The sequence below is a fragment of the Micromonospora sp. NPDC048898 genome (assembly GCF_043198035.1).
Classification (GTDB): Bacteria; Actinomycetota; Actinomycetes; order Mycobacteriales; family Micromonosporaceae; genus Micromonospora.
In genome coordinates this window covers 231,075-288,745 of the sequence record NZ_JBICUF010000002.1, presented here as the reverse complement: position 1 = coordinate 288,745, position 57,671 = coordinate 231,075, and the positions used below count along the sequence as shown (strand labels likewise).

At 70.5% G+C, this 57,671-nt stretch carries 46 protein-coding genes and 1 pseudogene (2 of these 47 cut by a window edge); 23 read left to right on the top strand and 24 right to left on the bottom strand.

The window, feature by feature from the left end; translation table 11 throughout:
• On the top strand, positions 1-445 hold the 3' portion of the coding sequence (locus ACGFIQ_RS08150) for an alpha/beta fold hydrolase (RefSeq protein ID WP_393241072.1). It extends 296 nt beyond the left edge of the window; the window shows 445 of its 741 coding nt (coding positions 297-741); its start codon lies beyond the left edge, outside the window; its stop codon occupies positions 443-445.
• An 81-nt stretch (positions 446-526) separates the two neighbouring features.
• On the opposite strand, the gene ACGFIQ_RS08145 is transcribed toward ACGFIQ_RS08150, so the two are convergent.
• The 4 genes from ACGFIQ_RS08145 to ACGFIQ_RS08130 form a co-directional block, all read right to left on the bottom strand.
• Entirely contained in the window at positions 527-1,135 is a 609-nt protein-coding gene (locus ACGFIQ_RS08145; RefSeq protein WP_393241069.1) for a DUF305 domain-containing protein, read from the bottom strand.
• Positions 1,136-1,197: 62 nt separating this feature from the next.
• Complete coding sequence (locus tag ACGFIQ_RS08140; protein ID WP_393241066.1) at positions 1,198-2,091, bottom strand: DUF1996 domain-containing protein; 894 nt, start codon at positions 2,089-2,091, stop codon at positions 1,198-1,200.
• Between the two features lie 242 nt (positions 2,092-2,333).
• The gene (locus tag ACGFIQ_RS08135) at positions 2,334-2,993 is read right to left on the bottom strand and encodes a C39 family peptidase (RefSeq protein WP_393241064.1); all 660 of its coding nucleotides are present in this window, start codon (positions 2,991-2,993) and stop codon (positions 2,334-2,336) included.
• Positions 2,994-3,656: 663 nt separating this feature from the next.
• Entirely contained in the window at positions 3,657-5,540 is a 1,884-nt protein-coding gene (locus tag ACGFIQ_RS08130) for a Xaa-Pro dipeptidyl-peptidase (protein WP_393241061.1), read from the bottom strand.
• A 330-nt stretch (positions 5,541-5,870) separates the two neighbouring features.
• Between ACGFIQ_RS08130 and ACGFIQ_RS08125 the strand changes: the two genes are divergently transcribed.
• Together ACGFIQ_RS08125 and ACGFIQ_RS08120 are read left to right on the top strand one after the other, a co-directional pair.
• Positions 5,871-9,221, top strand: a complete 3,351-nt coding sequence (locus ACGFIQ_RS08125; RefSeq protein WP_393241058.1) for a S8 family peptidase — start codon at positions 5,871-5,873, stop codon at positions 9,219-9,221.
• Positions 9,222-9,347: 126 nt separating this feature from the next.
• Positions 9,348-10,004, top strand: a complete 657-nt coding sequence (locus tag ACGFIQ_RS08120) for a DUF998 domain-containing protein (protein WP_393241056.1) — start codon at positions 9,348-9,350, stop codon at positions 10,002-10,004.
• A 4-nt stretch (positions 10,005-10,008) separates the two neighbouring features.
• Here the strand turns inward: ACGFIQ_RS08120 and ACGFIQ_RS08115 are convergent, their stop codons facing one another.
• The 4 genes from ACGFIQ_RS08115 to ACGFIQ_RS08100 all read right to left on the bottom strand — a co-directional run bounded on the left by ACGFIQ_RS08115 (position 10,009) and on the right by ACGFIQ_RS08100 (position 13,895).
• Positions 10,009-10,509, bottom strand: coding sequence for a DUF2231 domain-containing protein (locus ACGFIQ_RS08115; RefSeq protein ID WP_393241053.1), 501 nt, complete (start codon positions 10,507-10,509; stop codon positions 10,009-10,011).
• A gap of 85 nt (positions 10,510-10,594) precedes the next feature.
• The gene (locus ACGFIQ_RS08110) at positions 10,595-11,857 is read right to left on the bottom strand and encodes an SGNH/GDSL hydrolase family protein (RefSeq protein ID WP_393241050.1); all 1,263 of its coding nucleotides are present in this window, start codon (positions 11,855-11,857) and stop codon (positions 10,595-10,597) included.
• A 95-nt stretch (positions 11,858-11,952) separates the two neighbouring features.
• The gene (locus ACGFIQ_RS08105) at positions 11,953-12,993 is read right to left on the bottom strand and encodes an SEC-C domain-containing protein (protein ID WP_393241047.1); all 1,041 of its coding nucleotides are present in this window, start codon (positions 12,991-12,993) and stop codon (positions 11,953-11,955) included.
• A gap of 71 nt (positions 12,994-13,064) precedes the next feature.
• Entirely contained in the window at positions 13,065-13,895 is an 831-nt protein-coding gene (locus ACGFIQ_RS08100; protein ID WP_393241044.1) for an NAD(P)H-binding protein, read from the bottom strand.
• Between the two features lie 103 nt (positions 13,896-13,998).
• On the opposite strand from ACGFIQ_RS08100, the gene ACGFIQ_RS08095 reads away from it, so the two are divergent.
• Together ACGFIQ_RS08095 and ACGFIQ_RS08090 are read left to right on the top strand one after the other, a co-directional pair.
• On the top strand, positions 13,999-14,925 hold the full coding sequence (locus ACGFIQ_RS08095; protein ID WP_393241041.1) for an AraC family transcriptional regulator: 927 nt from the start codon (positions 13,999-14,001) through the stop codon (positions 14,923-14,925).
• Between the two features lie 80 nt (positions 14,926-15,005).
• Positions 15,006-17,075, top strand: coding sequence for a phosphocholine-specific phospholipase C (locus tag ACGFIQ_RS08090; protein WP_393241038.1), 2,070 nt, complete (start codon positions 15,006-15,008; stop codon positions 17,073-17,075).
• Positions 17,076-17,189: 114 nt separating this feature from the next.
• Here ACGFIQ_RS08090 and ACGFIQ_RS08085 read toward each other — a convergent pair whose 3' ends face one another.
• Positions 17,190-18,170: a helix-turn-helix transcriptional regulator gene (locus ACGFIQ_RS08085; protein WP_393241035.1), complete on the bottom strand. Its 981-nt coding sequence runs from the start codon at positions 18,168-18,170 to the stop codon at positions 17,190-17,192.
• Positions 18,171-18,274: 104 nt separating this feature from the next.
• Between ACGFIQ_RS08085 and ACGFIQ_RS08080 the strand changes: the two genes are divergently transcribed.
• A complete protein-coding gene (locus ACGFIQ_RS08080; protein WP_393241032.1) occupies positions 18,275-18,748 on the top strand; it encodes a VOC family protein in 474 nt (157 codons plus the stop codon).
• A gap of 45 nt (positions 18,749-18,793) precedes the next feature.
• On the opposite strand, the gene ACGFIQ_RS08075 is transcribed toward ACGFIQ_RS08080, so the two are convergent.
• Both ACGFIQ_RS08075 and ACGFIQ_RS08070 read right to left on the bottom strand, forming a co-directional pair.
• Positions 18,794-19,057: a hypothetical protein gene (locus ACGFIQ_RS08075; protein ID WP_393241029.1), complete on the bottom strand. Its 264-nt coding sequence runs from the start codon at positions 19,055-19,057 to the stop codon at positions 18,794-18,796.
• Between the two features lie 259 nt (positions 19,058-19,316).
• A complete protein-coding gene (locus ACGFIQ_RS08070; RefSeq protein WP_393241026.1) occupies positions 19,317-20,153 on the bottom strand; it encodes an aldo/keto reductase in 837 nt (278 codons plus the stop codon).
• Between the two features lie 81 nt (positions 20,154-20,234).
• Between ACGFIQ_RS08070 and ACGFIQ_RS08065 the strand changes: the two genes are divergently transcribed.
• A complete protein-coding gene (locus ACGFIQ_RS08065) occupies positions 20,235-21,086 on the top strand; it encodes an inositol monophosphatase family protein (RefSeq protein WP_393241023.1) in 852 nt (283 codons plus the stop codon).
• Here the strand turns inward: ACGFIQ_RS08065 and ACGFIQ_RS08060 are convergent.
• Together ACGFIQ_RS08060 and ACGFIQ_RS08055 are read right to left on the bottom strand one after the other, a co-directional pair.
• Entirely contained in the window at positions 21,070-21,555 is a 486-nt protein-coding gene (locus ACGFIQ_RS08060; protein ID WP_393241020.1) for a GNAT family N-acetyltransferase, read from the bottom strand. The two genes, ACGFIQ_RS08065 and ACGFIQ_RS08060, sit on opposite strands and share 17 nt — an antisense overlap.
• Entirely contained in the window at positions 21,552-24,875 is a 3,324-nt protein-coding gene (locus tag ACGFIQ_RS08055) for an orotidine 5'-phosphate decarboxylase / HUMPS family protein (protein ID WP_393241017.1), read from the bottom strand. The genes ACGFIQ_RS08060 and ACGFIQ_RS08055 overlap by 4 nt, the downstream gene beginning before the upstream one ends.
• A gap of 211 nt (positions 24,876-25,086) precedes the next feature.
• Between ACGFIQ_RS08055 and ACGFIQ_RS08050 the strand changes: the two genes are divergently transcribed.
• From ACGFIQ_RS08050 to ACGFIQ_RS08040, 3 genes are read left to right on the top strand one after another with little or no spacing between them, the layout of a single operon-like run.
• Entirely contained in the window at positions 25,087-27,606 is a 2,520-nt protein-coding gene (locus tag ACGFIQ_RS08050) for a DUF262 domain-containing protein (protein WP_393241014.1), read from the top strand.
• Entirely contained in the window at positions 27,603-28,298 is a 696-nt protein-coding gene (locus tag ACGFIQ_RS08045; RefSeq protein ID WP_393241011.1) for a DUF6308 family protein, read from the top strand. The genes ACGFIQ_RS08050 and ACGFIQ_RS08045 overlap by 4 nt, the downstream gene beginning before the upstream one ends.
• 16 nt (positions 28,299-28,314) lie before the next feature.
• The gene (locus tag ACGFIQ_RS08040) at positions 28,315-28,575 is read left to right on the top strand and encodes a hypothetical protein (protein WP_393241008.1); all 261 of its coding nucleotides are present in this window, start codon (positions 28,315-28,317) and stop codon (positions 28,573-28,575) included.
• A 199-nt stretch (positions 28,576-28,774) separates the two neighbouring features.
• On the opposite strand, the gene ACGFIQ_RS08035 is transcribed toward ACGFIQ_RS08040, so the two are convergent.
• Together ACGFIQ_RS08035 and ACGFIQ_RS08030 are read right to left on the bottom strand one after the other, a co-directional pair.
• The gene (locus ACGFIQ_RS08035) at positions 28,775-28,978 is read right to left on the bottom strand and encodes a DUF397 domain-containing protein (protein WP_393241005.1); all 204 of its coding nucleotides are present in this window, start codon (positions 28,976-28,978) and stop codon (positions 28,775-28,777) included.
• Positions 28,971-29,552, bottom strand: coding sequence for a DUF5753 domain-containing protein (locus ACGFIQ_RS08030; RefSeq protein WP_393241002.1), 582 nt, complete (start codon positions 29,550-29,552; stop codon positions 28,971-28,973). The genes ACGFIQ_RS08035 and ACGFIQ_RS08030 overlap by 8 nt, the downstream gene beginning before the upstream one ends.
• Between ACGFIQ_RS08030 and ACGFIQ_RS08025 the strand changes: the two genes are divergently transcribed.
• Positions 29,529-29,780, top strand: a complete 252-nt coding sequence (locus ACGFIQ_RS08025; protein WP_393240999.1) for a hypothetical protein — start codon at positions 29,529-29,531, stop codon at positions 29,778-29,780. The genes ACGFIQ_RS08030 and ACGFIQ_RS08025 overlap by 24 nt on opposite strands.
• A gap of 68 nt (positions 29,781-29,848) precedes the next feature.
• Here the strand turns inward: ACGFIQ_RS08025 and ACGFIQ_RS08020 are convergent, their stop codons facing one another.
• The 4 genes from ACGFIQ_RS08020 to ACGFIQ_RS08005 are packed head-to-tail and all read right to left on the bottom strand — an operon-like array spanning position 29,849 to position 32,088.
• The gene (locus tag ACGFIQ_RS08020) at positions 29,849-30,193 is read right to left on the bottom strand and encodes a hypothetical protein (RefSeq protein ID WP_393240996.1); all 345 of its coding nucleotides are present in this window, start codon (positions 30,191-30,193) and stop codon (positions 29,849-29,851) included.
• On the bottom strand, positions 30,193-31,326 hold the full coding sequence (locus ACGFIQ_RS08015) for a WXG100 family type VII secretion target (RefSeq protein WP_393240993.1): 1,134 nt from the start codon (positions 31,324-31,326) through the stop codon (positions 30,193-30,195). The genes ACGFIQ_RS08020 and ACGFIQ_RS08015 overlap by 1 nt, the downstream gene beginning before the upstream one ends.
• Positions 31,327-31,382: 56 nt before the next feature.
• A complete protein-coding gene (locus tag ACGFIQ_RS08010) occupies positions 31,383-31,703 on the bottom strand; it encodes a type VII secretion target (protein ID WP_393240990.1) in 321 nt (106 codons plus the stop codon).
• Positions 31,690-32,088, bottom strand: a complete 399-nt coding sequence (locus tag ACGFIQ_RS08005) for a YbaB/EbfC family DNA-binding protein (protein ID WP_393240987.1) — start codon at positions 32,086-32,088, stop codon at positions 31,690-31,692. Before ACGFIQ_RS08005 ends, ACGFIQ_RS08010 begins: the two co-directional genes overlap by 14 nt.
• A 168-nt stretch (positions 32,089-32,256) precedes the next feature.
• On the opposite strand from ACGFIQ_RS08005, the gene ACGFIQ_RS08000 reads away from it, so the two are divergent.
• Positions 32,257-34,188, top strand: coding sequence for a Na+/H+ antiporter NhaA (locus ACGFIQ_RS08000; protein WP_393240984.1), 1,932 nt, complete (start codon positions 32,257-32,259; stop codon positions 34,186-34,188).
• A 20-nt stretch (positions 34,189-34,208) separates the two neighbouring features.
• On the opposite strand, the gene ACGFIQ_RS07995 is transcribed toward ACGFIQ_RS08000, so the two are convergent.
• Entirely contained in the window at positions 34,209-35,609 is a 1,401-nt protein-coding gene (locus tag ACGFIQ_RS07995; protein WP_393240981.1) for an MFS transporter, read from the bottom strand.
• A 112-nt stretch (positions 35,610-35,721) separates the two neighbouring features.
• Here ACGFIQ_RS07995 and ACGFIQ_RS07990 point away from each other — a divergent pair, with 112 nt between their 5' ends.
• From ACGFIQ_RS07990 to ACGFIQ_RS07975, 4 genes are all read left to right on the top strand, one after another.
• On the top strand, positions 35,722-36,288 hold the full coding sequence (locus tag ACGFIQ_RS07990; protein ID WP_393240978.1) for a TetR/AcrR family transcriptional regulator: 567 nt from the start codon (positions 35,722-35,724) through the stop codon (positions 36,286-36,288).
• Positions 36,289-36,453: 165 nt separating this feature from the next.
• Positions 36,454-40,488, top strand: a complete 4,035-nt coding sequence (locus tag ACGFIQ_RS07985; protein ID WP_393240975.1) for a discoidin domain-containing protein — start codon at positions 36,454-36,456, stop codon at positions 40,486-40,488.
• 188 nt (positions 40,489-40,676) lie between these two features.
• Positions 40,677-41,888 carry an MFS transporter gene (locus ACGFIQ_RS07980; RefSeq protein WP_393240971.1) on the top strand — a complete coding sequence of 404 codons (1,212 nt, stop codon included), beginning with the start codon at positions 40,677-40,679 and terminating at the stop codon, positions 41,886-41,888.
• Between the two features lie 73 nt (positions 41,889-41,961).
• A complete protein-coding gene (locus ACGFIQ_RS07975) occupies positions 41,962-43,752 on the top strand; it encodes a gamma-glutamyltransferase family protein (RefSeq protein ID WP_393240968.1) in 1,791 nt (596 codons plus the stop codon).
• A 9-nt stretch (positions 43,753-43,761) separates the two neighbouring features.
• Here ACGFIQ_RS07975 and ACGFIQ_RS07970 read toward each other — a convergent pair whose 3' ends face one another.
• The 4 genes from ACGFIQ_RS07970 to ACGFIQ_RS07955 are packed head-to-tail and all read right to left on the bottom strand — an operon-like array spanning position 43,762 to position 47,001.
• Positions 43,762-44,388: a response regulator gene (locus ACGFIQ_RS07970; RefSeq protein ID WP_393240965.1), complete on the bottom strand. Its 627-nt coding sequence runs from the start codon at positions 44,386-44,388 to the stop codon at positions 43,762-43,764.
• On the bottom strand, positions 44,385-45,620 hold the full coding sequence (locus ACGFIQ_RS07965; RefSeq protein WP_393240962.1) for a sensor histidine kinase: 1,236 nt from the start codon (positions 45,618-45,620) through the stop codon (positions 44,385-44,387). Before ACGFIQ_RS07965 ends, ACGFIQ_RS07970 begins: the two co-directional genes overlap by 4 nt.
• Positions 45,621-45,625: 5 nt before the next feature.
• Positions 45,626-46,078, bottom strand: a complete 453-nt coding sequence (locus tag ACGFIQ_RS07960; RefSeq protein WP_393240959.1) for an ABA4-like family protein — start codon at positions 46,076-46,078, stop codon at positions 45,626-45,628.
• Positions 46,075-47,001, bottom strand: a complete 927-nt coding sequence (locus ACGFIQ_RS07955) for a hypothetical protein (protein ID WP_393240956.1) — start codon at positions 46,999-47,001, stop codon at positions 46,075-46,077. The genes ACGFIQ_RS07960 and ACGFIQ_RS07955 overlap by 4 nt, the downstream gene beginning before the upstream one ends.
• Positions 47,002-47,168: 167 nt before the next feature.
• On the opposite strand from ACGFIQ_RS07955, the gene ACGFIQ_RS07950 reads away from it, so the two are divergent.
• The 7 genes and pseudogenes from ACGFIQ_RS07950 to fdh form a co-directional block, all read left to right on the top strand.
• Positions 47,169-47,918 (top strand): glyoxalase, encoded by a 750-nt coding sequence (locus tag ACGFIQ_RS07950; protein WP_393240953.1) that lies wholly within the window; start codon positions 47,169-47,171, stop codon positions 47,916-47,918.
• Positions 47,919-48,060: 142 nt separating this feature from the next.
• On the top strand, positions 48,061-49,233 hold the full coding sequence (locus tag ACGFIQ_RS07945) for a lactonase family protein (RefSeq protein ID WP_393240950.1): 1,173 nt from the start codon (positions 48,061-48,063) through the stop codon (positions 49,231-49,233).
• A 195-nt stretch (positions 49,234-49,428) separates the two neighbouring features.
• Positions 49,429-51,981: pseudogene (locus ACGFIQ_RS07940) on the top strand (CDP-alcohol phosphatidyltransferase family protein).
• A gap of 37 nt (positions 51,982-52,018) precedes the next feature.
• On the top strand, positions 52,019-52,834 hold the full coding sequence (locus ACGFIQ_RS07935) for an FkbM family methyltransferase (protein WP_393240948.1): 816 nt from the start codon (positions 52,019-52,021) through the stop codon (positions 52,832-52,834).
• Between the two features lie 416 nt (positions 52,835-53,250).
• Positions 53,251-53,775, top strand: a complete 525-nt coding sequence (locus tag ACGFIQ_RS07930) for a hypothetical protein (protein WP_393240945.1) — start codon at positions 53,251-53,253, stop codon at positions 53,773-53,775.
• A gap of 89 nt (positions 53,776-53,864) precedes the next feature.
• Positions 53,865-54,662, top strand: coding sequence for a PrsW family intramembrane metalloprotease (locus ACGFIQ_RS07925; protein WP_393240942.1), 798 nt, complete (start codon positions 53,865-53,867; stop codon positions 54,660-54,662).
• 142 nt (positions 54,663-54,804) lie between these two features.
• Positions 54,805-57,671, top strand: the 5' portion of a protein-coding gene (fdh, locus tag ACGFIQ_RS07920; RefSeq protein ID WP_393240939.1) for a formate dehydrogenase. The gene runs 409 nt beyond the window's last position; the window shows 2,867 of its 3,276 coding nt (coding positions 1-2,867); it begins with the start codon at positions 54,805-54,807; the stop codon falls past the right edge of the window.

Sequence of the window (57,671 nt, the reverse complement as noted above, 5' to 3'; positions counted from 1 at the left end):
CGGCGTGGTGAATCTGGACCAGATCCTGCTGCCCGGTCCGTTCGGTGTGGCCGTACGCCAGGCCGAGCCCACCCTGCGCGGCCCGGACTGGCGGCGGGTGTGGGACGCCATGCTGGCCGGAATGGGCATCGAGGGGTTGCCGGCCGAGGCGCGCGAGATCGTGCAAACCGCGACCGATCCCCGGCCGGACCTGCTGCTGGGCTACTGGGGTGAGATCCTGCGCGGGTCCGACGAGGGGATCGCCGCGGAACGGCAGCGCGACCTGCGGTCCATCGGCGAACGGAGGGTCCCCTACCGCTGGGTGACCTCGTCCGAGCCACCGCCGCGGTATCTGACCTGGTTGACCGGTGTCCTGCCGGGGATCATGGTGACCGTGTTGCCCGGCAGTCACTTCCCGCACCTGGCGGAGCCGGCGACCATCGCCCGGCTGCTGGCGGAGGGCTGAGCGGGGCGGTCGGGCAGGTCGGCGGGAACGACGGCGACCGGTTGAAGCGGTTGACTGCCGTGGTCCGCGCACGGACGGTGGTCACGCCGCCGGCGGCCGGTCCCACCGATCCAGTCGGGTGAGCCCGGTGCTGCCAGTCCGGATCACCTCCGTGGCCAACGCGGTGGTCGCGGGATTGGCCCCTCCGCGTTGCTCGGCGGTGGCGACCCGGACCGCCTGCTCCAGGTGCGCCCGGACGTGCTGGCCGGCCAACCGCTGCAGGGCGACACCGGTGGCCGACCGTAACGCGGCCAACTCCTCGTCGGTGACCATGCCCGGCATGTCGTGGCCCTCGTGCGGGTTGGTCGCCGGTGCGCCGGAGTCGGCGAGCAGCCGTCGCGCCGTGCTCAGGTCGGCCAGGTGCGCCCGGCCGAGCCGAGCGGCGAACGTTCGCCACGCCGGGTCGGTGGCCCGGCTCGACACCGTGTCCAGCACCGGCAGTACGCGTTCGTTCATCGCCACCGTCAGTTGGAGCCAGGCGATGTCGGTGGGGCTGAACGTGTCCGTCGTACCCCTGGGTGTTGGCACCGCGGTCGCGGCCGGCGCGGTCGTCGGGGGCCCGGTGGTGCCGGCGGCATCCCGTGGCCCGGTGGTGCAACCGGCGGCGAGCAGCATCGCGGCGAGCAGCGCGGTCGGTCTGGCGATCCGCATCCGGGCCCCTTTGCGCCTGGGGTGGCGGGCCCGGCGTGACCGGGCCCGCCCTCGGGTACGAATCAGATCGGTCGGCCGTCGTGACCGCACTTGATGACCGGCCGGATGCAGTCCTGGACCCGCCGGGCCATCTCCGCCACCGGCCAGGCGTTGAAGAAGTCGCCGTGCATGGTGTAGCCCGGCCCGGAGGCCAGCCGGAACCGCGACGGGTCGCCGTTGACGGGGTACCGCAGCACCTGCCGCAACTTCGGCACGTGCACCGGGTGGGTGCTCGGGCATGCCTGGTTCACCGGGTACGCCAGGTGGCTCTTGTGGTCCGGCGAGTCCAGGTCCCGGCCGTTCCAGCACTGGGGGAAGTCCAGGTACGACTCGAGCATCGTGCCCGCCGGGCAGGTGACGAAGTCCTTCGACGGCGGCACCTGTCCCGCGTGCAGGCACGACCAGCGCGCGATGCTGTCGTTCGGCCCGGCGGCCTTCGCGTTGCCGGCGACGAGTCGCAGCCCGAGCGGGAACGGCTGGGTGTTGGCGACCACGTCGGCGCGTACGCCCTCACCCAGGTAGTAGAACGTGGCGATCGCCGGCTCCACCGGGACGTTGTCGCGGTAGAGGGTCGGCACCCAGTAGGACGAGACGTCCACCCGCGGATTGCAGGTGCTCTGGGAGTTGACCAGGTCGGGCAGTGTGGTGTGGGCGTTCGTCACCGTGCTGCCGAAGAAGCTGTGCATGTGCGAGGCCCCGGGCAGCCCGGGGAAGATGATCGGGTCGTCCGGCAGTCGGTGGCTGTAGGTGCAGTCGGCGGGGAACTCGGACACCCGGATGGCGTTGGCGACCGGGGCGGCGTCGGCCCGTGCGGTGGTGGCGACGACGTACGTGCCGAGTAGCACCAGCAGGGCGCCGATCGCCGTGGCGAGGCGCAGTCGGCGGTGGGTGCCGGAGAGGGGTGCGGCCCTGTCCATCTCGTGACTCCTGTCGGGGGACGGGTCAGGGGTAGCTCCGGTGCCCCCGCCGAAGACAGCGGAGATTGCCCTGACCAGACTGGTGGTGACCGGCGGAGCCGTGATTGAGAGAGCGCTCTCACCGGTTGTCCAAGCCTCACCCGTGTGTCGAAACTTGTCAATACGTGCCGCAGTTGGTGGAAATGACGACGCCGAAGGGCCGGGCCCCGTGGTGGGGTCCGGCCCTTCGGTGTGTGTGGGTGTCAGCTGGTGGCGTAGCCGCGGGTGGCGATCCAGTCGGCGAGGTGCTCGACGCTGATCTGGTAGGAGGCGGTGTTCGGGTCGGCGGAGTCGGCGATGGTGACGGTGGTGCCGTTGTCGCGGTAGCCGACGACGCTGATGTAGTGCCCGCCCTCGTAGGAGTGCGTCGTTCCGGTGGTGTCGGTGCTGGTGCCGGCGATGTTGGCGACCACGGCCCGACCGTTGTCGATCGTCTTGACGATGTCGGCGCGCAGCGTGTCGGTCTGCTTGGCGTCGGCATCCGGGCTGCTGATCTCCACGCTGTGGTAGGCGTCGGTCTTGCCGGTTTCCTTGTTCAGGACCGGGGTGATGTCGTTGATGCTGTTGGTGCCGGCTTCGGTGGTGCCCATCTCCTTGGCCATGTCGTCGACGTTGATGTTCTTGCCCTGCACGCTCAGGGCGTTGCGGGTGGCGGCGGGGCCGCAGTAGTAGAAGTTCGGCTGTGCCTCGTAGCGCACGCCCAGTTCCCGCTCGCCGTTGGGCTTGCGGTCGGTCTGGGTCTGCGTGGCGGGCTTGGCGTCGGACGCGGCGTAGGCGGTGGTGACGGGTCCGGCGATGGCGCCTCCGGTGAAGGCGAGGCCGGCGGCGGTCAGAGCGGTCTTGCGGATCAGATCGGTACGCATGATGGCGTGCTCCTCTGCATCGGGGGTGCCCGCACAACGCACCGGGGGGCGCGTGGTCGTGCGGGGGAAGTTCGAGGGGTTCCTGCCCGGTGACCCGCCCGAGGGGGTCGGCGTCGGGACAGGGTGTAACGGTTCGCGGTGGCGGGTCATTCCACCTTCCCGGGGTCGGCCGGTGGTGCTGCTCGACCGTGCGGGGGATGTAACCGGGGCGGCCTGCCAGGTGTTCCCGGCGACTGCCGTGCCCGGCCATTGTGCTGCTCGGTCGCTCGGGGGTGTGCAACCGGGGCGGCCTGGCGGGTGTTCCGGGCGGCTGCCTCCGGCCGGAGGATCTGGGCGGCGTTCCCGGTGGGGCCCGCACACCACGACCCGGACTGTTGCGGTGGTCTGCCAGGTATAACGACCCGGCCCGGCCCACGATTCCGCCGCCGGGGTGGCTCCGACCACCCGACAGTCGCCACGAAACCTGACAAAACATCCACCCGGCTGGGTCCAGTGATCCGGACACGGCGGCCGAACCGCGCTGATCGACTCGGGTTCCTGAAAGCCGCGGTGTCCGGGTGCCGGGGATACCCCAGATTCATGAAAGCCGAGTGGATCAGGAATGTGCCGGTGGGACAGCCCGAACTCGGCGGGCTGCCCCGCCCGGACTGCCCCACCAGATGCTCAGAAGCCGAGGACGCCCCGCCCGCCGACCACCGGAAGCCGCAGCTCACTGTCGTTCGGTGCGACCCGCAGTTCGGTGCCACCCAACGGCAGCAGGGTGTACTCCTGGTCGCTGGAGAAGACGACCACGCCGATCCGGTGCCCGGCGGGGAAGACGTAGTCCTTCGGCTCCATGGTCCACCGGTAGTCGTACAGCTTGCCCTGCTTGACCGGCTCGGAGCGTGCGGCGCTCCTGCGGTTCTGGGGGTCCATCCAGCCCCGGGTCACCACGGTCGGCGCGGCGGTCGATCCGGCGGGGCCGTAGTCGACCAGGTACGCGGTGAGGTTCGCGTCCGGCTTGTTGTCGATCGCCATTCGCAACCGCATCTCCGGACGTCCAGAGATGCGCACGTTCTGCGTCAGCTCGGGCGAGCGGTAGGCGAGTCGGTTGGCGCTCGCCGCGTCCGGGTTGGCGACCAGGGTGTCCGGGTGGATCGTCCGGCCCTCGTCGACGAAGCTCTGCTCGACCTTTGCCTTCGGTGGCTTGCCCGTGGTGAGCGCGCCCGGCGCGGTGGCATCGGTGGCCGCGAGGCGCAGGCCGACCTCCCGAGCGGCCGGGTCGGGCCAGTTGGCGTACGTGGTGTAGGCCCGGTCCTCACGCTGGAGCACCGCGGTCGGCTCGTCCATGATGCCGTTGCGCACGTTCCACAGCCAGAAGTCGAACCAGCGGTTCTCGGTCTGCTTGTAGGTCCACGTCTGACCGCCCGGCAGGGTCACCGACGCGCTGCTGCCCGGGCCGCCGTGGCCGCCCTGGTGCAGCCAGATCTTGCGGGGGACGTCGCGCTTGGCGAGCTGGTCCCACCAGCCGGCGAAGTGCTCGGTCTTCACGTTCCAGTCGTTGAGGCCGTGCACGACGAAGACGCTCGCCCTGACGTTTCGGGCGTCGAGGTAGTCGCGGTCGCGCCAGAAGTCCGAGTAGTCGCCGGTGACCCGGTCCTGCTCGGCGGTGATGGTGGCGAGTTCGTCGGCGCACGGCCCCTCGGCCCGTGCCTGCCCGGCGGTGTACTGGGCGAGGATGTCGAGGTCCTCGCCCTGGAACGTGCCGGGGGCGACGACCAGACCGTTGGCCCGGTAGTAGTCGTACCAGCTGCTGATCGCGGAGACCGGCACGATGGTCCGGAGTCCCTTGACCCCGGTGGTGGCCACCTGGTTGGGCAGCGTTCCGTTGTAGGAGACACCTGTCATGCCGACCGCACCGGTGGTCCAGCCGGCGGTGATCGGGGCGCCGTTCGCGTCGTACCCCTTGGCCCGGCCGTTGAGCCAGTCGATGACCGCCTTGGTGCCGAGCGTCTCGGCCTGGTCGCCGCTGGTCGGGCAGCCGTCGGAGTCGCCGGTGCCGACGCTCTGGCCGAGCACCACCGCGTACCCGCGGGGCACGTAGTAGTCGTCAAGTGAGCCGGGCAGGTTGGCCTTCGCCTGGGCCCGCTGGGCGCCGGCGTCGAGCCCCAGGCGCCCGGCCCGGTCGGTCCGCCCGTTCTGCGGCAGGTCGTCGACCAGCACGCTCGGGTACGGCACGTCACCCCAGGTGCCCTTGCGGTACGGGCTGTGCTCGAAGATGACAGGCACCTTGAAACCCTGCGTGGCGGTCTCCCGGGGGCGGGAGATGTCGATCGCCACCCGGTCGGGTCGACCGTCGTGGTCGGTGTCGACCGGGGTCTGCACGAACACCCGCTCCTCGATCGCGTCGGCGAGCGAGAACACCGGTTGGGTCGTGCCGTCACTGACCACGATGCCGGTGGGCGTCGCGGTCGTGGGCGGGGCCGCGGTCGCGGCCGGGGCGGCGGTCAGGACCAGGGCGCCGGAAACACCGACGCTCAGGAGTGCCAGATGGCGGGGTCGACGCACGCGCGTCTCCCTTCGGTTGGGCTGGTCGCCGGGTCTCGGCAGGGGCCTATCTCGAAGATCCATTCGTCGCCATGCTAGGGCGGGGCCCGGGTCCCGTCGATGCCTTCGGGCAGGGATGTGCCCTCTATTCGCCAGGTGCCGTTCCGGACGAGGCGAGCGGCAATCGAAACGTCATCGAATCGGGTCGGGCGGTGACACGCTGCGGAAACCCGGGCCACACCAGCGGAAAAACCTGTCGTCGAAGACCTCGGAAGATCACGTACTCATGCATATGATCTTGCGGGAAGTCGCCCGAAGAGGCGCTTTCGTCCACATTAGACGAGGAGCAGCATGCTCAGGAAAACACGGTGGCTGTTGGCCGTCGCCGTCACGGCCACGACACTGACCGCCCTACCGGGCACCGCCACCGCTGGACCCGGCGGCATCGGCCGGACCGGCGCACCCGCCACCTCGGCCGACGGCAAGACCCACACCGTCACCCTGCTGACCGGCGACGTGGTGACCGTCCGCAGCACCGGCTCGGGATGCCCGCAGGCCACGGTCCGGCCGGCCGACGAGAACGCGGTGATCCGCCAGACCTGTGGTCCCGACGGCCACCTGCACATCATCCCCGCCCGCGTCGCGTCCCAGATCGGCCCGGTCCTCGATCCCGACCTCTTCGACGTCACCACGCTGATCGCCGACGGGTACGACGACGACAACTCCGCCGAGCTGCCGCTCATCGTGCAACCCGCCACCGCCTCCGCCCGGGTCGCCGCGCTCGGTGCCGTCCTGCCGTTGCCCAGCATCGGCGCGGTGGCCGGCCGCGTACCCAAGAAGAGCCCGGCCACCGCGAAGCTGGCGACCAACTCGCTGACCGCCGGCGCGAAGAAGGTCTGGCTCGACCGCAAGGTCCGCGCCACCGCGCTGACCGGCGGCGGACCACGCGGTGACCTCGACCGCAACCTCAGCCAGATCGCCGCACCGCAGGCCTGGAAGTCCGGCTACACCGGCGCCGGCGTCCGGGTCGCGGTGCTCGACACCGGTGCCGACTTCACCCACCCGGACCTGGTCGGCCGGGTCGCCGACCGGTCCGACTTCACCGCCGAGGGCGGTGACGCCGTCGACCACAACGGCCACGGTACGCACGTCGCCTCGACCATCGCCGGCACCGGCGCGGCCGCACAGGGCCAGCGTCGCGGTGTCGCACCCGACGCCAAGCTGGTGATCGGCAAGGTCCTCGACGACCACGGCTCCGGCGCGGACTCCGGGATCATCGCCGGCATGGAGTGGGCCGCCGCCCGAGCCGACGTCATCAACATGAGCCTCGGTGGCAGCGACCCGGACGACGGCAACGACCCGCTGTCGCTCGCCGTCGACGCTCTGAGCAAGCAGACCGGTGCGCTGTTCGTCATCGCCGCCGGCAACAGCGGCGGGGCCATCTCCTCGCCCGGCTCCGCCGCCAGCGCCCTGACCGTCGGCGCCGTGGACCGCGACGACAAGCTCGCCGACTTCTCCAGCCGCGGGCCGCTCGTCACCAGCCACGTGGCCAAGCCCGAGCTTGTCGCGCCCGGTGTCGACATCGTCGCCGCGCGGGCCGCCGGCACCAACCTGCAGGATCCGATCGACAGGTACTACGAGGGCCTCTCCGGCACCTCGATGGCCACCCCGCACGTGGCGGGCGCCGCCGCGCTGCTCGCCCAGCGGCACCCGGACTGGACCGGTACGCAGCTCAAGGCCGCACTCGTCGGTGCCGCCGACCCGCTGACCGACGTCGACGCGTACGCCGTCGGAGCCGGCCGGCTCAACGCGGCCCGGGCCCTGGGCGGCCCGACCAGCAACCAGCCGGTGGTCAACCTCGGCACGTTCGCGTACCCGCAGTCCGGGACCAGCGAGGCGAAGCTGAGCTGGACCGGCGCGGCCACCCCGGCGACGACGGTCCTCGACCTCGACGTGGCGATCGTCAACCACGACGGTCAGCGGGTGCCGCGCGGCGCGGCGTCGTTGTCCACGAACCGGGTGACGGTCAGGCGCGGCAGCACCGCCGCGACGACCCTGCGGATCAACCGCGCGGCGCTGGCCGCCCGACCGGGCTTCTACCTGGCCACCGTCACCGCCCGCACCGCCGGCCGCGCGGTGGTCGCGACCACGCCGGTGAGCTTCTACGTGGAACAGCCCAGCTACGACCTGACGATCCACACGAAGCCGCTGCCCGGTCTGAAGGACGGCGCGGAGAGCTGGATCAACCTCGCGGTCACCAACCTCGCCGACCCGCTGATCTACTCCGGCGGGGCGGGCGGTACGCCCGGAGAGGACTTCACGCTGCGGGTACCGGCTGGCCGGTACTCGGTGCTCGGCGCCTCGGTCGCCTACTACGTCGACAGCGACGTGCTGGAGACGACGCTCAACGGCGAGGCCGACCTGAACGTCACCGGCACCCGGAGCGTGACGCTCGACCCGGCGCGCGCCAAGCCGGTCACGGCCACCGTGGACGGAGTCGCCACCACGCCCACCCGGACCGACCTCACCAACGTGCAGACCGCGGCGAACGGCCTGTCCTGGTGGCACCAGATCAGCGGGTACGGGACCGCGACCGCCGTCCGCACCACCGCGCTGCCGAAGCCCACCGTCGGATCCCGGCGCACCTGGGCGGCCGTCAACCTGAACTCGCCGGCCGGCACCGCCAAGCCGTACCGCTACAACCTGGTGCACGAGTACCCGGGCGGCGTGCCGGCCGACCCGGCGTACCGGGTGACCAGGGCCGAGCAGGCCAAGCTGGCGCGGATCGACGAACGGTTCCACCAGACGGACTCGCCGGAGATGTTCACCCAACTGGTCCGTACCGGCATGACCCGCGACGGGGTGGCGGTGACCCAGACCCACGAGGGAGACCTGCCCCCGTACCGGACCGACTACCTCTCGCCCGACATCCTCTGGGCCGACCAGGGCGCCTACGGCGGGCTGGTGGCGGACGAGGCACCCCGCAGCTACCAGCCAGGCAGTCAACAGACCAAGATCTGGGCCCGCCAGCCCCTGCACTCCGGGTGGTACGACGACCCGGCCGGCGCCGGCTGGAGCTGCGCCACCCCGCCGTCGCGGACCCGGGGCAACCTGCACATCGACCTGGTGTCGCTGACCGACAAGCACCAGCGGGCCGACTGCCTGTACGGCGAGGCGATCGGCGTGAAGCGCAGGCTGTCGCTGTACCGCGACGGCAAGCTCGCCGACGAGCGGTCCGGCCCGTTCGGCGACTTCAGCGTCCCGCAGTCGATGGCCGACTACCGGGTGACCCTCGACATCGACACGAGCCTGATCCTGCCGATCTCGACCAGGGTCAACACCTCGTGGACGTTCCGGTCCGCCGGACCGGACGGGACCGGGAGCGTGGCGTTGCCGCTGCTCGCGGTCGACTACGCCCTGCCGATGGACCACAACAACCACCCGGTCGACGCAACTGCCGAGTTGACCGTTCGGCAGGCGCACGGTGTCAAGCCGCAGAGGGTGACGTCGTTCCAGGTCTGGACCTCGACGAACGACGGTGCCACCTGGGCGTCGGCCCGGGTCACCGCCAGCGGCGACGGCTACCGGGTCGCCCTGCCGAAGACCACCGCCGGGCAGGCTGTCTCACTGCGGGTGAAGGCCGCCGCGAACGGCGGTAGCGGCATCGACCAGACCATCATCCGGGCGTACCACGCCGGCTGACGGTCGACGCGGTGGTGCGGCCCGGCCCCGGCCGGACCGCACCACAGTTCCGCGTCGCGGTGTCGATCCGGGCCCGCCTCGTTCGTCGTGACAGTGACACGTGACGCCGACCCGAGAGGCACGCCCATGACGTCCCGGACCACAGTTGCCGAGACCCACCTGCGTCGAACCCGCCTCCTGCTGGCCTGCGGCACCGTCGCCGGCGTCCTCTTCCCCGCCCTGTCGTTCGGGCAGGCGTTCACCCGATCCGGGTTCGATCTGCGCCGACACGCGGTGAGCGCACTCACCCTCGGTGACCTCGGCTGGCTGCAGTTCATCGCGTTCGCGGGCACCGGCATGCTGGCCGTCGCCTTCGCGGTGGGCCTGTGGCGGGCGCTGCGTCCGGGTCGGGCCGCGACGGTGGTGCCGGTGCTGGTTGGCGTCTACGGGGTGGCGATGGTCGGCGGGGGAGTCTTCGTCCCCGATCCCGCGCTCGGCTGGCCGCCCGGCGCCCCGAGCGGGCTGCCCGAGCAGGCCAGCACGGGAAGCATCCTGCACACGGTGTGCGGCGCGGCGGCGTTCCTGTCGCTCATCGCGGCCGGGCTGCTGCTCGCCCGACGCTTCGCCGGCCAGGGGCACCGGGAATGGGCGCTCTACAGCGCGGCCAGTGGCGCCGTCGCGTTCGTGCTCACCGCCCTGCCCTGGAGCGAGGGGAGTGCGAGCATCCGCTTCGCCGTCGGAGCGGTGCTCATCTCCGGCTGGCTCGTCGCGGTGTCCTGGCGAGTACGCGACGAGGGCGCCTGAGGGGTCACTGACCCTCCCAGACCGCCTTCGCGCCGGAGTCACCGGTGCGGACCACGTAGTACACGACGATGCCGGCGGCCACCACCGACAGCACCTGCAACGCCACGGTCAGCGCCCGACCGGGCCGCCCATCGTCGGTGGCGCTCGCCTCGGCGGCCCGCGGCGGGACGAAACGGACCAGCGCCAGCGCCACGATCGCCAACAGAAGGGTCGCCCAGAACGTGATGTCGCCGAACTCCTGGTGCGCCTCGATCTTCGGGAGGAACTCGGGGGTGATCCGGTTGGCGGCACGCATGCGCTCGAAGAAGGCGTCCCCGGAGAGCTTCGCCAGCAGGGCGGCGACCGGCGCACCCACGGCGAGCAGCCCCAGCACCCAACGGGTGTGCGGCCGGATGGGCGCGACGAGCGCGTAGCCGACCGTCAGGAGGGCCAGCAGCGGTACGAACACGACAGCGGCGTGCAGCACCAGAGGGTGGGCGGGGAGGCCCATGAACTCCTCGAACATCGGCGTCTCCTCCGGAGGCATCGGGTGGACGTCAGTCGTCCAGAGATGGACGGTAGCGGTTCGGCGCTCGCGCCGCAGTATCGGTTCAGCGGTCGCAGCGCAGTGCGGCCAGGTCGACGGCGTCCGCCATCGCCCGCATGCCCCGGTCGTTCGGGTGCAGGTGATCGCCGCTGTCGAAGAGCGGCAGGAGCGCCCGCGGGTCGTCCGGACTGCGGGTGACCCGGTCGAAGTCGACAACGGCGTCGAACACGCCGCTGTGCCTGATCCAGTCGTTGACGCCCTGGCGCACGGCCTCACCGGCGGCGTCGTACTCGGGCCAGCCCTGGTAGGGCATGACCGTGGCGCCGACGACGCACCGGCCCGCCGCGTGCGCCCGGTCGACCAACTGCCGGTAGCCGGCGGTCAGGGCGTCCACCGTGACGCCGGTGTGCGCCTTGATGTCGTTGATGCCCTCGTGCACGAAGACCGTGTCGACCCCGGGGTGGGAGAGCACGTCGCGGTCGAACCGGCGCAGCGCGGCCGGTCCGGCCCCGCCGGCGAGCACCTTGTTGCCGGAGATGCCCTCGTTGGCCACCCCCTTCACCGGGCTGTCGGGCGCGGCCTGCAGTCGCCGGGACAGATGGTCGGGCCACCGCCCGTTCGTGTTCGTGCCGAGGGCGAACCCGTCGGTGATGGAGTCGCCGAGGGTGACCACCGAGCTGATCGCCGTGGACGTCCGCACGCTGACGGCATCCAACCAGTACCAGGAGTTCAGCGTGTCGGTCCAGTTGGTCGCCGCCTCCTCCGCGGCGTGATCACCCGCTGCCGCGTACGAGGTCTGCAGGGCCAGGGGATGCCCACTCCTCATGCCCACCGCACCGGTGACGTGGAGGCTGACGACGAGATCGCTCTCAGCGGCCAACTCGCCGGGCAGCGGGTCGCTGAGGACCATCTCGCCGGCCGGCACGGTGACCGAGGCCTGCCCGCCGAACGTCAGCGGCCGGTTGCTGCCCTGGACCAGCTCGGCGCCCTGCCGCTGCAACCCCGCGTACGCGCTGGCGAAGGTGACCGGGTGCTCCCCGAAGGCGTTGGTCAGCCGGATCCGCAGCGCGTCCCCACCGACGCTGGTGCGCACGACGAGCCGGTAACTGCGCTCGGCCGGCCCGGCGCCCTGCCGATCGGCGCTCGCGGCCCAGGTGACCGCGAAGTGCCGCGGGTCCACGCTCACCGCCGGAGTCGGCACCCGCGCCAGGGCCGCGGCCGGATCGTGCCGCGTACGTGCCGTCTGCACCACCAGGGGGACGCAGAGCGCCGTGAGCAGCGCCGCGACGGCGGACGCCGCCACCCGGCGTGCGGACCAGGCCCCCATCAGACATCTCGCACAGCTGACCCGACCACGGACAAGATTATGTCGTAGTCGGGATGGCACCGATGCCCCCACCGTGCCGAACACGTTGTCGTCGGCTACCGGGAGCGCGGCAGACAGTCCTTCTTGTACTTCAGGCCCGAGCCGCACCAGCAGGTGTCGTTGCGCTCCGGGGGCCAGGGGATCCGCGCGCTGGGTCGCGCCGACACCTCGGCCGCGTAGCCGGCCCGGACCGTCGCGTCGGCGGGGTCGCCGTCGGACCGACCGGCGAACGCGGTCAACCCGTCCACGGTGGCGCGGAACACGCCCAGTCCGGCCCGACCGGCACCCCTGAGCCGGACCAACTCCGTCTCCAGCCGGCCCCGGTGCGCGTCCCAGTCCGGCCCGTACACCTCGGCCAGGGCGGCGTGCTCGGCGAGCAGCCGATCGAACTCGGCCCGCGGCCAGAAGAGCAGATCCGAATCGCCGCCCCTGCGCTCGCCGGCCCGGCGCACGAGCTGGGTCTCCAGCCGGTCCGCCAGGTCGTCCTGCCGGTCGTGCGGCAGGTTGAGATCCCGGCGTACCCGATGCCGCTGTTGCAACAGGAAGAAGGCGACACCCGGCGCGTCCGGCGGACCGAGATCGACCACCGGGTCGATCGTGGTGCTGGCCGGTCCGGACGCGGCGCTCGCGCGTTCGTCGAGCAGGGCGTCGACCGCCTCGCTCAGCCACGTCTCGGCGGTCGCCGAACGACCACCCGCGTCCAACGCGGCACTCACGTAGACGGGGGCGTCGGGCCGCACGAGCAGCAACGGGCGCAGCGCGGTCAACTCCGCCATCGCCTCGTCGTCGCGACCGCCGGCCCGGAACAGGGCCCGAGCCCGCAGCGCCCGCGCGAACCCGGCCCGAGGATCATCCCCGGACGGGTACGCCGCCAGCGCCTGCTCCGCGTACCGCAGGGCGGCCTCGGGTCTGGCCCGGCTCTCGGCGATCTCGGCGGCCAGGGTCAGGGCGTCTCCGGCGTCGTCCGGATCCTCCAGCCGGCCCTGCTCCGCCGCCCGGGCGACATCGGCGGCGACACCGAGCGGGTCGGCCGTCCCGAGCGCCGAGCGGCGCAGTTCGGCCAGGTCAGCCTTGGTGAGTACGTCTCTGGTCGGCACGATCTCACGGTACGTCGGGGTGCTCGGAGTATGCGGGCAGATCACCCGTTACGCCGCCGGCGCTCCCGCGGCTACGACCAGGCTCCGGCCGCCGCGGCCCGGGCGGCGTAGGTGTCGAAGTCGAGCGGGTCCCGTCCGAGAACCCGACGCACCCCGTCGGTCGGCTCGGCGAGATGTCCCGCCCGCATCCCGGCGAACAGGGCGTTCAGCGCGGTGGCGGTCTCCGCCGGATAACCCTCGGTGAGTAGCTCGGCATGGTACTGCTCCGGGGTGAGTTCCACGTAGCGCATCGAACGTCCGGACGCCGTGGCGATCGTCGCCACCGCCTCGGCGAAGGTGAGCGCGCGCGGACCGGACAGGTCGTACACCTGTTCGTGGTGACCGGGTGACGTCAGCAGCGTCGCGGCCACGTCGGCGATGTCCTGGGCGTCGACGAACGGTTCCGGGGTTTCACCGATCGGTAGGGCCAGCCGACCGTCGAGCAGCGGTTGGCGAAACAGGTCCTCGCTGAAGTTCTGACTGAAGTTGTTCGGCCGGATGATCGTCCACGCCACGCCGGACCTCCGCACCGCGTCCTCCGCGGCGACCATGCCCGGGGAGACGTCACCGACCCGGTCGATCCCGCGACCGGACAGCGCCACGAAACGGCCGACACCCGAGTCGACCGCCTGCGCCACGAAGCCGGCTGCCAGCGCGGGGTCCTCCGGAGCCAGCAGGTAGACCGCCGAGACTCCTTCCAGGGCCGGGCCCCAGGTCGCCTGCCGCGACCAGTCGAACCGCACCTCACCCGAGCGGGAGGCGGGCCGGACCCGCTGACCCGCCGCCCGCAGCGTCCGCACCAGCCGACGACCGGTCTTACCGGTCCCGGCCATCACGAGGATCGAACCCGCGTCTGTCGTCATGACCACAAGCCAACTCGAACGGTCGCGTTCGGTACATGTGCTGTCGTACGCGGCGCATGTCCGATCGTCCAGGCCCGGTCGTCGGCGATCTATCGTCGATGTCATGGACCCGTTCGACAGTCTGCTGCGGGGCGTACACGCCGATGGTGCGGCCTTCGGCCGGTCGGTGCTGACCCCGCCGGGGGCGCTGCGGTTCACCGACGGCGCCCCACTGACGCTCTGTGTCCCCATGCGCGGCGAGGGGTGGATCTCCCACCCCGAGAGCGACAAGCCCAGCCTGGTCCGGGTCGGAGAGGCCGCGACCGTGCGCGGGCCGGCGCCGTTCGTCTTCTCCGCCGAGCCGCGGTCGAGCTTCGAGCCCGGGGAGCTGCGCGACGTTCGGCGCGGCCACACCGGTACGTCCGACCCGGCGGGCACGGATCCCACCGACCGCCTGGTGCTGCTGGTCGGGGTGTACCACGTTCGGGGTCTGGTGCCCCAGCGACTGCTGAGCGCATTGCCGCCGGTGCTTGTCGTCCCGGACGAGCAGGACTGCGCCCCGCTGCGCGACTACCTGGACGCCCAACTCGACGCGGGGCGGCCCGGCCGGCAGGTCGTCCTGGACCGTCTCCTCGACTGGTTGTTGGTGTGCACGGTGCGCGACTGGTTCGACAGGCCGGAGGCCGAGGCTCCCGGCTGGTACCGGGCGTTGGGCGACGACACGGTTGGCCCGGTACTGCGCGCCATGCACGAGGCGCCGGGACGGCCGTGGACCCTGGCCAGCCTGGCCGCGCAGGCAGGAGTCTCCCGGTCCACACTGGCGGAACGGTTCACCGCGTTGGTCGGCGAACCGCCGCTGACCTACCTGACCGACTGGCGCATGACCCTGGCCGCCGACCTGCTGGCCGAGTCCACGGTGACGGTCGCCGCCGTGGCGCGACACCTCGGGTACGCGGACGCCTTCGGATTCAGCACGGCCTTCAAACGGGTGCACGGGATGAGCCCGAGCGCGGCCCGCCGCCGGTCGTCGAGTGGTCGCAAAACCAACTAACCACGGTCATCTGCCGTCAACCCGTCGCCGATAGCGTCCGGTCGCCAGTTACCTGAACAAAGGCCGACGATGGGGGAGTTATGGGCACGGTGGATCGACGTACGTTCCTCAAGGCGATGGGAGTTCCCGCGATCGGCGCGGCGCTCCCGCTGGACCTCAGCAAGGCGCTCGCCATCCCGGCGAACAACCGGACCGGCTCGATCAAGGACGTCGAGCACGTCATCATCCTGATGCAGGAGAACCGCTCCTTCGACCACTACTTCGGCACCATGCGCGGCGTACGCGGCTTCGGTGACCCCCATCCGGCGACCCTGCCGTCCGGCAAGGACGTGTGGCACCAACCCAACGGGGCCGACGAGCTGCTGCCGTTCCGCCCCGAGGTGCAGGATCTCGGCCAGACCTTCCTGCCGGACCCGCCGCACGGCTGGAACGACGGGCACGCCGCCTGGAACGACGGCCGGTTCGACAGGTGGGTGCCGAACAAGGGCGTCACCGCGATGACCTACCACACCCGCCAGGACCTGCCCTACCACTACGCGCTCGCCGACGCGTTCACCGTCTGCGACAGCTATCACTGCTCGCTGATGGGGCCGACCGACCCGAACCGCTATCACATGTGGAGCGGCTGGGTCGGCAACGACGGCAAGGGTGGCGGCCCGGTCATCACCAACGCGGAGGCCGGCTACGACTGGTCGACCTACCCGGAGCGGCTGGAGCGCAACGGCATCTCCTGGAAGATCTACCAGGACGTCGGCACCGGCCTCACCGCCGCCGGCTCCTGGGGCTGGACGAACGACCCGTACATCGGCAACTACGGCGACAACTCGCTGCTCTACTTCCATCAGTACCAGAACGCGCAGCCCGGAACGCCCCTCGCGGATCGCGCCAAGACCGGCACCGAGGTCAGGACCCAGGGCCGCGACCCGGAGGCGCTGCTTGCCGACTTCCGCGCCGACGTCGAGGCGGGACGCCTGCCGGAGGTCTCCTGGATCACCGCGCCCGAGGCGTACACCGAGCACCCGAACTGGGGGCCGGCGTTCGGCGCCTGGTACATCTCGCAGGTCATCGACATCCTCGCGTCCAACCCCGAGGTGTGGAGCAAGATGGCGCTGTTCGTCACGTACGACGAGGAGGGCGGCTTCTTCGACCACGTGGTCCCGCCGACGCCCCCGCAGACCCGCGAACACGGGCAGTCGACGGTCCCCACCACCAACGAGATCTTCCCCGGCGACGCCGACCACCCCGCCGGGCCGTACGGCCTCGGCATCCGGGTGCCGATGGTCATCGTCTCGCCGTGGACGCGCGGCGGCTACGTCAACTCGCAGGTCTTCGACCACACCTCACTGATCAAGTTCCTGGAGGCCCGGTTCGGGCACGGCCGGCCGGACCTGATCGAGCAGAACATCACCCCGTGGCGACGCGCCGTCGTCGGCGACCTGACCACGGCCTTCGACTTCCGGCACCCGAACCGCTCGCGCGAGGTCAGGTTGCCCGACACCGACGACTTCAAGCCCGAGGACCTCATCCGGCACCCCGACGAGGTGCCGGTCCCGCCGGCCGACCAGCGGCTGCCGAAGCAGGAGCACGGGGTACGCCCGGCGCGGCCGATCCCGTACACCCTGCACGCCGACGGGCGCCTCGGCGACGGTGCGTACCGGATCGACTTCCGCAACTCCGGCGGGGTCGCCGCGGTCTTCCAGGTCCGCCAGGCCGGCAGCGCGGACGCCCCGCGCAGCTACACCGTCGAGCCGGGCAAGCACCTGAGCGACACCTGGCCGGTCACCTCCGGGTACGACCTGTCGGTGCACGGACCCAACGGGTTCTTCCGCCGGTTCACCGACGGTCGCTCGCACCTCGACGTCACCCCCTCCTACGACGAGCGTGACTACAAGCTCGCCCTCACGCTCAAGAACCGCGGGTCGAAGCGGGTCGAGGTGACCGTCCGGGACGGGTACAACTCCCGCCCGGTGAAGCTGTCGCTGCGCCCCGGCGAGACCGAGCGCGCGACGTGGACGCTCACCCGTACCCACGGCTGGTACGACCTGACGGTGCACGTCGCGGGCGACGCCGACTTCGCGTACCGCTGTGCGGGTCATGTCGAGAACGGCAGGGACAGCATCAGCGACCCGGCCCTCGGCGGGCTCGTCTGAGCGCTCTCGGCACGGCGCGGGCGCTGTGCTCGCGCCACGCGGTGGTCGGCGGGGGACGTGGTGGTGAGCGTTGTGACTCACCGGTATATCTATACCCCAGAGTCACAACGCTCATCACGGCATCCGCTCGCGCGGATGTCCGTTCCCGGCGCGGGTGATGCGGGCGCCGAGCCGTCGCAGGTGGTCGATCAGCTCCGCTGGCTCGTGAACGGTGAAGTCGCACCCGAGCAGCGTGAGCCGGAAGGCGAGCCAGTCGACGGTGTCTTCCGGGCTGTGCCAGCGGCACGACCCGTCGTCGAGCGCCTCCAACTCCCCGGCGTGGTCGCCCAGCCGGGCAGCCGCCCGCTCAGCCGGCACCGCGAGCGTCGCCACCGCCCGGAACACCGGTGCCAGGCTGTGCAGCTGGTTGGTCACGAACGCGGATGCGTCGTCGGTCGATAGCTCGCGGGGTGCCACGCGTACCCCGGTTGTGGTGGCGTGTTCGATGCGGTCGACGCGGAACGTGCGCCAGTCCTCGCGCTCGTTGTCGTAGCAGACGACGTACCAACGACGGCCCACCACGACGAGCCGGTGCGGTTCGACGAGCCGCTGGCTGACGCCGCCGTCGCCGTCGCGGTAGTCGAAGCGGACCCGCTCGTGTGCCGACGCCGCCGCCGCGAGGACGATGAGCTGCGTCGGGTCGACAAGCGACACCGCCGCAGCAGTCGACGACACGGTGGCCGCGGTGAGGGCGCTGACGTGGCGGCGCAGCCGCGGCGGCAGCACCTGCTCCAGTTTGGCGAGGGCCCGCACCGACGCCTCGGCGATGCCGGCGACCGGTTGTCGGGCCGCGGTGTGCAGGCCGACCGCGATGGCCACCGCCTCCTCGTCATCAAGCAGCAGCGGTGGCATCGCCCTACCCGCGACCAGCCGGTAGCCGCCCAATGTGCCCAGGCTGGCCTGGACTGGATAGCCGAGTTCCCGCAGTCGGTCGATGTCGCGGCGCACGGTCCGCGGGGTCACCGCGAGGCGCTCGGCGAGTTCGCTGCCGGGCCATTCGCGGGGCGTCTGCAGCAGGGAGAGCAGTCGTAACAGGCGGGCCGGCGTGTCGCGCATGCCCCCATGATGACTCTCGATCTAGGACAGGTACCAGCCTAGATCAGGTCTAACGTCGCCCATCTGAGTGCGCGGACGCCGCACCAGAACGAGGAGACGGACCAATGAAGGTTGTGCCCGACGGCTACCACACCGTGACCCCCTGGATCATTTCGCCGGGGAGGACGGGTGCGCTTATCGATTTCATCGTCAGCGTCTTCGACGCCACCGAACTGGGCCGAATGGAGGTGGACGGGGTGATCGGCCACGCCGAGGTACGTATCGGGGACTCGGTCGTGATGATGTTCGACAAGCCCCAGTGGCCGGCCACGCCCGCCTTCCTGCGTCTCTACGTCGCTGACGACGCCGAGGTGCTCCGCCGGGCCGTCGAACGCGGCGCGAGTGTCGTCACCGAGCCGACCGAGCTCTTCTGGGGCGACCGGGTCAGCCGTTTCCGCGACCCGCTCGGCAACCTGTGGTGGATCCACAAGCGCGTGACAGAGCCCACCGAAGAGGAGATGGGACGACGGCTCACCGACCCCGACTTCATCAGGGCAATGGAGTACGTCCAGAGTGCGGAATTTTCTCCCCACCGCTGACCGCGCTCGTCCGCCGTCGCCGGCACGGGTAGCGGTGTCGCCCGGCTACGGAACGTCTCGCAGGTACGTCAGCATCGCCTCGCGGCTTCTCGGCAGGCCGTACTCACCGACGAGCATGGCCACGTTGCCGAACTCCTGACCGTCGCCCTCGACCGGCCCGGAGCCGGCTTCGTCGTGCGGCGCTGACGCCCAGCTCAACAGCTCCTCGACGGTCGCCGGGTCGGCCGCCGCGCCGAGAACCCGGACCCGACCGACCGCGGCGGCCCACCGAAAACCAGGCGAGGGCGTACGCCGCGACCGTCCGCACACTCGGCGAGCAGTTCCAACAGGAACGGCACGCGTACGCGCTCGCCTCGAAGCGATTGCCCTGGTGGAAGACGTTGGTGTAGAGGTCGCCCAGAGCCTCGTCCCGGGTGGCCGGGTCGGGGGAGAGTAGGGCGCGCAGTTGGCCGGGCACGTCGTCGGCCGCCCCGTAGGCGTGGCCCAGCCGCGCCAATCGATGTCGTCAAGTCCGTCGAGCACGCGCCCATACTCTCCCGACCCGGTGACAGTCTGCCGGCCGGGACGATCAGAACTCCTCGTACACCGCCGGGTCCTGGTCCGCGAGACGCCCGTCCGGGCGACCCAACGCGGTGATGGCCTCGACCTGGACGTCGGTGAGCGTGATGCCGAAGACGTCCAGGTTCTCGACCTGCCGCCGCGGCGAGGCGGCCTTGGGCAGCGGAATCACCTGACGGGCCACGTGCCAGGCGAGGATCGTCTGCGCCGGGCTGACGCCGTGCGCGGTCGCGATCTCCACGACCACGGGGTGCCTTTGCAGGTCGTTGCTATGCCCCAGCGGGCTCCAACCCTGCACCAGGATCCCGTGCTCCCGGTGGTAGTCGAGCGCCTCCTGCTGCGGAAAGTACGGGTGCACCTCGATCTGGTTGACCACCGGGGCCACCCCGGTCTCGGCCACCAGCCGCTCGATGTGCTCGGGCAGGAAGTTGGAGAGCCCGATGTGCCGCACCAGGCCACGCTCGCGGGCCTCGATCAGCGCCCGCCACGCCTGCACGTAAAGATCGACCTTGGGGTTCGGCCAGTGGATCAGGTACAGGTCGACGCGGTCGAGGCCGGTGCGGAACACACTCTCCTCGATGGTGGTCAACGCCTCGTCGTAACGGTGGTGCCGCCCCGGCAACTTCGAGGTGACGACCAGCTCGTCCCGTACGCCGCCGGCCGCACGAGCGGCCCGACCGACCGCGCCCTCGTTCTCGTAGTTGACCGCCGAGTCGATCAACCGGTAGCCCGCCCGGATCGCCTGACCGATCGCGTCGACACCCGCCGAGCCGTTCAGTCGGTACGTGCCGAGCCCGATCGCCGGCAGGGTGGTCCCGTCATCTGCCGTCAGGTGGGGAATCGTCATGATTGGGACCCTACCCGCACGACGTTGGCGCTGCGCTGAGCATCAGTCGGGGCCAGCTATGCACTCGGGACAGTGTTTCCAGTGACCCAGGGGATCTGGCCCGAGTTGGCCGAGGGTGCGACGATCCTGACCGACGCCCAGGGCAGGGAGATCGGAATGGACGACAGCGTACGTGTGCTGCGGGACCTCGCCCGCGAGGTGGCCCACCTCGGTGGAGTCGAGCTGCTGCGCCACTTTGGCGACCACGGTCGGGTCGACTACAAGTCGTCGCGTACCGACCCGGTCAGTGCGGCCGACCGGGCGTCGGAGCAGGTGATCGTGGCGCTCCTCCGACGGCGGCGGCCCAGCGACGGCATCCTCGCCGAAGAGGGCAGCGACCAGGACAGCGGTTCGGGGCTGCGCTGGGTGATCGACCCCTTGGACGGCACCGTCAACTACATCAGCGGCATCCCGTTCTGGTGCGTCAGCGTCGCCTGCGAACGGGCGACTCCGGACGGCTGGGCTCCGCTGCTCGGGGTGGTGCACGATCCGGTGCATGACGAGACGTTCCATGCCGTGTCGGGTGCCGGCGCCTGGCTGGGGGAACGTCAACTACGCCTGGAAGGTCGCACCGGGCTGGACGAGGTCATCCTCGCCACCGGCTACGCCTACGACGTCGCGCATCGCAAGAGCCAGGCCGACATGATCGCCGATCTCGCCATCGATGTGCGAGGCGTACGGATGCTCGGCTCCACCGCACTGGCGCTGGCTTGGGTCGCGGCCGGCCGAATCGACGCGTACGTGGAGGACCGCGCGTCTCCCTGGGACTGGGCGGCTGGCCGGGTGATCGCCGCCGAGGCGGGCGCATCGGTGGAGCCGCTCGACACCGGCGTGTTCGCCGCGCCCCCGGAGTTGGTCGGCCAGCTGCGCTCACGCGTCAGGACTGCCGGTTGATCAGCAGCTCGTAGACGGCTCGGTCCTTGCCCGGGCCCTTGAAATTCGATGTCACCTGCACACCGTCGACCTCCCGCTCACCGGGGACGTTGCGGAACCCGAGCGTGAGCCACGCCCGGTGTGCCGCCCGGTTCTCCGGCTCGGAGGTCAGGTACAGCCGGCGGCAGCCCCACTCGGCCGCCCGGGCCCGCACCGAGCCGAGCAGCAGTCGGGCCACTCCGCGTCGGCGGAAGTCGGGATGGATCATCACATCCTGTACGTAGACGTCGGCCGGGTCGTCCTGGCTGCGGAACGCGATCACCGCGCCCGCCAGCGCGCCCTCTTCCACCGCCACCGGACATGTCGACGAGAACAGCCGCGCGTACAGCCAATAGTCCGACGACGTGCGCGGTCGCACGTAGGGCTCACCCAGCGCCATCAACCGTTCCACGTCGCCGATCAACTCCGACCGCAAGGGGCCTGCGATCACCATGCCTCCTCGCTTGGGCGGCGCACCGCCGCGACCAGTTGCTGAGCGACCAACTCCGGATCCAGCCCTTCGGTCACGCTGCGACCCACGATCAGGATGTCCCAGTCCGCGCTGGTCAGCACGTCACGGTCGCTCGGACCGAAGCCGCCCGACACGGCCACTGGCAACCGGGTCCACGACCGGATGGCCTGCACCCGCGCCAATGGCCGGCGAGTGCCGACGCCAATGTCGATGTTCGTGGTGATCGCGAAGGCATCAACCCCAGCGCGCTCCATGTCCCGGACCCAGGACTCCGACAGCGCGGTGCCCGGCACGTCCAACATCACCGGTACGCCGAGCCGACGTCCCGCCTCAGCGGCGGCTGCCACGCTGGCCACGCTCGCCGGGCCGATCAGGAACACCACATCCGCACCCGCACCAGCGGCCAGTACGACCTGCTCCCGCCCCCAGTCCGCGGACATCATCTCCGCAACGACGACGACCTCCGGGACATCACGTTTGATCCGTTCGATCGCCCGAACCCCGTGCTGCTTCACCAATGGGTCACCGATCTCGACGAAATCAACACCCGCGCGTGCTGCCGCCCGAGCCACCGCCACAGCCTCGTCAAGGTCGGCCAGGTCCAGCGCGACCTGGATCGTCCGGGCACCTCTCAGCCGCCGGAACGCCTCGCGCAACACCGGCGCGTCCCAGGGCACGTCGGTTGCCCGATCGCGCTCCGGATCGAGCGCCTCCGCCTCGCGCCGCACCAGCCACGACCCGGCCTGCCGTCCCCGGTCGGCCAGGCGGCGCCGGTCCTCCGCGTTCAGCGTGGTCCACCCGGTGCGCGACTCCCGCAGCAGACCGAGCAGCGCCTGCTCCGTCACCGGACCCACCGACGCCGGACCGAACGCCGGAACCAGAAGCCGTAGCCGCTCCAACAGCACCCCGACATGCCGGGGCGGCACCGCCCACGTCGGATCCGCCGTCATCAACCGTGCCGCCCGAGCGGGCAGACCGGTGTCCGGCTCCGCCAGGAGTACGTGCAACACGCTTTCCCGGACGTGCCAGTTCGGGTCGACCAACAGCCGCTCCATCAGGTCGGCACCCAAGGGTGGCTGCGCCGCCGGCAACGCCCGGGCAGTCGCCGCCCGAACCTTGTAGTCGGCGTCGTCGCAGAGACGCTTCAGAACCTGCCCCACCGCCGAGGGGAAGGGCGCGTCCTTGTCCCGGGCACCGTCGGCCAGGGCGGCCCGCACTCGCCAGTCCCGCGATGCCAGCAGGTTCTCCAACCGATCGTCCTCACCGGTCGAGAAGAGATACCAGTGCCGGCCCACGAACGCCGCCAATTCGCCGGAGATCGACTCGCCTGGAACGAGCCAGCGGTCGGGTTCCGCCTCGGCGGGATGGGCGTCGATCGCCAGCCGGACAGGCTGCCAGAGTTGCGAACCGTACCGGTCGAGGACGCGCAGCAGCCACGGCCGGAAGCCGGTGCCGAGTGCGGTAGCCGTTCGTTCATGGCCGAGCACGCTGCCGCTGAGGTCGAGGTCGTACTCGCGGACCGCCCTCTCCGCCGCTTGGCGTAGCACCCCGTCGGTGACGAATCGGGCATCAGGCAGTGCGAGGAGCAGAGGCACGGTGACCCGGGCGTCCACCGTCGGAGCCGTGAGCACCGCCGTCACCGTGGCCGGGGTGTTGCGGTCGAGCGCGAGCGCGGTCAGCTGGCAGACCGATCGGGCCGTCGCCGACGTGACCGCCTGGGCGGCCAACGCGTTGAAGGACGCAGTCACCACCGAGACGGACCGGGATTCCCGCATGCGACGGCTGATAACGGTCGCGAGGGCGAACTCGCGGATCACGTCGTGGCCGAACTCGACCCGGTCGGTGAGCGGCGAGCGGATCAGCAAGGGTGCCAGCGCCGCAGGAAAGCTGTCTGGCGGGACGTCGCTGCGCAGCCACCGTGGCACCAGATCGGGCCTTTCTCGTTCCGCCGCCCGCGCCAACTCGTCGACCGCGCCCTCGCGGGGGGCGATGGCCCGCACACACCTGTCAATCAGGTCGTACGCGTTGATCTGCGCCCAGCCGATCTCGCCTCCCGCACGCAGCAGCCGCAGATGCAGCGGCACGCGGACCAGTTCTCGCACGGCTGCGGGCAGCTCCGTGAACGCAGGATCACCGGGTCGTCGAGACGCCTCCCAGGCGCGACCCGCCTCGCCCCTGCTCCACCGGGACAAGCGATAGGAGGCCGTCGTACGAAGCGGCGCGTACACCGAGGCAGCCAGCACCGGAAACGCGCTCACGTCAATCTCCGGCGGTGTGCGGACCACCAGCATGAAGCGAAGTTCCGGCTCCACCACCTCGCGCAGCAGCGTGTCGACCCCCTGGGCGACCTCCGTCAGCTGTCCGGCATCCCGAATGCCGTCGATCACGATCAGCGAGCAACGGTCCGCGCCCCGTACGGCGGCCTCGACCGCAAGTGATGGTTCATCGGTGGCGGGCAGCGACGCGTACCGCAGGAGGCGCGCCGCCGGCGGTCCATCCTGGGCCAGCCAGTAATCGGCGACGTGCAGCTGGAAGTCCGCCGCGCCGCTCATCCCCGCGGCGACATGCTGGACAAGTCGGGACTTGCCGCATCCGCTGGCCCCGGTGAGCAGATGCACCCGCGCCGTGGAGTCGAGGAACTCCGTCACGCTGTGCACGGCGTCCAACGGCTCCTGATACGGCGGTTCCTCGTCGCGATCGGCGCTCAGAGCCGCGAGCAATGCATCCGTTCGGTGGCGGGATGCCGAGCCGAGGATCCCGGTGGATGGTGTGTTTTCGGCGGGCTGAACGCTCAGGTGCTGGGCGATCACGTCGACGTGCTGCTCGATGAACGCGAGCCGCAACTGCTGCACGAGCGGGCCGAGGCTGCTGTCCCGGGCGAGGGAGTGGGTAACCATCGCCTCCCACAGGGCAGAGCTGAACGCCACAGCGAAGGCGACCGGATCGACATCCACGGCGGAGAACGTCTCGTCCTGCGGAAGCCGACTGCGGAAGCGACCAGCCCAGCGGTCCAGGCTCACCGATCGGCTCGTCCCGGCTCGGACCAGGCCCGGCTGCACAATCCACCTCGGCACGCCGTTCTCGGCGAAGAAGTCCAGACAGACCAGCTCCAGTAGCTCCCTGGTCGACTCGTCGACGTCCGGTGCGACGACGACGATCGCCTCTTGGAGTGCGGCCCGGCAGACCTCCTCGAGGTCGCGGTCGAGAGTGGGCGTACGGACAGCGGAGGTCGCCCGCTGACCGGCGGCGATGCTGAGGCTGGTCAGTATCTCTGCGGCGAACTCGGCGATGAGTGACACACCACTCCCGATGGCTCAGACTCCGCGCGTACCGCGCTGGACCCTAACGTCCATTGCAGACCTCGTCCATCGATCAACGTGCCGGCAACCACCCTGTGGCCGCGCCCACCTGCCGTGGCCGAACAGAGGAGTCGCCTATTTGACTGAGGCGTTGATCCGATTCGAGCGTCTGGTTGGCTGGCCGATTACGCCGGGGACGAGGGGAGCGCACATGGTTGCGGCACACGAGACGACGCTGCGGGAGTTGCTCGAAGGCGCGAAGCAGTATCGGGTGCCGCTGTACCAACGGACCTACTCGTGGACGGACTCCCAACTGAGACGACTCTGGGACGACATCCGTAAGTTGGCCGAGGAGCGAATCGAAGACCAGAACCTCACGCACTTCATCGGCTCGCTTGTGCTCGCGCCCAGCCCCACCCTCGGTCCGGCGGTCTCCGAGTTCCTTGTGGTGGACGGCCAGCAACGTCTCACCACGCTGTCCATTCTGCTCTGCGCCATCCGCGACCACCGCGCCACGCATGAGGGTCCAGACCACCGGGACCGCATCGACCAGGAATACCTGATCAACAAGTACAAGCCGACTCATCGGTTGAAGCTCGTTCCCACCCAGGCCGATCGCGCCGCCTACGAGGCCTGCCTTGAGGCGACGCCCCAGGCTGGCGGCAGCGACCAGGTGGGTGCCGCGTACCGGTTCTTCGCGGCCCAACTCGTCGCCGTCGACGACCCGGACGACCCGCTGGATATCGAACGCATCGAGGACGCGGTCATCTCGGGGATGGCGCTCGTCTCGGTTGTCGCGCAGACCGGCGACAACGTCTACCGGATCTTCGAGTCGCTCAATAACACCGGCCTGAAACTCACCCAGGCTGACCTGCTGCGCAACTACCTGTTCATGCGGCTGCCCAACCGTGGCGAGGCGGTCTACGACTCGCTGTGGTTCCCTCTGCAAAAGCAACTGGACGCCGGGGAAATGGAGCAGTTGTTCTGGCTCGACATGGTGCACCGCAACCCCGAGGTCAAGCAGACCGACACCTACGTCGGCCAGCAGGCGAGGCTGAACGGCCTGCACACCGAGGCGGAGATCGAAGCCGAGGTGCGCCGATTCTGCCGCCTCGGCGCCCTCCTGCGGACCATCCTGCACCCCGAGGAGGAGCAGGAACCGGAGGTGCGGCGGCGGTTGGCCCGGCTCAACGCTTGGGACACCACCACCGTCCTGCCGCTGCTGCTGCACCTGTTGGACCGCCGCAAGCAGGGGACGGCGACATCGGAGCAGATTGCCTCGGCGATGCTGTACGTCGAGAGCTACTTCATTCGCCGTCTGCTGATCGGCCGCGCCACCGCGAGCATCAACCGGGTCCTGCTGCGCATCGTGACCGACATGCGTAAGGATCTGCCCGTCGACGAGGCGGTCCGGGCGTTCTTGTCGGTCGGTCGGAAGTACTACGCCACCGACACCAGTCTGCGCGAGGTGGTGCGGTCTATCCCCTTCTACCTCAACGGGCGGGCCACCCAGCGCAAGTTGGTGCTTCAGTGGCTGGAGGAGTCGTACGGCAGTAAGGAACCGGTCGCGTCGGCATCGTTGACCATCGAACACGTCATGCCACAGAGCCCTACCGCGGAGTGGCGGCAGATGCTGAGCGAGGATCTGCAGGGCGAGGAGAGCTTCGCCGAGGTGCACGAGGCATTGGTCCACACGTTGGGCAACCTCACTCTCACCGGTTACAACGCCGAGTTGAGCAACAGCTCCTTCCTGATCAAGCGGGCCCAACTCGGCAAGAGCGGGATCGCACTCAGCCGAGAGATCGCCGACCAGAAGCGCTGGGGACGCCCCGAGATCCACGCGCGCGCCGATGGGCTCGCCGAGCGGATCATCGCCACCTGGCCCGGGCCCACCGAGGAGGCGGGCAACAAGTCCGAGGTGCCCTGGGACGTCATGAACGCGGCGCTCGCCGCGCTGCCCGCCGGCTCCTGGACCGCGTACGGTGATCTGGCCGCGCTGATTGGCACTCACCCGGTCTCTGTCGGTGCCCGACTGGCCAACCATGCCGCACCGAATGCGCACCGGGTGCTCCAGGCCGAGGGCGTGCTGGCACCGAACTTCCGCTGGCTTGAGCCGTCCCGGACCGACGACCCGCACGACCTGCTACGCGAGGAGGGCGTCGAGTTCGACAGGTACGGTCGGGCGAGCCAGGCACAGCGGATCGGGGTCGAGGAACTGGCCCAACTTGCCGGGATGCCGCAGCAGGACGGGTCGGGCCAACTCCTCCGGCCACGGTCCCGACACAATAGTCCGCTGGACGACCGGTTCCTCGAGCAGCTCAGGGACCTTCAAGATGCGCAGGTCGCGCACGGCACGGTCGCGGTGCTCGAAGCCTGGGCCGGCATGGGCGGCATGCTGTTCTATGGCTCCGGTGGCGAGACCTCGTGCTTCCTCATGGCGCGTGGAAAGGACCACGAACTCGGCAACATCTGGCCCGCGGCGATCTACCCGAGTGGGAAGTTCGAGATAGTGTTCCAGCACCTCAGCACCCGGCCGCCGTTCGACGACATCGGGTTGCGAAAGCAGTTCCGCCAGCGGTTGAACGAGCTGGAGGGCGTGAATATCGCGGCAGCCAAGCTCGCGCTCCGCCCCGGCTTCGCTCTGGACGTCCTCGTCAACGTCAAGGCTCGTGAGGCGCTCATCGGGCACCTCCGCTGGTTCTACGGACAGGCCGTACAACCCGAGGCATGACCGCCCGAAGGGGAAACATGAAGCAGCCGCTGACCCTCGCTGAGATCCTGGCCATCCTGGAGGATCCTCGAACGGTCCCCGATCTGCGGCGCTACTACGTGTCTGCCGACGGGAAGGCATTTTCCGGGGGACAGTTCGAGCGGCTCGGCGGCGGCGGTGACCGTTCGGAGACGGCGAACGAATTCACCGCCGACGACCTGATCGCGGTGCAACTGCTCAGTGTCCACATTCCGCCCCCTCGGGCGCTTGATTTGTTGCAGGGACAGCTCGGCCGGGACGTTGCCGCACAGTTGACAGAGATCCCGGTCGACGTGGAGTTGGGCTCTGACGCGGCCTCGCCTCTGATCGCGGATGCCGGTCCGGCCGACCGCGCCTGGCGGATGCTCGACCATGCGACCGGCCTTGGCTGGGTCACGGCCGGAAAGCTGCTGGCTCGTAAGCGTCCGAAGCTCGTACCGGTGTACGACGGGGTCGTGTCCTGCGCCCTCGGGACTGGCACCGGATTCTGGAGCTGGCTGCACGACATCCTGCGCGAGGACGACTGCGTCCTGGCGCAGCAACTCGACGCCCGCAGCCGAGAGGCGGACCTGCCTGGGGCGATCAGCCGGCTGCGGATCCTCGACGTCGCGGTGTGGATGCGCCACCGCAACGACCATCACGACGGCGGCTGCCTGGGTCTGCGGCTGCCCTGATCATTGGAGGACCACAGTGACAAGCGACGACAGTTGGAAGATCACCATTGAGCTACGGGGAGTCAAGCACGAGCAATACGCGGACATCGTGAACGCCATCTGGATGCAGATGCAGGCGGTTGGCTGCGACTTCACCGTCAAGCCGGATAACCGCGCCGAGTTGGCGGAGCTTGACCGGCGGTGGGACGACTACAGCCAGGTTTCCTGGGAGGCGGGCGCGGGAAGGGGGACCCCCCAGGCGGTCAAGGCCGGTGGGAACGTGGACGACCAGGCGTAGGGCTTCGATGTTGTGGTCGTGCAGCAGCGGTCGGGTCCTCACCCATGAGGATGCCGCCGCCGACGGCAACCCGCGGATCGTGCACGCGCTCGAATCGATCAGCGGATAACCGCAACTCGCCGTCGTACCACCGCCGGACTGGGTCCGCGACTGGTGACCAGTGCTGACGTCGTGCGCGCAGACCAGCGGCGAACCGCCATTACCTGACGGGTCCCTCACGCCCGGCAGCCGAGATGAATTTGGTCCATGCCTGGGCGCTGAAGGTGAGGAGCGGTCCCGTGGAATCCTTCGAGTCGCGGACTCCGACGATGCCGGGGAGGTTGTCGGCAACCTCGACGCAGTTGCCGCCGTTGTCGCCGCTGCGGGTGCTCTTGCGCCAAACGGCGCCGGTCAAGTCAGTCATGCCGCATCTCCCCGATGATCCTCTTGATCATGTCTCTTGATTCTGCCGCGCCGAGTGAGAGGGCCGCCAGTCCTCTCCAGGTGTCCTCGTAGGCCATCAGCTCATCCGGCTTGTCCAGGTAGAGCGCCCCGGTCAGCGACTCGCTGTAAACCACGGAGGGCTCCGGAGCGGTCCGACCCCCGTTGGTCGTCGGGAAGTCGAGGATCACAAACGAGCCAGCGACCGCTCCAGGGTGCGGCCCGGCAGCAAGCGGCACCACTTGCACTGAGACGTTCGGCTGCTCGGAAACTTCGAGTAGATGTTTGAGCTGGTCGGACATTACGCCGTGGCTGCCGACCACTCGACGGAGTGCCGCCTCGGAGAGCACTGCGTCCAAGCGTGGGGGCTTTGGCAGTCGACGCCTAAGCAACGCCTGTCGTTGTAGCCGCACCTCGACTGCTTGCTCACGCTCCTCGGGGCTTAGCCGATTCCCAGGCTGAAAGAGTCCAATGGCGTAGGAGCGCGTCTGCAGCAACCCGGGAATCAGTGTCAACGAGCGGGGCCCGGCCCAATGAGCCAGCGGTACGTCATCCACCTGCCCGTTGTCGTTACCGACCTGCCCGCCGCGCAGCGCCTGGCCCGGGTCATCGGTCGCTGGATGCTGGTGCTGCCGATGGCGGATCCGGGGGAGACGACCGTCTCCGAGGAGGATCAGCAGTCTCTCCGGCACCGGGTCTTCTGCGACCTGCGGCTGCCTGGCGGGAGGCGCTGCCTCCTGCGCGACGGCCACGACGGCGACTGCTCCCGCCGCCTACGCCGCTGACGTGCAGAACATTGAGGGCCGCTCGATTTACGGCGACCCTTTGAGTTGCCAGCCCCATCAACGCGACATCATTGACTGCCGGGGTCACCCGATTCCGGGAGCCCGGCTGAGTAGGTCGCGTTGACCAGCTCCTGAAGATGCTGGATGACGGCGATCTTGTGCTCGGTCTCCGGCAGTTGTCGCTCGCCAGCCGTCACGAGTCCGTTGCGCAGGTGGCTGACGATCTCCTGCCGCGCTGCAGCGGGCAACTCGTCGATCCACAATGAGCCGAGGTTGTTGTCGACGATCTCCTGCAGGTGGTTGGCGGTCTGCCGGTCCGAGAGGCGGGAGATCAGGAACTCGAGCGTCCAGTCGAACAGCCCTCCGGTCGCGGTCCAGTCGACGCCGGGTTTCAGCACGATGAGGCCAGCCATTATTTCCCCACGATGAATACTCGTGGACCGAGGCTCCGGTCCGTAATGAACTGCTCGATACGGGCTACCTGTTCCGGGTTGAACTGCGCGACGTCCACCGGCACCAGGTCTGCCTTGTCTAAATGTCGCTCAATCTGATACTGCAGTTGCGGCCACTGACGGTCGAAGAACTGGGCTGGAAAGTTGCCCACCGCATCGTAGGTCCGCCCGGCGTCATCGACCCAGTCGGCGGAGGAACCCGCGGGAGCGCGCTGCAGCCGCACGCCCACTTCCTGCTCCAACCGGGCCGCCGTCTCCGCCTCGCCCGGACGAAATCTTCCGGTAGCCGGATCCATCCCGAGATCGTGGACTCGTTGCTGTTCTGTCACCGTATGGCCTGAGGTCTCGCGAGGCGGCTCAGGTTCTGGCGCGTTCCGGCTCGGCGGCGACTCACCCTTCTGGAGTCGCCCCAACGCCTGCTTGAGTTTCTCGATGAGGTCGCCGAGCCGGCGCATCTCCGGAACGAGCCGCCGCAGGCTGGCCAGCAGCCCGCGCAGCAGCCGCGCGATCCGAGCGCCCCACGACGCGACCAACGTCGTCACCTGCTCCACCACCAGCGGCGCGGCCAGTCCACCGGTGATGACGAGTTCGCCCGCGTACACGATGAGGCGGGACACGCAGGTGGCGATGGCGTCGCGGACCAGGAGCCGGACGGCGGCCACCAGGCCGGCGGCGCCTTCCGTGATCGCGGCCATGGTGTCGGCGCCCTGGGCGAGGCCGGTGATCGCCTGCTGTTGTTCGTTGGCCCAGCCTCGGTAGGCGGGGCCGGCGCTACCTCCCCAGCCGGCGACGTCGGTGCGGACGGCGCGGGCCAGTTCGGCGGCTTCGTCGCGGAGGGAGGCGGCGACGTTGCGCCAGGTCTGGGCGTGTGCGGTGATCTGCGCGGGGTCGCCGGCGAGCCAGTCCAGTGCCTCGCTGAGGGGCTTCACGTGTTCGATGAGCCAGGCGATCCCATACTGGAGCAGGGCGCCGACCGGGTCGGAGACGAAGGCGAGGGCGTCCAGGCTCGCGCTCACGACGCCGAGGCTGCCGTCGATCCAACTGCCGTTGCGGACGCCCTGCGCGATGAGTTCGATGTCCTCGCAGATCCACACACCCGCCCAGGCGCTGGGCGGGGTGTCCGCGGCGGCGGCGACGAGTGGATTGGACGTCACCGCTGCGGTCGCACCCCGTCGAGCAGATGCCTGGCGTGGGCGTCCGAGTGTCGGTAGCGGTCCGCGCTGGTGCGCAGCCTGCTGGCGGTGTCCCGTACCGATGCCGCGGCGGAGCCGATGCCGTCGACCAGGGTTCGTTGCAGGCCGTCGAGCAGCATCGGCATCATCGCGCAAAGCTGCCCGTAGGCGTCGGTGCCCAACCGGACGTGCTGGCCTGCCTGCTGGGCGGTGTCGAGGCTGCTGGCACAGCGATCGAGACGTGCGGCGTGGGCGGTGAGGTCGTCCGGGTCGACCTCGATGCCGTCACCGGCGGGCATCGTCTGATCCGTGGTCGGTGAGAAGCCGGCTGCGGTACGAGTCGATGATCGCCCGGGTGCCCGCGTCGTCGCCCAATGACTCCGTGGCTGCGTCGCTGACCTGTCGGAGCAGGTCGGCGCGTGCGGCGGTGGTGGTCTCCAGGATCTGCCGAGCGGTGTGCGCCGCGGGTTGTTGCCGGATGAGCTCGTCGAGCCGCAGGTCGATGAGCAGGCCGGCCGAGTCGACGGTGACGTGGACAGTCCGAGCGGCGTTGCGGGCGGTGCCGGTCAGCTCCCGCATCGTCGCCGACAGGGTCTTGGCTCGTTCCGCCCGCTCGGCGAGCGATGCTTCCCACTCGTCAAGTCGGCCTTCGGCCGCGTCGAGCGCGGCGTCGTCCGCCCACATGTCGACCCTCCCCAGGAACCGGCGACATCACCGGCACGCTACCAACCGGTGGCGCTGCGTGCGTGCCCCCAGGGTGGTCGACGAGGACGGGGACGCTCTCCGCGCGCACCAGGCGCGGCGTACGCGAATCCGAACCACGGGCCGACCAGCTCGACGAGGATTGTCCCCGTGACGAGCAGCAGACCACTGCGGGGGTGGAGCAGCCGGACCACCTGGGAGGGGCGGTTCAACACTCCGCTGCGCGCGTTCCTGCGTACCGAGACCGGCGGCGCCCGGGTGGTGCTGATCGCCGCGGTGGTGGCTCTCACGTGGGCCAATCTGCACGTCCGGTCGTACGAGTCGGTCTGGAGCACGTCGTTCTCGGTCCAGCTTGGCGACTGGCCGGTGTCGCACGACCTGCGGACCTGGGTCAACAGCGGCCTGATGACCTTCTTCTTCCTGGTGGCCGGGTTGGAGTTGCGCCGCGAGTTCGACATCGGCGAGCTGCGGGAGCGCCGTCGCCTGGCGTTGCCGATGCTGGCCGGCTTCGGCGGCATGCTCCTGCCGATCGCGATCTATCTCGCGATCAACGCCGGACGTGGCACCGCCGCGGGCTGGGGTGTGGTGATGGCCACGGACACGGCGCTCGCGCTCGGTGCGCTGGCCGTCTTCGGGCCGCGTTTCTCCGATCGGCTGCGGGGTTTCCTGCTGACCGTCGCCGTCGTCGACGACGTGCTGGCGATCGCGGTGTTGGCGATCGCCTACCCGCAGCATCCGTCGCCGAGGGCGCTGCTGGTCGCGGTGGGAATCTTCGCCCTCGTCCTGCTGGTGCGGGGTTTCGGTGTGCGATTCGGGCCGGTCTACGCGCTGCTGGGGGTGGCGGCCTGGGTCGCCGTCTCGAAATCCGGTGTCGACCCGGTCGCGGTGGGTCTCGTGATGGGGTTGCTGACCTACGCCTACGCCCCGGGTCGCGGCGACCTGCAGCGGGCGAGCGACCAGTTCCGCCTCTTCCGGGAACAGCCCACCCCGCAGCTCGCCCGGATGGCCCGGGCCGGTCTCACGTCGGCGGTCTCGCCGAACGATCGGCTGCAGGCTCTCTACCATCCGTGGGCGAGCTACGTGGTCGTGCCGCTCTTCACGCTGGCGAACGCCGGAATCGTGGTCGACGGCGACCTGCTGGCCCGGGCCGTGACCTCCCCGGTCACGCTCGGCGTCGTGGTCGCGTACGTCGTCGGCAAGCCGGCCGGGATCGTGGCCACCTCGTGGCTGGTGGCGCGGCTGAGCGGCAACCGGTTCCGGCCGCCGGTGGGCTGGCTCGCCGTCGCGGGGGTCGGCACGGTCTCCGGCATCGGGTTCACCGTTGCCATCCTGGTCGCCACCCATGCCCTCAGCGGCCCCGCCCTGGACGAGGCGAAACTCGGCATTCTCGTCGCGACCCTCGGCGCGTCCCTCGTCACCTGGCTGGTGTTCCGCTCGGCCGGGCGGATGCCGCCGGCACGGCGTACCCGGGCGCTACTGGGCGTCACCGAGGGGATCGTCGACCTGATGTGGCCGGTCGACGAGCGGCGCGACCACATGCGGGGGCCGGTCGAGGCGCCGGTGACGGTCGTGGAGTACGGCGACTTCGAATGTCCCTACTGCGGTCAGGCCGAGCCGGTGGTCCGGGAACTGCTTGCCGACTTCGCCAACGTCCGGTACGTCTGGCGGCACCTGCCGCTCACCGACGTCCACTCACACGCCCAACTCGCCGCGGAGGCCGCCGAGGCGGCGGGGGCGCAGGGCGCGTTCTGGGAGATGCACGACCTGCTGCTGGCACACCAGGACGCACTCGACCCCACCGAGGTGCTCGGCTACGCCGAACAGCTCGGCCTGGACCTCGACCAGTTCCGGGAGCACATGGTGAGGCGGATGGGCGTCGACCGGGTCGCCGAGGACGTGGACTCCGCCGACCTCAGCGGCGTCACCGGCACCCCGACGTTCTTCATCAACGGCCGGCGGCACCACGGCGCGTACGACATGGCGGCGCTCTCGGCGGCGGTGAGGGGGGCGTTCGCCAGTGCGAAGCTCCGCCCCGAGTACCACCCTCGGGGTCCCGGGCGTGCGGGCGGACTGTCGGGCTGACCGCCCGACAGTCCGCCCGCTCAGCCGGCGGGTAGAGCGGCGAGCTGCCTGGCGCGACGGCCCGCGATGGCCACGACGACCGCCAGGGACAGTGCGATCAGGAAGAAGACGTCCGCGCCGGTGAAGGCCGCGTGGAAGCCGGCGGTCGGGTCGGCCGTCGCACTGGCACGGGTGTACGCGATGGTCAGGATCGCGATGCCGAGCGAGCCGCCGAGTTGGTGGGCGACGTTGACCAGCCCGGACGCGGCGCCGGCGTCCTTCGGTTCGACACCGGCGACGCCGCCCTGGGTCATCAGGATGATCGCTATGCCCTGGCCGATTCCGATCACCAGCAGCGGCAGCAGCACGTCCGGGAAGTAGCTGGAGTCGGTCGAGATCCGGGACAGCCACGCCATGCCGACCAGCGCGATGGCGAGGGACGCCACCAGCAGGATGGGCCGGCCGAGCCGGTTCTGCAGGGGCCGGATGACGTAGACCATGGCGAAGAACATGCCGGTGATGGGCACGTAGGCGAAGCCGGTCTGCAGGGCGCTGAGGTGCAGCACCTCCTGGAGATACTGGCTGAGGAAGTAGAAGGTGGAGAAGGTCGCGCCGACGATGAGGATCCGTCCGGCGTACGCGCCGGAGCGCTCCATGCTGCGGAAGAGCCGCAGCGGGGTGATGGGTTGCGGCGCCCGGTGCTCGATCAGGACGAAGGCGATCAGGAGGACGGCGCCGAGGCCCAGCGAGACCACGGTGGTGGGCGCACTCCAACCGGCTGCGGCGGCCTGGATGAAGCCGTACACGAGGGCGGTCATGCCGGCGGTGGAGGCCAGCGCGCCGCCGAGGTCGAAGGTGCCCCGGCGGCGTTCGGTCTCGACCAGGAACCGCGGGGCGAGCAGCGTGATGGCGATGCCGATCGGGACGTTGACGAGCATCCCCCAGCGCCAGGACAGCAGGTCGGTGAAGACTCCACCGATCACGATCCCGACGCTGCCGCCGGCGCCGATGACCGCGCTGTAGAGGGCGATCACCTTGGCCCGGGCCCCCGGCTCGGGGTGGTCGGCGACCAGCAGGGCGAGCGTGGAGGGCACCGCGAGCGCGGCGGCGAGCCCCTGCGCGACGCGGGCGGTGATCAACCAGCCGCCGTTCTGCGCGAGACCGGCGGCGAGGGACGCCACGGTGAACAGGACGATCCCCATGACGAAGACGCGGCGGCGGCCGAGGAGGTCGCCGGCCCGGGCGCCGAGCAGGAGCAGACCGCCGAAGGCCAGGACGTAGGCGTTCTGCACCCAGGAGAGCCCGGACTGGGTGAAACCGAACTGGCGCTGCACGTGCGGCAGCGCGGTCGTGATGATCGAGGTGTCGAGCGTCATCATCAGCTGTGAGCCGAGGATGAGCGACAGGGCGATCCCGCGGCGGGAGGCGGGAGTCGGGGACATGGTCTGCCTTCTTTCGGGCTAGACTGATAGGCAGCCTCCGGATAAGTGGAGGCGACTTATCACTATAGTGATAGGCGGCCTCCGTTTGCTAACGCTGGGAGACATCGGCACCGTGACGGCCCTCACCCACCTGCGCGTGGCCCGCCCGCACCGGGCGGACGCGGCGCGCAACTACGACGCGATCCTCGCGGCGGCCCGTGTCGCCTTCGCTGAGCAGGGCGCGGACGCTGCCCTCGAGGAGATCGCCCGGCGCGCGGGCGTGGGCATCGCGACGCTCTACCGCAACTTCCCGACCCGCGAGGTGCTGATCGAGAACGTCTACGTCAGCGAGGTCGAGGCGGTGTGCGAGGCGGCCGAGGACGTCGGCTCCCTGCCCCCCCGGGCTGCCCTGGACGCGTGGCTGCGGCGCTTCGTGGAGTACATCGGAGCGAAGCAGCCCCTGGCCGCCGGCCTCAACCGGGAGTCCGCCGCGTACCAGGAGTGTCGGCGGGCGCTCTATGCGGCGGGCGGGCCGCTGCTGGAGCGCGCGCAGCGGGCGCGGGAGGTGCGCGCCGACGTGACGATCGACGACGTGATGCGGCTCGCCAGCGCCATCGCCTCCGGGCACTTCCCCCGCGCCGAGCAGCGCGACCATGTCCTCACGGTCGCCCTGGACGGGTTGGGCGCGGAGCCGGAGTGAGTGCAGTCATCGTCCACGCGTCGATGTCCGAAGTGGAACAGATGCGGACCGTGTTCGGGGGATCACGATGGACTTGGGGGCTTGACTCTTCTGAAACATGCCGCCACGATCTGACAACGTTGTCAGCGACCAACATGTGACAACGTTGTCACGTCTGGAGGCACGATGTCCGAGCAACCGCCCCTCTCGCGGCGTACCTTCCTCTCCGCCGGAGCCACGCTGCTGGCCTCCGTCGGGGTGAGCGCCGCCCTACCGGACGCCGTCGCGGCCGCCGCTCCGGCGACGCCGGCTGCCCCGCCGCCGCCCACCGACCTCGCCCGGTACCGCCCTGTCGCGGTCTCCTCCACCGACTACGCGCCGACGCCCGGCACCTTCGCCGTGGATGGTCTGCCGCAGGTCGGAGTCCGGGGCAGTGGTTGGCGGGCCGCCGCCGGCGATCCGCAGTGGATCTCGGTGGACCTGCAGGCCCCGTGCCGGATCGAGGCCGTCACCCTGGTCTTCGAGGCCACGCTGACCGACGGACCGTTCGACGGTAACTACACCGACACCGACGGCGACGAGATCCTCTCCAGCGCCGCGACGGCGTACCGGATCGAGGTCTCGACCGACGGCCGCGCCTGGCGGTCGGTGTACGAGACCGCCGAGGGTCAGGGCGGCGTGCAGGCCATCACGCTGCCGGAGCCGGTCACCGCGCGATGGATCCGGATGACGGCCACCAAGCGCGCGAACAGCAACCCGGTGGGACTCAACGGCTTCCAGGTGTACGGCGTACCCCTGACGGGCCGGCCGAAGGCCGAGGGCTGGACCAGTTGGGAGGGCGGCAACACCGGCCCCACCCCGGAGCTGCGGGTCGCCGCCGACGGCACGGTGCCCCTGGAGTCGGGCTGGTCGCTGACGATTGACGACTTCGCGGGCACCGCCAACGGCGCCGAACTCTCCCGTCCCGGCGTCGACGTGCGGTCCTGGCTGCCGGCGACGGTGCCCGGCACCGTGCTGGGCACCCTGGTCGAGCAGGGCCACCTGCCCGACCCCGTCGCCGGCTTCAACAACATGCGCATCCCGGAGGCGCTGTCGCGGCACACCTGGTGGTATCGGCGCGCGCTGCGGTTGCCGCGCGACCTGGACACCTCGGCCGGTCGACGGATCTGGCTGGAGTTCGACGGGATCAACCACGAGGCCACGGCCTGGGTCAACGGCGTGCAGGTCGGCGGGGTCAAGCACCCGTTCGCGCGGGCGGCCTTCGACATCACCGACGCGCTGGCCGGTCACCGGGGCGAGCACGTCCTCGCCGTGCGGGTCACCCCGATGCCGCACCCGGGCACCCCCGGCGACAAGGGCACCGACGGTCGCACCTTCCTCCAGTCGGCTCACCACTACCTCGACGCCCCGACCTACCTGGCGGTGTCCGGGTGGGACTGGATGCCCGCCGTCCGCGACCGGGTCAGCGGCCTCTGGGACCACGTCCGCCTGCGCAGCACCGGCGCCGTCGTGATCGGTGATCCGCACGTGCAGACCACGCTGCCCGACCTGCCGGCCACCGACACCGCCGAGGTCACCATCCGGGTGCCGATCCGCAACGCGACGGCCACCGCCACCACCGTCACGGTGCGCGCGGAGTTCCAGAAGGTACGCGTCGAGTCCACGCTCACCGTCCCCGCCGGCGGCAGCACCACCGTCACCTTCACGCCGGAGCGCTTCGGCGCGCTGCGCCTGCGCAAGCCCCGACTGTGGTGGCCCAACGGCTACGGCGAGCCGCACCTGTACGACCTCACGCTCACCGCCACCGTCAGGCGCGCGGTCAGCGACCGGCGACAGCTCCGCTTCGGCATCCGGGAGTTCGCCTACGACTGGCACCAGCCGATCGTGATCTCGCCGCCCGGCAAGCCCGCGCTGGAGTTCGTCGACGGCGCGGCCACCCAGACTGTCACGTTCGACCGGCAGCACGCCCGGCACCTGCGCATCCAGGCCGGTCAGCGCGCCACCGGTTGGGGCATCTCGATGTTCGCGCTGTCGGTGGCCGATGGCACCGGCCCGGATCTGGCCCTGCGCCGCGACGCCACCGCGTCGTCGTCGGAGAGCGACACCAACGGGCCCGACCGGGCCGTGGACGGCGACCCGGCGACCCGCTGGGCCTCGCGGGCCGAGGACAACCAGTGGATCCAGGTCGACCTCGGGTCGGCCGTCGACTTCGACCGGGTCACCATCGTGTGGGAGCAGGCGTACGCGCTGGACTTCCGCGTCCAGGTCTCCGCCGACGGCGACGCCTGGAGTGACGTGACGTCGGTCAGCAACGACACCCCGCTGGGCAGCCGCGCCACCCAGGTCGAGACGTTCGCCAGTCAGACCGCCCAGCACCTGCGCATCCAGACCGGCGCGCGGGTGACCTCGTGGGGGGTGTCCATGTGGGCGCTGTCGGTGCAGCGGCAGGCCGAGCCGGACGTCGACCTGGCCCTGCGCAGGACCGCCACCGCCTCGTCGTCCGACAGTGACTCGAACGGCCCCGACCGGGCCGTCGACGGCAACCCCCGGACCCGGTGGTCGTCGACGTTCGAGGACAACCAGTGGATCCAGGTGGACCTCGGCAAGCCGGTCGACTTCGACCAGGTCACCATCGTCTGGGAGCAGGCGTACGCCCGCGACTTCGTCATCCAGGTCTCGACCGACGGGCAGCGGTGGACCGACGTGAAGTCGGTGAGCAACGCCGTCACCCAGCTCAAGCTCAGCGTGAACGGTGTGCCGGTGTTCGCGCGGGGCGGCAACTGGGGCTGGGACGAACTGCTGCGCCGGGTGCTGCCCGACCGGCTGGCCGACACGGTCGAGATGCACCGCGACATGAACTTCACGATGATCCGCAACTGGCTGGGCAGCAGCAACCGCGAGGAGCTGTACCAGGCCTGCGACGAGCAGGGCATCCTGGTCTGGAACGACTTCTGGCAGGCCGGCGCGTTCCTGCCCAACCCGCCCGGTTACGTGGACATCGCCGCCGACACGATCCGGCGATTCCGCCACCACCCCAGCATCGTGGTGTGGTGCGGCGCCAACGAGGGTGACCCGCCGCCGATCGTGGACGCCGGGCTGAAGCAGGCCGCCGCCACCGAGCACCCGGAGATCCTCTACATCCCCAACTCCGCCGGCGGCATCGTCAGCGGCCACGGCCCGTACCACTGGGTCGAGCCGGCGACGTACAACAACCGGAACACGTACGACACCGGGGCGTTCGGTTTCCACACCGAGATCGGCATGCCGGTGGTGTCGGTGGCCGAGAGCATGCGCAAGCTCGTCGGTGACGCGCCGGAGTGGCCGCCCGGTGAGGTGTGGAACTACCACGACTGGTCGACGATCGGGAACCAGCGCGTCGGCACGTACCAGGCCGCGATCGACGCGCGGCTGGGAGAGTCCGGGTCGCTCGACGAGTTCGCCGCGCGGGCGCAGTTCGTCAACTACGAGAGCCACCGCGCCATGTTCGAGGCGTGGAACGCCAACCTGTGGCAGGACGCCACCGGGCTGCTGCTGTGGATGTCGCACCCGGCGTGGCACAGCACGGTCTGGCAGACCTACGACTACGACCTCGACGTCAACGGCGCCTACTACGGCGCCCGGAAGGGGTGCGAGCCCCTGCACGTGCAGGCCGACCCGGGCACCTGGCAGGTGCGGGTGGTCAACCACACGGCCGCGGCGCTCACCGGTGTCACCGTCACCGCCCGCCGCTACGACCTGAGCGGCCGGTCGCTGGGCACGCCCCAGCGTCAGCGGGTGGACGTCGCCCGTTCGGCCACCACGCCGGTCTTCGCGCTCGCCGCGCCGGACGCGGGCGGGCTGCACCTGGTCCGGCTGGAGCTGCGGGACAGCCGCGACCGGCTGCTCACCGAGAACACCTACTGGCGGTACGACAAGGCCGAGCAGATGCGGGCGCTCAACGACCTGCCGAGCACCCGACTGTCGACGTCGTCGAGCACCGTACGCGTCGTGGACGGCCGGAACACCGTCACCACGACGGTCCGCAACCAGGGCCGGGCGGTCGCCGCACTGGTCCGGTTGGCCGTCCGCGACAAGCGCGGTGACCGGGTTCTCCCGGCCCGCTACGACGACAACTACTTCTGGCTGCTGCCGGGGGAGACCCGCCAGGTGGGGATCTCCTGGCCCGCGCGGCCGGGCCTGGCCCGCCAGGTCACGGTGACCGCGCAGGCGTACAACTCCTAGGAGTACGCGGGGGAGGCGGCGCGGTATGGCCCGCTTCCCCCGCGACCACCCGATGCGGGCGTCTCGGGCCGTTACCGCACCTGCGCCACGGTGACGACCCATGCTGGACGCGGGGACCGGAGCCGCAGCGGGGAGAGCGCGGGAGTCGGCGGCCCGCGCGCAGGGGTCCGAGCCCGGGGGGACTGATCATGTCCGAGGCCAGCCGCGCCGACGGCGCAGTGGCGCGGTCCGCGTCCGGCGCGGTGCGGGTCGCGTTCGCCTTCTGGATCACGCTCGTGGGCACCACCGTGCCGACCCCGCTCTATCCGCTCTACGAGATGGAGTTCGGCTTCTCGTCGTTGACCGTGACAGTGGTCTACGCGCTGTACGCGCTGGGCGTGGTCGTCGGGTTGCTGGTCTTCGGTCGGCTCTCCGACCAGATCGGCCGCCGCCCGGTCATCCTCGTCGCGCTGCTGCTCTCCGTCGCCGCGGACGCGGTCTTCCTGGCTGCCGTGGACCTGGCGATGATCATCGTGGGTCGGATCCTCGCCGGCTTCTCCGCCGCGCTGATCATCGGTGCGGCGACCGCGGCGTTGGCAGAGTTGATCAGCCCACGGCATCCGAAACGTGCCGCCACCGTGTCGATCTTCGCGAACCTGGGCGGCCTCGCCACCGGCACCCTGCTGTCCGGGATCGTGTCGGACGTGGCACCCGACCCGCTCCGGCTGCCCTGGCTGATCGTGCTGGTCCTGGCGGTGGCCGCGATCATCGCCCTGCGCGGCGTACCGGAGACGGTGCGGGAGCGCTCGCCGGTGACGCTGCGGGTGCAACGGTTGCGCATCCCGGCGAACATCCGTGGCACCTTCGTCCGCTCGGCGATCACCGCTGGTGCCGGCTTCGCCGCGCTCGGCGTACTCACGTCGGTGACCGGGCTGTTCCTCGGCGTGGTCCTGCACGAGACCTCGCACACCCTGGCCGCGCTCGTGGTCTTCGTGGCGTTCGCCGGCGCCGCGTTCGGTCAGCTGCTGACCCGTGTCCTGTCCTCGCGCGCCGCGCTGGCCAGCGCCTGCGTCGGTCTGATCGTGGGGGCGGGTCTGCTCGCGTTCAGCATGTGGATGGCCCTGCTGGCGACGCTGCTGGTCAGCGCGGCGATCACCGGGGTGGCGTCCGGGGTGGCGGTCGGCGACGGCATCGCGACGATCACGATGAAGACCGAACCGCAGCAACGGGCCGAGGCGGTGTCCACCTTCTTCGCCATCCTGTTCGCCATGCTCGGCGTGCCGGCCGTCGCGGTCGGTCTGCTGATCCAGGGCACCGGTCTGCGTCCGGCCGGCGAGATCTTCAGCGCGGTGGTGGCGGTGCTCGCCCTGGTCGTCCTGCTCAGTCTCGTCCGGGGCGGCCGGGCCCGGCCCGCGCACTGAGCAGCGGCCGGTGTGCGCGCGGGCAGACCCGGAGGTCTTGCGTCCGCACCGCGGCTGCCATTGAGGTGTCCTCATGACGTTCACCACCCGACCCACGCTGCGGGGCACCTTCGGCATGGTCTCCTCCACGCACTGGCTCGCCAGCCAGTCGGCGATGGGCATCCTGGAACGCGGCGGCAACGCCTTCGACGCGGCGGTCGCCGCCGGGTTCGTCCTGCACGTGGTCGAACCGCACCTCAACGGACCGGGCGGCGAGGTGCCGGCCATCGTGGCCACCGCGCGGGACCCCAGGCCGAAGGTGCTGTGCGGGCAGGGTCCCGCGCCGGCCGGTGCCACGATCGCGCACTTCCGGTCCCTCGGGATGGACCTCGTCCCGGGCGCCGGGCCGCTCGCGGCGGCCGTACCCGGCGCCGTGGACGCCTGGCTCCTGCTGCTGCGCGAACATGGCACACGCACCCTCGCCGAGGTGCTGGACCCGGCCATCGGCTACGCCGCCGCCGGACACCCGCTGGTGGGTCAGGCCGGCGCCACCGTGGCGGCCGTCCGGTCACTGTTCGAGGAGCACTGGCCGACCTCCGCCGCGCTCTGGCTGCGCGGCGGCCGGCCACCGGTGGCGGGGGAGATGGTCGCCAACCCGGCGTACGCGGACACCCTGCGCCGGCTGGTCGAGGCGGGACAGGCGGCCGGCGCGGACCGGGAGGCGCAGATCGAGGCCGCGCGCCGGGCCTGGAGCACGGGTTTCGTGGCCGAGGCGATCGACGCGTTCAGCCGGCGGCCGTTCCAGGACTCCAGTGGACGGCCGCACGCCGGGCTGGTCACCGGTGACGACCTGGCCGCGTACTCGGCGACCTGGGAGGCGCCCGTCACCCTCGACTGGCACGGCTACTCGGTGGCGAAGACCGGCTTCTGGGGCCAGGGTCCGGTGTTGCTGGAGACGCTGGCCACCCTGGACGCGCTCGACGATCCCGGTGCCTACGACCCGGCGACCGCGGCGGGAGTGCACGCCCAGGTCGAGGCGCTCAAGCTCGCCTTCGCCGACCGGGAGGCGTGGTACGGCGACGGCGCCGAGGTGCCCGGCACCGCGCTGCTCTCCCGGGAGTACGCGCGCGAGCGGGCGGCCCTGATCGGTGATCGCGCGTCGGCGGAGTTGCGGCCGGGGCGACCTGGCGGCTCGCGGCCACGCCTGCCGGCCCACGTCCGACCCGACACCGTACGGCGGGCACACGCGACGGACCCGACGACCGGGGAGCCGACCGTGCGCTCGGACGGGGTGACCCGTGGCGACACCTGCCACGTGGACGTCGTCGACCGCTGGGGCAACATGATCTCCGCGACCCCCAGTGGGGGCTGGTTGCAGAGTTCGCCGACCATTCCGGAACTCGGCTTCCCGCTGGGCAGCCGGTTGCAGATGTGCTGGCTGGAGGAGGGGTTCGCGTCCTCGTTGACGCCGGGCCGTCGACCGCGTACGACGTTGAGCCCGACGATGGTGCACCGCGACGGCGAACCGGTGCTGGCCTGCGGGACCCCCGGCGGTGACCAGCAGGACCAGTGGCAGTTGCCGTTCCTGCTGCGGCATCTCCTCGCTGGCCAACCGCTCCAGGAGGCGATCGACGCGCCGGCGTGGCACACGCTGAGCCTGCCGGAGTCGTTCTATCCACGCGCGATGGAGCCCGGCGTCCTGGTGGTGGAGGACCGGCTCGACGAGGGCGTGCGGGCGGCCCTGCGGGCGTACGGGCACGAGGTGCGGGTCACCGACGGATGGAGCCTGGGCCGGCTGTGCGCGGTGACCCGTGATCCGTCGACGGGCGTGCTGGCCGCCGGTGCCAACCCCCGAGGCATGCAGGGCTACGCGTGCGGCCGTTAGGGCGGGCCGTCAGACGCCGCGCGCGAACAGGGCGAGGCGTACCCGGTTGGGGCTGTCGGTCTTGGTCATCAGGCTGGTGATGTGGGTCTTCACCGTGGTGACACCGATGTGCAACCGGTCGCCGATCTCGGTGTTGGACAGGCCCTCGGCGACCAGGTCCAGCACGTCCCGTTCGCGGGCGGTCAGACCCTGCACCAGTCGTGGAGTCTCGGGTCGGGCGTGCACCGCGCGCTGGACGAGACGCCGCAGCACCTCCGGGCTGAACGGGCTGTCACCGACGGCGGCCCGGCGGATGCCGTCGAGCAGCTCGACCGGCGGCGCGTCCTTGAGGAGGAACCCGCAGGCTCCGGCGGTCAGGGCGGGGTAGAGGTGGTCGTCGTCGCCGAACGTGGTCAGCACCAGGATGCGGGTGCTGGGGCGGTCGGCGAGGATCCGGCTGGTCGCGGTGATCCCGTCGACACCGGGCATGCGCAGGTCCATGACGACGACGTCGGGCAGGAGCCGCCCGGCCAGCGGGATCGCCTCGCGGCCGTTGTCGGCCTCGCCGACGACCTCGATGTCGGGTTGGGCGTCGCAGAGCATGCGCAACCCGGCTCGGATGAGGTGCTGGTCGTCGACCAGCAACACCCGGATCACGCCGGCTCCGGCGCGGGCGAACCGGCGGGGGCCGTGCGGTCGCGGGGCACCGAGCGGGCGGGCGGCTCGGCGGGGGCCGGGAGCACGGTGCGCACCCGCCACCCCGTCGGTGTCGGGCCGGCCTCCAGTCGACCGCCGAGGACCTCGACGCGCTCGCGCATCCCGGTGATGCCGTGCCCGCCACCGGTCGGCGCGCCCACCGACGCCCCACCGTGTCCTTTGTCGGCCACCTCCCAGTGCACGGCATCGTCGCGGACCGTGACCACGAGGTGGGCGAACGCGGACGTCCCCGCGTGTTTGGCCACGTTCGTCAGCGCCTCCTGGGTCAGTCGCAGCACCGCCATGCCGCGGACCGCGTCGAGCGAGCCGATCGCCGGATCGAGGTCGGCCTCCACTGTGACACCAGCCTGGCGGGCCCGGTCGATGGACGCGCCGATCGCCGCCGGCAGCGCCGAGGGGTCGATCGCGGTCAGCGCCGCGTCACCGCGTACCCCGTCGGGGTCGCGCAGCACCGCGACCAGCCGGCGCAGCTCCGCCAGGGCCGCGGTGCCGGTGCCGTGCACGTCGTCGAACACCGCGCCCACCCGGGGGTCCAGGTCGGTGAGCACGTGCCGGGCCACGCCGACCCGCAGGACCATCGACGCCACGTGGTGCGCGACGACGTCGTGCAGCTCGCGGGCGATGGCGGCGCGTTCGTCGGCGCGGGCCGCACGGGTCTCCGACGCGTGCTGGCGCTGCTCGGCCACCGCCCGCTCGACGGCCTGTCGACTCAACTGGCGGTTGGTGCGGATGACGAGGCCGAGCAGCACCGGCACGCCGACCTCCAGGGCCAGGCCGACCACACCGGAGCCGAGTTGGCTGAGCGTGTCGCCGATCGAGTCGATCAGGTTGACCACCACCAGCAGCGCGCTGGACAGCCAGATGACCCGGGGGCGATGTGCCCGCATGGTGACCTCGAGCAGCGCCCAACTGGCACCGACCTGGTTGATCGTGAAGTCCTCGACGAGGCCGAGCGCGACCGCCAGCAGGGCGGTCTGGATCACCAGGTTGACCACCGGTCGACGGTGTGCCGCCAGCGCCACCGCGAACGCGACCACCGCGAGGATCCACTGTGTCGTGCTGGTGGTGTGGCGGTGGGGGACGAGGAGCAGGAAACCGAGCCCGCTGAGGTCGAGCAGCACCATCCGCACGAGCGTGTCCCGCATGTCGAACAGTCGCCCCGGCCATCCCACGGTGGTCAGCCTAGGTGCTGCGCGCCGGTGGCGGCAGCCGCCGGCCGCCGCCACCGGGGCCGGACCGCGAGGTACGCGGCCAGGCCCAGCGGTCCGAGCAGGATGGTCAGCAGCAGCACCGGAGCCATCACCAGCGCCGGCACCCCCCGTTCCCTGCTGTCCAACCACGCCCAGCGGCCGACGAACAGGTCGAAGGCGATCATGTGCGCCCAGCCCGCCGCCGCCCCGGTCGAGGTGCCGAGCAGGTCACGCACCCCGTCCAGGGTCGGTGACCGCACGGCCGTCAGCACGTCGCCGATCGCCGGGATCACCAGCAGGGCGTAGATCACCACGACCGGCAGCACGATCAGCGGCGAGGCGATGATCCGGGCGGTCCACGTCCAGCGCGGCAGCAGGATCATCAGCGCCCAGAACGGCGCGGCCACCGCGAACGTCAGGGAGAACAGCGTCTGGGTCACGCGGCCAACGCCAGTTCCGGGCGGCGTCGGCGGGCCAGCACCAGCCCGGTGGCGGCCGCCGTCGCGACCAGCAGGGCCGCGGCCGCGGCCAGCGTGCCGGCGTCCGGGCGCAGCAGCGGCTGTCCGCGCAGCGCCTGCCAGGTCAACAACACGATGAGTACGCCGTACGCGCTGCCCGCGACGACCAGCAGGCGGACGCGGGTACGCGCGTCCAGCCGGGTGGCGAACCGGGTCAGCAGGATCGCCAGGATCGGCAGCGCCTGGAGGGCGTGCAGCCCCACGAAGTGCCCGATCCGCAGGTCACCGCCGGTGGTGCTCCAGCCGACGATCGGCAACCCCGGCCCGCCGTCGGGCACGCCGACGCTGTGCGCCCCGCTGATCCCCTCGATCCCCGGGTCCTGCGTCGGCAGCACCATCGGCACCGCCGCGAGCATGCCCAGCAGGGACAGGCCGAGGCCCCACCCGACGGCGGTCGCGGCGACCCGGTCGGGGATCCGCTGGATCAGGACCACGATCCCGATGACGAGGTGCGCGACGAACAGAATCAGGATCGCCAGGCCGGTCAACGCGGTCAACAGGGTGTTCAGGGGGGTGGAGATGTTGTAGTGGCTGGTCTCCCCGCGGAGCATCTGACCGACGATCCACGCGTTCTCGACGACCGCCACCGCGACGATGATAACGGCCGCCCTCTCGACGGCCCGGCTGCGGCGGGGCAGCAGGGAGAGCATCCAGGCGAGCGTCGCGCCGTACAGCACGAAGGACACCCCGAACTTGAACGGCTTGAGCCAGATCGGCGCCCCGGTGAGGACGCGCGAGTCGGCGAAGACGCCAACCGCGGCGATGACGGTGAGCACCGCCATCACGGAGACCAGGACCATCAGTGGGCGGTTCCAGTGCGTCGCCCGACGCAGCACGGTAGTCATGCCTGTAGATGCTCGTGGCCGGTCCCGTCGAAAGCGTCCGACCGCGAGCCCCGGTTGCGGCCGGCGGTCGGAGCGGGCCTCCTCCCCGGGTAGGAGATGAAAGCCGTCGAAGTGCGTCGCTGGCGCTGGCACAATTGCCTGCCTGCCGAGCGGACGGGGAGCGACAGGTGCCGACCAATGCGGACCGCATCCAACCGAACGAGACAGTGGTGCCGCTGCTGCACTGCGCGGCGCCGGAGGAGACTGTGGCGTTCTGGCGGGCCCTCGGGTTCGAGGTGGCCTTCGAGCAGCTCAAACCGTACCTGTACCTGGCCTTCACCTGGAGTGGGTTGCAGCTGCACTACGGCCCGGCGCCCAAGGACCTGGACCCGGCGAAGGAGACCTCCGGTGGCTGCCTGGTGATGGTCGACGAGGTGGCGGCGTACCACGCGGCGTTCACCGAGGCGATGCGCCGCAGCTACGGCAGGGCGCTGGTCAAGGGCCTGCCCCGGGTGACCCGCTACCGCACCGGAGCGTCGCGGTTCAGCATCGTCGACCCGTCGGGCAACACCATCGTCTTCATCCAGCGGGACGAGCCGAAAGACCTGGAGTACGGCGGGTCGACGGATTTGCAGGGCCTGACGCGGGTGCTCGACAACGCGCGGATCCTGCGCGAGTTCAAGATGGACGATCGGGCGGCCTACCGGGCGCTCGACTCGGGAATGCGCCGCCGCGCCGAGGGCGCTCCGGCCGTCGAGCAGGCGATGGCGTTGGCCGGCCTGATCGAGTTGTCGGTCGCGCTGGACAAGGCCGACCGGGTGCCCGAGTGGGGAGCCCGCCTCCGGGCGTTGTCCCTGACACCAGCCCAGCGGACGCAGGTGGAGCAGTACGTCGCCGACCCGGCCCTGCTCACGCCGTGGATGCCGCCGCAGCGGTGAGCACACCGAACCGCCTATCGCACGGAACGGCACGAAATTACCGCTTTAGGGTAAGGATGCACATCACGACTACATCCTCCGATAGCTTTCGAAGCAGAGGAAAACTCGTATTCCTCCCTTCGCGTGCGTAAAGGAGTCAGTAATGAAGCGCAGCGTTGCGCTCGCGGCAGCCCTCCTGGCGGGTCTGACCAGCGTCGGTTCGGCCCCCGGAACGGCTCTCGCCGACGGTGGTGGCCCCGGATACCACGACGACCGCAAGGGGGGTGAAAACCACCACGGCGACGAGGGCGCGGTCTTCGTCCAGACGAACAAGGCCGAAGGCAACACCATCAAGGTGTACGACCGCGACGAGGACGGCCGTCTCACCAAGGCGGGTGAGTACGAGACCGGCGGGCTGGGCGGCTTCACCATCGGCGCGCCGCTGGACGCGCTGGCCTCGCAGGGTTCCCTGATCTACCACAAGGGGCTGCTCTTCGCGGTCAACGCCGGCAGCAACACCGTGACCGTCTTCGGTGTCGAGGGCACCAAGCTGCACAAGCTCCAGGTCATCTGGTCCGGTGGCCTGCTGCCGGTCAGCATCGCGGCCCGGGGCGACCTCGTCTACGTCCTCAACGCCGGTGGCGAAGGCTCGGTGCAGGGCTTCGAGCTGCGCAAGGGACACCTGTCGCGGATCGAGGACGCCAACCGCTCGCTCGGGCTGCACAACGGCAACCCGCCCGCGTTCGGCACCGCCCCGGCCCAGGTCAAGATCGACCCGGACAGCGAGTTCGTCCTGGTGTCGACCAAGGGCGCCAACGTGATGTTCAGCTACGAGATCGGTCGCGACGGCGAGCTGGCCCGCAACCCCGTCATCAGCGACGCGGGAAACACCCCGTTCGGCTTCACCTTCGACAGCGAGGACTCGCTGCTGGTCACCGAGTCGGGTGCGAACGCGGTCAGCCGGTTCGAGTTGGAAGACGACGGCACGCTCGACCAGGTCGGGCCGTCGGTGCCCAACGGTCAGCAGGCGTCGTGCTGGATCCAGCGCGTCGGTGACTACTTCTTCGTCGCCAACGCGGGCAGCTCCACCATCAGCTCCTACCGCGTCGACGACGACGGCAAGCTCGAAATCGTCAAGAACGTCGCCGCCGACACCAACGGCGGGTCGATCGACATGACCACCGAAGACGGCTTCCTGTACGTGCAGAACGCCACCGCCGGCAACGTGCAGGGCTACGAGGTGAACGAGGACGGTTCGCTGAGGCTCGTCACCACCGTGGAGGGCCTGCCGAAGTTCGAGAACGGCATCGGCATGGAAGGCATCGCCGCCTCCTGAGACGCGTCACCCGCTGGTCCCGGTCGCTCGCCGACCGGGACCAGCTTTCGGCGTGTCACGAGGCGTGACGATTGGGCGGACCGCCCCGGGGCACGTCCCTCCGCAGCACCCTGCGAGGTCGTGTTCAGAATGAACCGATCGGTCATATCTCCCGTGATGACGGTCAGGGTCACCCACCAGAGTCGCGGAGGCAGGATGTCAACGGTTCGAACTGGTCCGGTCATCGGACTGCTCGTGCAGATCGCGGTGCTGGCGGTGCTCGCCGGGACCGTCGGTCTCGGCGCCGCGGGGTGGGCGGCCGGCCTGGCGTACGGGATTGGCCTGTGCGCCCTGCTCGGCCGGGGGTTGTCCCGCTCGGGTGCGCGGGGCCTGAGCCCGGCCGACCGGGTGACCCTGAGTCGGGCGATCCTCGTCGGCGGTGTGACGGCCCTGGCCGCGGACGCGCTCACCCGGCCGGCGCCGATCGCGGTGCTGGTCGCCCTGACCGCCGTGGCGTTGGCCCTCGACGCGGTGGACGGGTACACGGCCCGGCGCACCGGGACCACCAGTGAGCTGGGCGCGCGCTTCGACATGGAGATCGACTCCTTCCTGGTGCTGGTGCTCTGCCTGCACGTCGCTCCGGCGGTGGGCGGCTGGGTGCTCGCGATCGGCGCGATGCGCTACGTCTTCGTCGCCGCGAGCTGGGTGCTGGGCTGGATGCGTGGGTCCCTGCCGCCGCGCTACTGGCGCAAGGTCGTCGCGGCGATCCAGGGCGTGGTGTTGATGGTGGCCATGGGAGACGCGCTACCCGGGCCGCTGACGACCCTTGTGCTGGTGGCGTCACTGGCGCTGCTGATCGAGTCGTTCGGCCGCGACGTCACGTGGCTGTGGCAGACCCGGCACCGTCGCCACACCCCGCTCCACGGCACCCCGGCCGTACCGGCCACGATGGTCCACCTGACCAGCCACCGTGCGACGGGCGCCGTGGCCCGTGGCGGGGTCGCCCGCGTCTGAGCCGCCGGGTACGCCGCACTCCGCAGTGACCATGGAAGGATGCCCGGGTTGTCGCTCTTGACGCGAGTACGTGAGCTGCCGAGCCAGAGGCGAGAGGCGATGAGGGACGGACCACCGGGTGGCACCGCCGACGACGGCACCGCAGGCGCGGGCCGAGCGAGGCGCGCCATCGTCGCCCGGCTGACGACCGTGCTGGCCGCACTGCTCGTGTTGTTCGTCCTCACCATGCCGTACGACTTCGGCCGTCTCACCCCGGCGGCGTTCGTGCGGATCCCCCTGGAGGCGCTGCTGGTCGTGGCCCTCCTGCTCGCCCTGCCGTCGCGGTGGAGCCGGCTGGTGGCCACCCTCGCCGGCGTGGCCCTCGGCCTGCTCGGCCTGCTGAAGCTGCTCGACCTGGGGTTCTCCGCCTCGCTCAGCCGGGCGTTCGACCCGGTGCTCGACTGGGCGTTGCTCGACGAGGGGTTCGCCTTCCTCAGCGAGTCGTACGGTCGGCCCGCCGCCATCGGCGCCGCGAGCGTGCTGGCGGTGCTGGTCGTGGGCCTGCCCATCCTGGTCACGTTGTCGGTGCGACGACTGCGGTGGCTGGTGATCCGGCACCGCACCGGGACGACGCGGCTCGTGGCCGCGCTGGTGGTCCTCTGGGTGGCCTGCGCCGCGTTCAACGTGCGGGTGTCGGGTCTACCGGTCTCCGACACGTCCGCGACCACCCTGGCCAACGGCCACGGCTTCCAGGTGCGCCTGCGCCTCGACGACCGGGAGACGTTCGGGGCCCTGATCGAGGACGACCGGTTCGGCGACACACCGGGCGACCAGTTGTTGACCGCACTGCGCGGCAAGAACGTGGTCATCGCCTTCGTGGAGAGCTACGGCCGGGACGCCGTCGAGGACCCGGAGTTCGCGCCGCAGGTCGGTGCGGTTCTCGACGGCGGCACCAGCCGACTGGCCGCGGCGGGGTTCGCCGCGCAGAGCGGCTTCCTCACCTCGCCGACGTTCGGCGGTGGCAGTTGGCTCGCGCACGACACGCTGCTCTCCGGCCTCTGGATCGACAACGACCAGCGGCACCGCACCCTGCTGGCGAGTGACCGGATGACCCTCAACGGCGCCTTCCGGCGGGCGAACTGGCAGACCGTGGGTGTCATGCCCGCCGTCACCCGAGCGTGGCCAGAGGGCTCCTTCTTCGGCTACGACCGGTTCTACAACGCCAAGACGCTCGCGTACCGTGGCCCGAAGTTCAGCTTCGGCACCCCGCCCGACCAGTACACCCTGGCCAGTTGGCGGCGGCTGGAGCAGGCGAGGCACGACGGCACCCCGGTGATGACGGAGTTGGCGCTGGTGTCGAGTCATGCGCCCTGGACGCCCGTCCCGCCATTCGTCGACTGGGCCACGGTGGGCGACGGATCGGTCTTCCGCGCCGCCGGCCGGGCGTCGGACGAGCGGCGACGAAGCACCACCCAGATCCGGGCGGACTACCGGCACTCCATCGAGTACACGATGGGCTCGCTCATCTCCTACGTGCAGACCTACGGCGACGACGATCTCGTGTTCATCGTGCTCGGTGACCACCAGCCCGCCGCGGTCGTCACCGGCGAGAACGCCAGCCGCGACGTCCCGATCTCGATCATCACGCGGGACCGGGCCGTCTTGGACCGGATCTCCGGGTGGGGCTGGCAGGACGGGCTGAAGCCCGGGCCGCAGGCACCGGTCTGGCGGATGGACGCCTTCCGCGACCGGTTTTTGACCGCCTTCGGACCGTAACCCCGGCCACCTCTCTCACGGACTGGACCCCACACAGATGACGGCTACCACCGACACCAGGATCGCCGCGCTCCGGATCGACCCGGTGATGTCCCCGCTGCACCGGTCGCTGGACGTCTACTACGGCGACCCCGACCGGGACGCGCGGATGGACGCCTTCTACGCCCGGTTCGTCACGAGTGGGGATCTCGTCTTCGACATCGGCTCCCACGTGGGCGACCACATCGGTAGCTTCCGCCGCCTCGGAGCCCGGGTCGTCGCCGTGGAGCCGCAGCCGCTGTGTCTGCGCGCCCTGCGGGCGATCTACGCCGACGACGACCAGGTCACTCTCGTCGAAGCGGCGTGCGGCGCGCGCACCGGGCGTACCCGGTTGCACGTCAACTCCACGAACCCCACCGTGTCGACCGCCTCGCCCGACTTCGTGCGGGCGGCGAAGGGTGCCGGCGGGTGGGAGGGCGAGGTGTGGGATGCCGACATCGAGGTGCCGGTGGTCACCGTCGACGCGCTGATCGACGAGCACGGCGTGCCGACCTTCGCCAAGATAGACGTGGAGGGTTTCGAGGACGAGGTGCTGGCCGGCCTGAGTCGGTCGCTGCCGGCGCTCTCCTTCGAGTTCACCACGATCGCGCGCGCGGTTGCCGGTCGGTGTCTCGATCGGCTGACCACGCTCGGTTTCGACGGCTTCGACGTCGCGCTGGGCGACAACAAGTCGATGACCTTCGAGCGGTGGCTACCCGCCAGTGACATGGCGGCACACCTGCGCGACCTGCCGCACCTGGCGAATTCCGGCGACGTGTACTGCGTGACCGGTCGGCACCAGCCGGGAGCCGAGGCGAGCACCGCCGCCGTCTGAGCATCGAACCCGGCCGGATCCGACGTGGGGCCTGCCGCGCCAGCGGCGAGTTGCGAGGTCAGCGACGGCAGCCGGTGCTGGGCTGACCCCCTCGTACCGCGTCCTTTGCTCTGCACCCGCCGGTGCGCCACGCACGGTCCGTAACCGGCGCGTCTTTGCTCTGCACCCTTCGGTGCGCCAGGCACGGTCCGTAACTGGCGCGTCCGCGGGTGCAGAGCAAAGGACGTGTGGGCACCCCCAGCCACCGGGGTCAGCGGCGACCTTCGGCGCACCGGATCCGCACACCCCTCCGTGGACCGCACCCGACGCTCGGCGCCTGCTGGTGTCGTGGCGGCAATCGCTATCTTGTAGCCATGAGAATGGATGGGGCTTCGGCGTACGTGGTTCGGCGGAGCCGGCTCCGGACCGGACTGACGTTGGCGCTGTACAGCCTGTTACCGGTCACGGCCATCGTGATCGGCCTGCAGGACCTGTCCGTCCGCTATCTGTTCTTCATCCTCGGGGTGCTGTTCGAGGTTATCTTCCTCGCCAGCGGACGTCGTCGCGTGCTGAGCGCGATGCGGCGGGAGGTGCTCTTCGCGATCGATGAGCAGGGCGTCTACCTGGGCCCGGATGACTTCGGCCGGCCGGCGACGCGCGAACCCTGGTCCAATATCGACGCCATCGTCTACTTCCACGGTCGAGTGTGGACGACGAGTAGCATCCCCGCCACGAACCGCAACGTAGGTATCGTGCAAGGCAACAGGATCGTTCACTCCCGGGGGATGGGCGGCTGGTGGTTGAACGTCCGGCGGGCCTCCGCGGCCGCCGCCCGGTTCGGTGGGGGAACGCCGGTGCTCAAGGCGCCATTTTACGGCCAGATATCGCGCGAGTGGTTCCACACCATCCCGTTGCCGCCAAACTGGCTCGCCAACCACGCCAGACCCGGGACCAGGCACTGACCAGCGGACGACCGGCGCCCGCGCGACGCCGTCACCCGAACCGAGCGCGGAGCTAGTGTTCGTAACCTGGATCCGCCAGACTGCGCGGTATGCATGATCATTGGCGCCGGTGGGCGTGGGTCGGTGTGCTCGTCGTCGGGCTGATCCTCTACATGGCGGTGCTGCGGACCCTGGTCAGCACCAAGAACCCGAACTTCGTCCCGGCGCTGATCCTGCTCGGGGCGACGCTGGTGCCGCTGACGTTCCTGACGTTCGCGCAGGCCCGTACCGGGCGGTGGCAGGTGCCGGCGTCGGTGCTGGTGACGTCGGCGTTCTTCGGCGGGGTGATCGGCACGGTGGTCGCCGGCACCCTGGAGTACGACACCCTGCGCGGCCTCGGCACCCTGCCCATGCTGTTCGTGGCACTGATCGAGGAGTCGGCGAAGCTGATCGTCCCGGTGGTGCTGCTGTTCACGGTGGTGGCCCAGCGTCGCCGCCGGGTGCCCTCCGACGGGCTGATCATCGGCATCGCCGCCGGCATGGGTTTCGCCGCACTGGAGACGATGGGGTACGCCTTCAGCGCGCTGCTGAGTTCGCAGGGCAACATCGGCGCGGTGGAGCAGACGCTCTTCATCCGGGGTCTGACGGCGCCCGCCGGTCACACCGCCTGGACCGGGCTGACCGCCGGTGCGCTGTGGGCGTTGCTGGCGAGCCCGAGCGTCGGTCGGCTCTTCGGGTTCCTCGGCACGTTCCTGGGTGTCGTCGTCCTGCACACCCTCTGGGACACGTTCTCCGGCTCCCTGGTCTTCGTCGTGTTGGCGATCATCAGCATCGGCTGGCTGCTCTGGGAGTTGCGCCGCTACCGGACCTTCGGCGACCAGCACGTGGGCCGGCCGCGACCGAGCTGACCAGCGCCGTCCTCCATGCCTCTCCCGGCCCGCACGAAGGGCCGGGGGAGGCATCACTTCGTGATCCCGCTGCGACCGGGTCGGCACCTCATCTAACGTCAGAGTGTTCGTATTTGGCGGGATTGGTCGGGAAGGTGCGGCGATGGGGGTGCGGACCTGGATCGAGGGCTGGCCGGTCTACCGCCAGCTCACCGGCACCGACCCGCTCGGGCGGGGCACGGCGGCCGAGTCCGACGGGTCCCGCGCGCTCACCGCCCGCACCGACACCGCCGACTCGATGGCCCGGTCCGTCTGCCCGTACTGCGCCGTCGGCTGCGGGCAGCGGGTGTACGTCAAGGACGGCCAGGTCAGCCAGATCGAGGGCGATCCGGACAGCCCGATCTCACGGGGTCGACTCTGCCCGAAGGGCTCGGCCAGCAGGAGCCTGGTGACCAGTCCACTGCGGCAGACCACGGTCCGCTACCGGCGGCCGTACGGCACCGAGTGGGAGGACCTCGATCTCGACACGGCGATGCACATGATCGCCGATCGGATCCTGGCCGCCCGGGACGAGACCTGGGAGGACGTCGACGCCGAGGGTCGACCGCTGAACCGGACGCTTGGTTTCTCCAGTCTGGGTGGGGCGACGCTGGACAACGAGGAGAACTACCTCATCAAGAAGTTGTTCACCGCGATGGGGGCGCTCCAGATCGAGAACCAGGCCCGTATTTGACACTCCGCCACCGTCCCCGGTCTGGGGACCAGCTTCGGTCGTGGCGGTGCCACCCAGTTCCAGCAGGATCTGTCGAACTCCGACGTGATCGTCATCCAGGGCTCGAACATGGCTGAGGCGCACCCGGTGGGCTTCCAGTGGGTGATGGAGGCCAAGCGCCGTGGCGCGAAGGTCTTCCACGTCGACCCCCGGTTCACCCGCACCAGCGCGCTTGCCGACTCGTACCTGCCGATCCGGGCGGGCACGGACATCGCCCTGCTCGGCGGGGTGATCCGCTACATCCTGAACAACGAGCTGGACTTCCGGGAGTACGTCGTCGCCTACACCAACGCCGCGACGATCGTGACCGACGAGTTCGTCGACACCGAGGACCTGCACGGGATCTTCTCCGGCTTCAACGACGACAACGCCACCTACGACCAGGCCAGTTGGCGGTACCACGGCCACAGCCAGACCCAGACGACCCGCGACAGCGAGACCCAGCGGGAAACCGCGGCGGGGTTGGAGAACGAGTCGCACGGCGCACCGGTCGGCGGGCAGACCGAACGCGACGAGACGTTGCAGGACCCGCGCTGCGTCTACCAGATCCTCAAGCGGCACTACTCCCGCTACACGCCGGAGATGGTGGAACGGGTCTGCGGCATCCCGCAGGACAAGTTCCTCGAACTGGCCCAGGCGTGGACGGAGAACTCCGGCCGCGACCGCACCGGCATGCTCGTCTACTCCGTCGGGTGGACCCAGCACAGCGTGGGTGTGCAGTACATCCGCACCGGCGCGATCATCCAACTGCTGCTCGGCAACGTGGGCCGCCCGGGTGGTGGGGTGATGGCCCTGCGGGGGCACGCCAGCATCCAGGGCTCGACGGACATTCCGACGTTGTTCAACCTGCTGCCCGGCTACCTGCCGATGCCGCACCACGCCAACCACCCGACCCTGGCCGCGTGGGTGGACAGCATCGCGCACCCCGGGCAGAAGGGCTTCTGGGGCAATGCCCGCACCTACGGGGTCAACCTGCTCAAGGCGTACTGGGGTGACGCCGCCACCGCCGAGAACGACTACTGCTACGGCTACCTGCCGCGAATGACCGGTGACCACGGCACGTACCAGCAGGTGCTCAACATGATCGACGGGAAGATCAAGGGGTACTTCCTGCTGGGGCAGAACCCGGCGGTCGGTTCGGCGCACGGTCGCGCGCAGCGGCTCGGCATGGCCAACCTGGACTGGCTGGTGGTCCGGGACCTGTTCGAGATCGAGAGCGCCACGTTCTGGAAGAACGCCCCGGAGATCGAGACCGGCGAGATCGTGACGGGGGAGTGCCGTACGGAGGTGTTCTTCCTGCCGGCCGCGTCGCACGTGGAGAAGGAGGGCACGTTCACCCAGACGCAGCGGCTGTTGCAGTGGCGGGAGAAGGCCGTCGAGCCGCCGGGTGACGCCCGCTCCGAGCTGTGGTTCTTCTACCACCTCGGGCGGATCGTCCGGGAACGGCTGGCGTCGTCGACCCGGCCGCGCGACCGTGCCCTGCTCGACCTCAACTGGAACTACCCCACGCACGGTCCGCACGAGGAGCCGAGCGCCGAGTCGGTGCTCTACGAGATCAACGGGTACGACGTGGCGACCGGCCGGCCCCTGTCGTCGTTCACCGAGATGAAGGCCGATGGCTCCACCGCCGGTGGTTGCTGGATCTACACCGGGGTGTACGCCGACGGTGTCAACCAGGCCGCCCGCCGCAAACCCGGCGCCCAGCAGTCCCTGGTGGCCCCGGAGTGGGGGTGGGCGTGGCCGGCGAACCGGCGGATCCTCTACAACCGTGCCTCCGCCGACCCGGACGGCAACCCGTGGAGTGAGCGCAAACGCTACGTGTGGTGGGACGCGGAGAAGTCCGAGTGGACCGGCTACGACGTGCCGGACTTCGAGAAGACCAAACCGCCGTCGTACCGGCCGGAGCGCGACGCCTCGGGCGTGGCGGGCATCGCCGGCGACGACCCGTTCATCCTCCAGGGCGACGGGAAGGGCTGGCTGTACGCGCCGACCGGCGTGCTCGACGGGCCGCTGCCGACGCACTACGAGCCGGTCGAGTCGCCGGTGCGTAACCCGCTCTACCGGCAGCAGGCCAACCCGACCCGCAAGGTCTACACGCACCCGATCAACACGCTCAACCCGAGCCCACCAGAACCACACAGTCAGGTCTTCCCGTACGTGTTCACGGTCAGCCGGCTCACCGAGCACCACACCGCCGGTGGGATGAGCCGGACCGTGCGGACGCTTGCCGAACTGCAACCGGAGATGTTCGTCGAGGT

What these genes read in the sequence shown, in the direction of transcription:
- ACGFIQ_RS08145 (WP_393241069.1), bottom strand. Translation starts at nt 1,135, where the DNA reads ATGCGGATCGCCAGACCGACCGCGCTGCTCGCCGCGATGCTGCTCGCC.
- ACGFIQ_RS08140 (WP_393241066.1), bottom strand. Translation starts at nt 2,091, where the DNA reads ATGGACAGGGCCGCACCCCTCTCCGGCACCCACCGCCGACTGCGCCTC.
- ACGFIQ_RS08135 (WP_393241064.1), bottom strand. Translation starts at nt 2,993, where the DNA reads ATGCGTACCGATCTGATCCGCAAGACCGCTCTGACCGCCGCCGGCCTC.
- ACGFIQ_RS08125 (WP_393241058.1), top strand. Translation starts at nt 5,871, where the DNA reads ATGCTCAGGAAAACACGGTGGCTGTTGGCCGTCGCCGTCACGGCCACG.
- ACGFIQ_RS08120 (WP_393241056.1), top strand. Translation starts at nt 9,348, where the DNA reads ATGACGTCCCGGACCACAGTTGCCGAGACCCACCTGCGTCGAACCCGC.
- ACGFIQ_RS08115 (WP_393241053.1), bottom strand. Translation starts at nt 10,509, where the DNA reads ATGTTCGAGGAGTTCATGGGCCTCCCCGCCCACCCTCTGGTGCTGCAC.
- ACGFIQ_RS08110 (WP_393241050.1), bottom strand. Translation starts at nt 11,857, where the DNA reads ATGGGGGCCTGGTCCGCACGCCGGGTGGCGGCGTCCGCCGTCGCGGCG.
- ACGFIQ_RS08100 (WP_393241044.1), bottom strand. Translation starts at nt 13,895, where the DNA reads ATGACGACAGACGCGGGTTCGATCCTCGTGATGGCCGGGACCGGTAAG.
- ACGFIQ_RS08095 (WP_393241041.1), top strand. Translation starts at nt 13,999, where the DNA reads ATGGACCCGTTCGACAGTCTGCTGCGGGGCGTACACGCCGATGGTGCG.
- ACGFIQ_RS08090 (WP_393241038.1), top strand. Translation starts at nt 15,006, where the DNA reads ATGGGCACGGTGGATCGACGTACGTTCCTCAAGGCGATGGGAGTTCCC.
- ACGFIQ_RS08085 (WP_393241035.1), bottom strand. Translation starts at nt 18,170, where the DNA reads ATGCGCGACACGCCGGCCCGCCTGTTACGACTGCTCTCCCTGCTGCAG.
- ACGFIQ_RS08080 (WP_393241032.1), top strand. Translation starts at nt 18,275, where the DNA reads ATGAAGGTTGTGCCCGACGGCTACCACACCGTGACCCCCTGGATCATT.
- ACGFIQ_RS08070 (WP_393241026.1), bottom strand. Translation starts at nt 20,153, where the DNA reads ATGACGATTCCCCACCTGACGGCAGATGACGGGACCACCCTGCCGGCG.
- ACGFIQ_RS08050 (WP_393241014.1), top strand. Translation starts at nt 25,087, where the DNA reads ATGGTTGCGGCACACGAGACGACGCTGCGGGAGTTGCTCGAAGGCGCG.
- ACGFIQ_RS08045 (WP_393241011.1), top strand. Translation starts at nt 27,603, where the DNA reads ATGACCGCCCGAAGGGGAAACATGAAGCAGCCGCTGACCCTCGCTGAG.
- ACGFIQ_RS08035 (WP_393241005.1), bottom strand. Translation starts at nt 28,978, where the DNA reads ATGACTGACTTGACCGGCGCCGTTTGGCGCAAGAGCACCCGCAGCGGC.
- ACGFIQ_RS08025 (WP_393240999.1), top strand. Translation starts at nt 29,529, where the DNA reads ATGAGCCAGCGGTACGTCATCCACCTGCCCGTTGTCGTTACCGACCTG.
- ACGFIQ_RS08020 (WP_393240996.1), bottom strand. Translation starts at nt 30,193, where the DNA reads ATGGCTGGCCTCATCGTGCTGAAACCCGGCGTCGACTGGACCGCGACC.
- ACGFIQ_RS08010 (WP_393240990.1), bottom strand. Translation starts at nt 31,703, where the DNA reads ATGCCCGCCGGTGACGGCATCGAGGTCGACCCGGACGACCTCACCGCC.
- ACGFIQ_RS08005 (WP_393240987.1), bottom strand. Translation starts at nt 32,088, where the DNA reads ATGTGGGCGGACGACGCCGCGCTCGACGCGGCCGAAGGCCGACTTGAC.
- ACGFIQ_RS07995 (WP_393240981.1), bottom strand. Translation starts at nt 35,609, where the DNA reads ATGTCCCCGACTCCCGCCTCCCGCCGCGGGATCGCCCTGTCGCTCATC.
- ACGFIQ_RS07985 (WP_393240975.1), top strand. Translation starts at nt 36,454, where the DNA reads ATGTCCGAGCAACCGCCCCTCTCGCGGCGTACCTTCCTCTCCGCCGGA.
- ACGFIQ_RS07980 (WP_393240971.1), top strand. Translation starts at nt 40,677, where the DNA reads ATGTCCGAGGCCAGCCGCGCCGACGGCGCAGTGGCGCGGTCCGCGTCC.
- ACGFIQ_RS07975 (WP_393240968.1), top strand. Translation starts at nt 41,962, where the DNA reads ATGACGTTCACCACCCGACCCACGCTGCGGGGCACCTTCGGCATGGTC.
- ACGFIQ_RS07955 (WP_393240956.1), bottom strand. Translation starts at nt 47,001, where the DNA reads ATGACTACCGTGCTGCGTCGGGCGACGCACTGGAACCGCCCACTGATG.
- ACGFIQ_RS07945 (WP_393240950.1), top strand. Translation starts at nt 48,061, where the DNA reads ATGAAGCGCAGCGTTGCGCTCGCGGCAGCCCTCCTGGCGGGTCTGACC.
- ACGFIQ_RS07935 (WP_393240948.1), top strand. Translation starts at nt 52,019, where the DNA reads ATGACGGCTACCACCGACACCAGGATCGCCGCGCTCCGGATCGACCCG.
- ACGFIQ_RS07925 (WP_393240942.1), top strand. Translation starts at nt 53,865, where the DNA reads ATGCATGATCATTGGCGCCGGTGGGCGTGGGTCGGTGTGCTCGTCGTC.